Here is a 57,278-nt window from a genome sequence, read left to right as displayed (position 1 = left end):
TGCGCAAGGAGCGCCTCGCCGAGGCCGTCCGCAGAGCCGCCGAACTGCGGACCGGCGTCCCGCCCGTCCCCGCCCCCATACCCGTGCACGAACCCGACCCCGACCACATACCCGTCGAGCTCGGCGGCGTGACCCGCTTCGTCGCCGTCGACGACATCACCCACGTCGAGGCCCAGGGCGACTACGCCCGTCTGCACACCGACCGGGGCAGCCACCTCGTACGCATCCCGCTCTCCACCCTGGAGGAGCGCTGGCGCGCCCGCGGGTTCGTCCGTATCCACCGCCGCCATCTCGTCGCCCTGCGCCACATCGGCGAGCTCCGCCTCGACGCGGGCGCCGTGAGCGTCCTGGTCGGCACCGAGGAACTCCAGGTCAGCCGACGGCACGCCCGCGAGCTGCGGGACCTGCTGATGCGCCGGCCCGCGGGCTGAGAGACGGAGCCCCACCCATGCCCCAGGATCCCTCCGAACGCCGGGTCGTCGTCACCGGGCCGCCCCGACGCGCCCGCCGGACCTCCGGCTACTACCGGCCGCGCACCGAGATCGACGAACAGACCACCCTCGGCCACACCTACGTCCGCTCCCTGATGCGCTCCCAACTCCGGGCCGCCTTCACCGTGTTCGCCGTCCTCGCCCTGCTCATCGCCCCGCTGCCGCTCCTCTTCGCCGCGATGCCCGACGCCCACCACCTGGAGTGGTTGATCCTCGGCTTCGGCCTCTACGCGCCGCTGGTGCTGCTCGCCCGCTGGTACGTGCGGCGAGCCGAACGCAACGAGCGGGACTTCGTCCGGCTGGTCGAGGACCAGGACCGCTGACGTGATGAACGGATACCGGCCCGTATGAACGAGAACTACGCCGTCCCCGCCGTCGCCCTGGTCGTCGTGGCGACGGTCTTCGTCGGCGCGTTCGGTTTGCGCATCTCCCGCACCACCTCCGACTTCTACGTCGCCTCCCGCACCGTCGGCCCCCGTCTCAACGCCACCGCGATCAGCGGGGAGTACCTCTCCGCCGCCTCCTTCCTCGGCATCGCCGGCCTCGTCCTCGTGCAGGGCCCCGACATGCTCTGGTACCCCGTCGGCTACACCGCCGGGTATCTCCTGCTGCTGCTCTTCGTCGCCGCCCCGCTGCGCCGCTCCGGCGCCTACACCCTCCCCGACTTCGCCGAGGCCCGCCTCGCCTCCCAGGCGGTACGACGGCTCGCAGGGGCCTTCGTCGTCGGCGTAGGCTGGCTCTACCTCCTGCCCCAACTCCAGGGCGCCGGACTGACGTTGGCTGTGCTGACCGAGGCGCCCGACTGGGCCGGCGGGGTCATCGTCGCCGTCGTCGTGGTGGCCACCGTCGCCGCCGGCGGCATGCGCAGCATCACCTTCGTCCAGGCCTTCCAGTACTGGCTGAAACTCACCGCGCTGCTCGTCCCCGCCCTCTTCCTCGTCCTCGCCTGGCAGGGCGACGGCGCCCCGCGCCACGCCTTCGACGAACCCGCCACCTTCCGCGAACAGCGCGTCGTCCGCGTCGACGACGGCCTGGACCTGAAGCTGAAGGCCCCGCTCACCGTCACCGTGACCGGCACGGTCGACGGCCGCCCGCACACGGACCAGGTCCTCCACCTCCCCGCCGGCACCCACCACATCGACCGCGGCACCCGCCTCACCTTCGCCAAGGGCGCCGCCGTCCCGCAGGCCGACCGCGGCACCGGCGGCGGCATGTCGACCTCCCTCGCCGCAGGCCGCGAGGAACGCCCGCTGTACGCCACGTACGGCCTGATCCTCGCCACGTTCCTCGGCACCATGGGCCTGCCGCACGTCGTGGTCCGCTTCTACACGAGCCCGCACGGAGTCGCCGCCCGCCGCACCACCGTCGCCGTACTCGGCCTCATCGGCGCCTTCTACCTCCTCCCGCCCGTCTACGGGGCCCTGGGCCGCCTCTACGCCCCCGAACTGGCCCTCACCTCCGACGCCGACGCCGCCGTCCTCCTGCTGCCCGACCGGGTGATCGGCGGCCTCGGCGGCGACCTGCTCGGCGCACTGGTCGCGGGCGGTGCCTTCGCCGCGTTCCTGTCCACCGCGTCGGGGCTCACGATGGCCGTCGCCGGAGTCCTCACCCAGGACGTCCTGCCCTCACGCGGGGTACGGCACTTCCGGCTCGGTACGGTCATCGCCATGGCCGTACCGCTCGCCGCCAGTGCCATCGTCGGCGGACTCCCCGTCGCCGACGCCGTCGGGCTCGCCTTCGCCGTGTCCGCGTCCTCCTTCTGCCCGCTGCTCGTCCTCGGCATCTGGTGGCGCCGGCTGACCCCGCCCGGCGCCGCCGCCGGAATGCTGGTCGGCGGCGGCTCCGCGCTCGTCGCCGTGGCCGCCACCATGGCGGGCTTCCCGGGCACCGGCGCCCTGCACGCCCTGCTGGCCTGGCCCGCCCTCTGGTCCGTGCCCCTGGGCTTCCTCACCATGGTCCTGGTGTCCCTGGCCACCCCGGGCCGCGTCCCGGCCGGCACGGCCGCCATCCTGGCCCGCTTCCACCTCCCGGAGGAGCTGTCCGGGGCGCACGGTGGTCATGGCGGCCACGGCGGTCACGGCCTCGGGGGACCGGCGCGCACGGAGGCGACACGGACATGAGCGGATTCCTCGCCGGGCTCTGTGTGGCCATCCTCCCGCTGCTGGCCGCCGGATTCTGGCTCGGCCGGCGCACCGCCCGCCCCGAACGCCTCGGCGGCCTCGGCACCCCCGTCGAGCACGCCACCTTCGAGACCCTGCACACCGCCTCCCTCGCCGCGCCCCCGCTGCGCGCCGGCCTCACCGAGGAGACCGCCGGCCGCTCGGCCCGCCGACTGCGCACCCTGCTCGGCACGGACGCCCTCTGCCTCACCGACCAGGAGTCGGTCCTCGTCTGGGACGGCGTCGGCGAACACCATCGCGCCGAGATCATGGAACGCCTCACCGGCCCCCTGGAGACCGGCCGGGGCGAAGCCCTCCGCCTTACCTGCGACGCCCCGGACTGCTCCCTGCGCTGGGCCGTCGTGGCCCCTCTCACCGTCGACGACCGTGTCCACGGCGTCCTGGTCGCCTTCGCGCCCCGCGAGTCCGCGGTCCTCGTCCGCGCCGCCGGCGAGGTCGCGAGGTGGGTCTCGGTCCAACTGGAGTTGGCGGACCTCGACCAGTCCCGCACCCGCCTCATCGAGGCCGAGATCAAGGCACTTCGCGCCCAGATATCCCCGCACTTCATCTTCAACTCGCTTGCGGTGATCGCGTCGTTCGTACGCACCGACCCCGAGCGCGCCCGTGAACTGCTCCTGGAATTCGCCGACTTCACCCGCTACTCGTTCCGCAGGCACGGCGACTTCACCACCCTCGCCGACGAACTCCACGCCATCGACCACTACTTGGCCCTCGTCCGGGCCCGCTTCGGGGACCGCCTCACCGTCACCCTGCAGATCGCCCCCGAGGTCCTCCCGGTCGCCCTGCCCTTCCTCTGCCTGCAGCCCCTCGTGGAGAACGCCGTCAAACACGGACTGGAGGGCAAGGGAGCAGCCGCTGGCAAGAGCCACATCAGCATCACCGCGCAGGACGCGGGCGCCGAGGCACTGGTCGTCATCGAGGACGACGGCGCCGGAATGGACCCGGTCCTGCTCCGCCGTATCCTCGCGGGCGAGGCCAGCCCGTCGGGCGGCATCGGGCTGTCGAACGTGGACGACCGGCTCCGCCAGGTCTACGGCGACGCCCACGGCCTCGTCATCGAGACAGCGCCGGGCGCCGGCATGAAGATCACCGCCCGGCTGCCGAAGTACCAGCCCGGCGTCCACTCGGCGGGCCGGCTCTTCGAGGACTGACCCGACCCGCCCGTTAGCCCGTACGGGTGTATAGCCCGTACGGATGTGCGAACGTCAGGTGGGCCGGGCGACCACCATCCCGAGAGTGATCAGACCCAGCACCACCCAGCCGAACCACAGCCAGCCGTTGCTGCCGAGCGTCACCGTGTAGGCCGTCACCACGACGAGCCCGCCGACGGTGAGCACCCCCATGGTCTTCGTGGAACTGTTCGTGGAACCGGGCATCGCAACACCCTCCTCATGGCTCTTCTCCCTCCATGGTGCCCCCGTTCTGCCTGCGAACGGTGCACACGACGAAATGCGTTCCGGAGTCCCAGGCTCCGCGGCCCGTCCAGGACCCGGCCTCGTAGACCGACGGATCGAAGCCGTAGTCGGTCGGTGGCACGGCCTTCGCGCAGGCGGTGTCCGACACGTCGCGCGCCTCCTCGAAGGGGACAGCGGCGTCGAGCCGAGTGAATCCGAGGACCTGCTCGTCGTGCGGCTCGGTGCAGGCGACCAGCCGCGCCTCCCGCCCGGACGGTGACCTCAGACAGTCCCGCTTCTGCATGCCGGCCGTGTCGCGAAACGCCTGCCCGGCCTCGCGGAACGGCCCGAGCGGCCCGTACACCGGCCCGTTCGCACCGAGCAGCAGACAGGCCGTACGCCCCTCGGCGGCCCGGAACCCGCCCTCGGCCGGCACGACGGCATAGCCGCGTACGTCCGCCAGCTTCTCCCTGAGATCCCGGGTCCGCTCCTCGCACTCGCCGGGCCCCCGCACCCGCGCCTCGGCGGCGGACGCGGCGTCCACGACCGCCAGCACCTGCCCGTCCGGCGCCGCGCCCCCGCAGGCCGGGTCCACGGTCAGCCGTGGCGTCCCCTCGAAGCGCGCGCCACCGGGCCAGTCGGCGAACACACAGTCGCCCACCGCCAGGGGTGCGGCGAGACCGACGGGGCCGCCGTACGGCTTCCGCGCGGTCTCCTCGTCGCCGCCCGGTGGGCCGCCCAGGACGAACCAGAGGCCGGCGCCGGCGAGGGCGATCCCGAGCAGGGCGCCCAGGGCTGCCGGGAGGGCCCGGGTGTGCCGCGGCGGTTCCGGCGGGGGCGCGGACCGGGCGGGGGAGACGCCCACGGGCGGCGACGGCGGAGCCTGGTGAGGCCCGTAGAGCTGCTCCGACGCACCCCAGGGCGGCAGCGACCCCGGATCCGTCCTGGTGTGCTCGTACGGGTCGGCCTGGGGCGTGACGATACGGTCCAGGGCCGCTTCCGCGCGGGCCGCCGTGATCCGCCGGTCCGGGTCCTTGTCGAGCATCGCCTCCAGTACGGGCCTCAGCGCGCCCGCCCGCTCCGGTTTCCGGTGCTCCTCCATGACCACGGCGGTGACTTCCGCGAAATGCGTGTCCCGTTCGAACGGCCCGACGCCCTCGACCGCGTGATACAGCGTGCAGCCCAGTGAGAACAGGTCGGCGGCGGCGGTCGGCGGTCCGCCGGTGGCCCGCTCGGGCGCCAGATAGCCGGCCGTGCCGACCAGGGCGGACGTCAGCGTGTACCGAGTCTCTCCCGCGTCCGGCTGCACCGAGATGCCGTAGTCGGTGAGCAGGATCCGGGAGTACGGCGTCCCGGTGCGGTCCGGCGCCAGCAGGATGTTCGCGGGCTTCACGTCCCGGTGCATGATGCCCTGCTCGTGTCCGGCGGTCAGCGCGTCCAGGACGGCGAGGCCGATGCGGGCGCACTCGTCGGGCGCCAGCGGGCCGCGCATACCGATCAGGTCACGCAGGTCGAGGGCGCCCGCCACGTACTCCATGACGATCCACGGGAGGCCCTCGTGCTCCAGTACGTCGTGCACGGTCACCACGTTCGGGTTGGCGCGCAGCCCGGCCGCGTGCCGGGCCTCGGCACGGGCTCTGGCGACTCGGGAGGCGCGCTCGTCGGAGGCCTCGACCGGGTCGCGGAACACGATCTCCTTGAGGGCGACCTCGCAGGCGAGTTCCTGGTCGTGGGCGAGCCAGACATGGCCCATGCCGCCGCTACCGAGTTGGTTGAGCAGGAGGTAACGGCCGGCGATGACCCGGCCCACTCCGGAGGCGGGTGGTCCTGATGGTCCTGATGGCATCCGTGACTCCCAGGTCTACCCGCTGGATGTGCGGTTCGTCGGCTGCGGGCCATGGGGGGGGGGGGTCGCGCAGTCCCCCGCGCCCCTTAGAGGGCGCGGTTACGCGACCGGCGATTCCGGGGGATCCGAAGTCGTGGTGATCGTCGGAGGTGGGCTGCTCGCTTCTGGGGGTGGTGAGTCGGGGGGGTGGGCTGGATGTTTCGCTCGACGGGGATGGTGACTCCGGAGAGGGCGGCTCGCTGGTGGGCCCGGACGGTGTGGGATCGGGCGAGGGCGGCTCGGACGCACTCGGCGTCGGCTTGTCACTGGACGAGGGGGAAAGCGTCGGGGGGGAGCGGTCGACAGAGTCGACGCGTCGGTCCCGTCGGTGACGGGGTGTCGGATCCCGGAGCCGAGGTAGCCCCGGAACCTGGCGGCGACCCCGACCCCGACGACCCGGGCTGCGATCCTGTGCCTGCCCCAGAGGGAGTTGGGCCGCTGCCGTCGTCCGCCGACCCCGACTCGATGCGCACGTTGAGCGTGACGTACGAGCCGAAGGGGAGCGGTGCTCCCGGTCCAGGGTCCGACCCGGTGACGATGGCGTCCGCCGGGGGCAGCCCGGCGCTGTCGTACGCCGTCGCCAGGCCCAGCTCCGTCAGACGGCTGCTCGCCGCGCCGAAGGTCGTCCCGGCGAGGCGCGGCACCTGATGGCGCTCCCGCGTGTCGAACACCTTGTCGACCTCACCCTTGGTACCGGTCCGGCGGTAGATGCCCCGCTCCGGTTCGTCCACGTCGACGAGCGCGAACCGGTCGACCTTGCCGCCGGGTGCGGGTCGGACGAGCACGACCTCGTCGGCGTCGTAGTCGCGCCACTTCTTGTTGCCGTCCTCGAACTCGACGGAAAATACGGTTCGTGGCGCCCTTGAACGGCCTCAGCGGATTTCCGCATGAACACTTCACTGCGGGAACTCCCGCCTCATCGACGAGAACCGCGATTCCCGCCTGGAGCAGCGCGTCGAAGGGGACCGCTTTTTCCTTCTTGTAGTCGTGGTTCTTCACGAGGGTGTCGTGACGCAGGAGAACGGGTGTGAGCCGGTCGAGATAGGCGGAAATCCCGCCCTGTGGAATATCGACCACACGTGCCCATTCGTGGGCCTTCCTGTTGTTCCTGGGGTCGGTGAGAAATTGTTCCAGCCGGTCGACGTCACAGACCGTCGGCTGCTTCGTGCCCCCGTACAGCCCGGGCGTGCTGCCCTGCTGCAGGCTGCTGCCGTGCGCGGGCTGCGAACGGACCTGGGCGTCATGACCCAGGCCGCTGTTCTCGTCGAAGAACGGCGCGAGGGAAGGCACCCCCGAAGCCACCGCCTTCACCATCGTCAGTGGTGCCTCCCTGTCGCAACCACTGGCGAACAGAACGCACAACAGTGCGATGGACAATCGCAGAAGGCGCTGAAGTCCAGGTTTCCTGAAAGCATGCAGTGTCATACCGCTCCCCCCGGCGGATACGTCACGTCCATGCTACTGAATACGAAAGTGTTTCAGGCAACGGGAATGAAAGTTGATTCAGCGCCCACGTGCGTTCAGTGATGCCAAATAGGCGTTGTACGCCTCGAGTTCCTTGTCGCCGTCGCGGTCGGCGGCCCGGTCCTGACGCTTGGCCTGCCGCTGTTCGGAGCCGTGCCACTGGAAGAGCAGGGCCAACAGCACCAGTACGGTCGGGATCTCGCTGAACGCCCAGGCGATCCCGCCGGCCGCGTTCTGGTCGGACAGGGCGTCGATGCCGAGCGAGACGGGCGGGTTCTTGTACGCCTCGACCATCGGCTCCGACGCCATCATCAGCGCGATCCCGAAGAAGGCGTGGAACGGCATGCCCGCGAACAGTTCCAGCATCCGCATCAGATAGCCGGGCCGGTTCGGGCCGGGGTCGACGCCCATGATCGGCCAGAAGAAGATCAGCCCGACGGCGAGGAAGTGACACATCATCGTGATGTGCCCGGCCTTCGAACTCATCAGGAAGTCGAAGAGCGGAGTGAAGTACAGGACGTAGAGACTGGCGATGAACAGCGGGATGGTGAACGCCGCGTGCGTGACGATCCGCATGAACCGGCTGTGCAGCAGCGCCAGCAGCAGTTCACGCGGCCCCTTCCGCCCCCGTCCGGCGACCGGCAGCGCCCGCAGGGCGAGCGTGATCGGGGCGCCGAGCAGAATGAGGATCGGGGAGACCATGCTGATCACCATGTGCTGCACCATGTGCACGCTGAACATGACCATGCCGTAGTCGTTGAGCCTGGTGCACATGACGAGCATGACGGTCAGCACACCGAGCACGAAGGAGACGGTCCGCCCGACGGACCACTTGTCCCCACGCCGGGTGAGCCGCACGACCCCCCACCCGTAGAGGCCGAGCCCCGCCAGACAGGCGACCAGGAAGAACGGGTCGGCGGACCACCCGAGCCCCCGCCCCAGGGTGAAGGGCAGAAGATCCATGGTCGTACCGCTGTGCCCGCTGTGCTCCATCCCCCAAGAGTAGAACCGCCCCGGTCACGACTCGGACCGGGGGAGGGTCTTCAGGGGCGCGGGGAACTGCGCGACAAGCCACAGCGGACCCGCACCCGAAGGACGACGGCCAACTGCCAGCGGCTAAAGCACACACTCCGCCTCGGCGTACCGAGCCTCAGGAACCGTCTTCAACGTCTCGACGGCCTCGGCCAGGGACACCATCACGATGTCCGTACCCCGAAGCGCCGTCATCCGTCCGAACTCACCCCGGTGCACGGCCTCCACCGCATGCCACCCGAACCGGGTCGCCAGCACCCGGTCGTAGGCCGTGGGCGTCCCACCCCGCTGCACATGCCCCAGGATCACCGGCCGCGCCTCCTTCCCGAGCCGCTCCTCCAGCTCCAGGGAGAGCTGCCGGGCGATCCCGGCGAAGCGCTCGTGGCCGTACACGTCCTTGCCGCCCTCGTCGAACTCCATCGAGCCCGCGCGCGGCTTCGCACCCTCCGCGGCGACGACGATCGCGAACCGCTTGCCCGCCGCGAACCGCTCACCCACGCGCGCGGCCAACTCCTCGATGTCGAAGGGGCGTTCCGGTACGACGATGGCGTGGGCGCCCGCGGCCATGCCGGAGTGCAGGGCGATCCAGCCGGTGTGACGGCCCATGACCTCGACGATCAGGACGCGCTGGTGGGACTCGGCGGTGGTCTTCAGCCGGTCCAGCGCCTCCGTGGCGACTCCGACGGCCGTGTCGAAGCCGAAGGTGACGTCCGTGACCGCGATGTCGTTGTCGATGGTCTTCGGGACGCCGACTATCGGCAGGCCGTTGTCGGACAACAGCCGGGCCGCCTTGAGCGTGCCCTCGCCGCCGATCGGGATGATCGCGTCGAGTCCGAGCTCCTCGACATGGCCCCTGGCCCGCTCGACGCCGTCCCGCAGATGCTCGGGGCGGACCCGGGAAGAGCCGAGGATGGTGCCGCCGCGAGCGAGGATGCCGCTCACCGCGTCGAGGTCGAGCTTGAGGTAGTCGCACTCCAGGAGGCCTTTCCAGCCGTCCCGGAAGCCGATGACCTCGTCGCCGTGGTCCACGACGGCGCGGTGCACGACGGACCGGATGACGGCGTTCAGGCCGGGGCAGTCGCCGCCGGACGTCAGGACACCAATGCGCATCGCCCGAAAACCTTCTCCACGTGGGCCGGGACCGGACCACGCTGTCCGGCTCGATCCCCGTCACCATACCGGCGGCGGGGACCGGAGCCGTAGCACCCGTCCGGGTGCTGGACACCCGCGCTCACCTGTGCGGATGCCCCGTCAGACGGGCCGGTGACGCGCACACGGACGGCAGGTGTACCGGCCGGCGCGGGCACGGGAGTGCGCGCAGGTCAGGCGGGCTGCTGCGCCGCCGTGATGCGCTCGTTGCGCAGCGCCTCGTACCAGCGGTCGTCGGTCGGCGGCAGCGCGTTGACGTCGAGGGCCAGCTTCAGCAGCAGGTCCGCGATCAGCGGGTTACGGGCGAGCACGGGCCCGTGCATGTACGTACCGAAGACCGTGTCGTTGTACGCGCCCTCCGTGCCGTCCCCCGTGCCGTTGCCCTTGCCGAGCCGCACCTTCGCGAACGGGCGCGCGGTGGGACCGAGGTGGGTGACGCCCTGGTGGTTCTCGAAGCCGGTCAGCGGGGGCAGGCCGAGGCGCGCGTCGATGTCTCCGAGTACGTCGCCCACGCACCGCTCGCCCTCGCCGCGAACCGAGACCACGTCGAGGAGTCCGAGGCCGGGCTCGCGCTGACCGAGGTCGTTGATGAACTCGTGGCCCAGGATCTGGTACCCGGCGCACACGGAGAACACGATCGCGCCGTTGCCGACGGCCCGGTGCAGACCGCCGTCACGGCGCAAACGTTCCGCCGCGAGCCGCTGCGGCCGGTCCTCGCCGCCGCCGATCAGATAGATGTCGCCGGAGGTGGGGATCGGCTGGTCACTGCGCACGTCGAGGCGGGCCACGTCGAGGCCGCGCTGCCGGGCCCGGCGCTCCAGGACGAGTGCGTTGCCCTGGTCGCCGTAGGTGCTGAGCAGGTCCGGGTAGATCCACACCAGACGCAGCTGGTTGTCGCTCATGAAGTGATCGTCCTCAGTGGTCGGTTGCCGGCAGTGGTCAGTTGCCGACGCGGCGGCGCAGGTCCTGGAAGGCGGTGTAGTTCGCGATGACCTCGATCCGGCCGGGCGGCGCCATCTGCACGGCCTGGTCGGCGCTCTCGCAGACCTGGAAGTGCTGGTTGGCGACCTCCAGCCGCACCGCGAGGTCGAGCTTGCGGTCGCCGATGACGAGGATCGGGTGACCGGTGAGCTGCGTGTAGTCGACGTCCCACAGCCAGGAGGTGTCGGTGCCGTCGGCGCCCCGCGCGTTCACGGAGAGGATGACCGGCGTCGGCGGCGGGTCGATCAGGGAGAACGTCTCCAGCCAGCCGGCCGGGTTCTTGGCGAGCAGCAGCCGCAGATCGCGCTGCATGAACTGCACGACGTCGTACCGTCCGGCCACGGCCTGCACCTGGTACATGCGCTCCAGGCCGACCTGCGGCGGTACGCCGAACACGGCGGCGACAGCGGCGGAGGCGGCCGCGTTGGACTTGTTGGCCCGCCCCGGCAGCTGGAGGTGGATCGGCCAGGCCGACCCGTGCGGGTCGAGCACGTGGTCGCCGGACAGCGCCCAACTCGGCGTCGGACGGCGGAAACCGCACTGACCGCAGAACCAGTCGTCGCCGGGGCGCTGCATCACGCCACCGCAGGACGGGCAGGACCAGGCGTCGTCCTTCCACATCTGCCCGGCGGCGACCCAGATCACGTTGGGGGAGGAGGAGGCGGCCCACACGATCAGCGGGTCGTCGGCGTTGGCGACGATCACGGCCTTCGAACCGGCGAGCCCCTCACGCCAGTTCTCGGCGAGCATGCGCGTCTCGGCGGCGCGGTCGAGCTGGTCGCGCGAGAGGTTGAGGAGCGCGATGCACTTGGGGTCCGTGTCCCGGGCGACGCCGGCGAGGTACTTCTCGTCGACCTCGATGACCCCGAACTTGGCGTCCGAACCGCCCGCGAGCGCCGAGGTGATGCCGGCGGGCATGTTGGCGCCGAGCGCGTTCGACACGACCGGTCCGGCGGCGCGCAGGGCCTCCGCGATGAGCCGCGTGGTCGTGGTCTTGCCGTTGGTGGCCGAGACCAGGATGACGTCCAGGTGCTGGGCGAGCCGGGCGAGGAGGTCGGGGTCGAGTTTGAGGGCTACCTTGCCACCGATCACCGACCCGCTGCCGCGCCCTGCCGCACGCGATGCCGCCGCAACGGCCTTGCCGGCCGTCACTGCCAGCTTGGCCCGCGGAGTGAGCGGGTCCGAGTTGCCTGCCATCAGATCTCGATCCTCCTTGCGTACGCGCCGCGCCTGTGCCTCCGGCCACGTGGTGTGGACCTCAGCCTATCGAGATCCGTTCACGCAATCCGCATCGCGGCACCACCACGGCGCCCGCGCGACATGGGTGACCGTACCCTTGCGGCCATGCGACCAGGCTCCATCCCCGGCACCCGGGGGCGCGTCCGCCCCCTGACACTGCTCGGCGACCCCGTTCTGCACAGCCCCTGCGTCGAAGTCACACACTTCGACGCCGAACTCGCCGCGCTCGTCGAGGACATGTTCGCGACAATGTACGCCGCCCAGGGCGTGGGCCTCGCCGCGAACCAGATCGGCAGGCCCCTGAGGGTCTTCGTATACGACTGCCCCGACGACGATGACGTCCGTCACGTGGGCCATGTGGTCAACCCCCGCCTGGTCGAGGCGACCGGGCTGGTCCTCCGTGGACCCGAGGGCTGCCTGTCCCTCCCCGGCCTGGAGGCGGGCACCGAACGGCACGACGAGACGACGGTCGAGGGCTTCACGGCGACGGGCGACCCGGTACGCGTCGAGGGCACGGGCTTCTTCGCGAGATGCCTCCAACACGAGCTGGACCACTTGGCGGGCGACACGTACGTGGACCGTCTGACGGGCTGGCGCCACAGAAGGCTGATGCGACAGGCAACCCGAGCTTCGTGGCATGGGGTGAGTGGACGTAGTTAGGGGCGCGCGGAACTGCGCGACAGGCCACAACGCACCCGCGGACGACACACAACCCCCTAGAACCCCGGCCCACCGACCCGGTCCCCGGCGGCAGCCAGCCGCCCCCACAGCAAATCAGCCAAACTCCGCACCAACTCGGCCCGGGAACAGGGCCGTTCACCCAGCCACCAGTCCCCGGCCGCGTGCATCATGCCGACTATCCCGTGCCCCCACACCCGAGCCAACTGCTGACTGCCGGGCCCGAGATCCAGCCGATCCTCGATCACCTGGGCCAACTCCTCGCCCATCAGCCGCAGCAACGGCAGCGAGTGCTTCCTCACATCGAACCCGGGGTCGCCGGGTGACACACCGTCCGCGGGGTGCATCAGGAACCGGTACACCTGGGGCCGTGCCTCGATCGCCGCGAGGTAGGTGTCCAGCGTGGCCTCCACCCGCTCCCGCCGCTCCGCCGGAGCGTCCAGCGCGGCCCGCAGGGAGTAGAGCAGGGCGTCGGTGTGCCGTTTGGCCAGAGCGGCGTAGAGTCCGCCTTTGTCACCGAAGTGCCGGTAGAGAATGGGTTTGGTGATGCCCGCCTCGGCGGCGATGGCGTTCATCGAGGCGCCGGGGCCGTCGCGGAGCACCACTCGGTCGGCGGCCTCCAGCAGCTCGCGCCGGCGGCGGTCGGCGGACCGCTGCTGATCGTTCTGCTGCGTGGTGTCCATGGTCTCTCTCCCACCCGTGCTGATATCGGTGACGCTTGCGCAAACTAGCACTGATCGGCCCATGCCCATCGAACGGGCTGCCGACCCTGGTCCGGGAGTTGACTTTTCCTACCGACGGGTAACAGACTCCAGTTACCGTAGGTAACATGCTAGTGCAGCGATGGAGGGGTCATGGCCGAATTCACCATGGAGCTCAACGACGAACAGAAAGAGGTCCGCGACTGGCTCCACGGTTTCGCCGCTGACGTGATCCGCCCCGCCGCCGCCGAGTGGGACGAGCGCGAGGAGACCCCCTGGCCGGTCATCCAGGAGGCGGCGAAGGTCGGCATCTACTCCCTGGACTTCTACGCCCAGCAGTACTTCGACCCCACCGGCCTCGGCATCCCGATGGCCATGGAGGAACTCTTCTGGGGTGACGCGGGCATCGCCCTCTCCATCGTCGGCACCGGCCTCGCCGCGGTGGGCGTCCTCGCCAACGGCACCGAGGAGCAGATCGGTACCTGGATCCCCCAGATGTACGGCGACGCCAACGATGTCAAGGTCGCCGCCTTCTGCTCCTCCGAGCCGGACGCCGGTTCCGACGTCGCCTCCATGCGGACCCGCGCCGTGTACGACGAGGCCAAGAACGAGTGGGTTCTCAACGGCACGAAGACCTGGGCGACCAACGGCGGCATCGCCAACGTCCACGTCGTCGTCGCCGTGGTCGACTCCGAGCTGGGCTCCAAGGGCCACGCCTCTTTCATCGTCCCGCCGAACACGCCCGGTCTGTCCCAGGGCCAGAAGTTCAAGAAGCACGGCATCCGCGCCTCGCACACCGCCGAGGTCGTCCTGGAGAACGTCCGCATCCCCGGCTCCTGCCTCCTCGGCGGCAAGCAGAAGCTCGACGAGCGCCTCGCCCGGGCCCGTGAGCGGGCGAAGTCCGGCGGCGAGCGCGTGAAGAACGCGGCGATGGCCACGTTCGAGGCGAGCCGGCCCGCGGTGGCCGCGATGGCGGTGGGTACCGCCCGCGCCGCGTACGAGGTCGCCCTCGACTACGCGAAGACCCGCGAGCAGTTCGGCCGCCCGATCATCGACAACCAGGGGATCGCCTTCCAGCTCGCCGACATGCGTACGTCCATCGACGCGGCGCGGCTGCTGACGTGGCGGGCGTCGTGGATGGCGATCAACGGGAAGCCGTTCACCGCGGCGGAGGGGTCGATGTCGAAGCTGTTCGCGAGCGAGACGGCGAAGAAGGTCACCGGGCAGGCGATTCAGATACTCGGGGGGAACGGGTACACGCGGGAGTATCCGGTGGAGCGGATGCATCGCGACGCGGCGATCTACACGATCTTCGAGGGTACGAGTGAGATTCAGCGGTTGGTGATCGCGCGGACTTTGTCGGGGATGCCGATCCGGTAGCGCCGTGGGGGGTGCGGCGGTGTGCTGACTGGGGCTGCGTCGTGGCTTGTCGCGCAGTTCCCCGCGCCCCTGAGGGCGGCCGGTCAGCGCGGCCCCTATCTTGAGGTGCCGCTGCTGTGGGCGATGCAGGCCACGTCGATTCGGTCGGCCAGTTTGGCGAGTTCGATGGTGAGGGCGGCCACGGTGTCCTCGTCGAGGTCGTCCTGGCCGGCCTCCACCAGATGCAGCCAGCGACCGCCGACCGTGCGCAGCAGTTTGCTGACGTCGGAGGCGGCAACCTGCAACGTGCCGCGGTCGTCGACGATCAGAGGCAGAGTCACTTCGCGGTTCACAGGGGCGATCGTAGCCGCGGAACGCTCACGCTCCGTGCCATACCGTGGTGATGTTGCAGAACTCGCGGATTCCGTGCCCCGACAGCTCACGCCCGTACCCGGACCGCTTGACCCCGCCGAACGGGAACGCCGGATGGGACGCGGTCATCCCGTTGACGAACACGCCGCCCGCCTCCAGATCCCGTACGAGACGGTCCACCTCGGCCTCGTCGCGGGTCCACACGTTCGAACTGAGTCCGAAAGGCGTGTCGTTGGCGATCGCCAACGCCTCCTCCAGGTCTGCCACGCGGTACAGGGTCGCTACCGGGCCGAACGTCTCCTCCTGGTGAATGCGCATCTCGCTGGTGACATCGGCGAGGACGGTCGGCGCGTAGTACCAGCCGTCGTCCGTCAGATCCTTCGGACGTTCGCCACCGCACAGAACCGTCGCGCCGCTCTCCACGGCCTCGTCGACGAGGGCCTCCAGATCCTCGCGCCCCTGCTCACTCGCGAGCGGCCCGACCTCCGTGTCCTCGGCCAGCGGATCGCCGACCTTCAGCGCCGCCATGGCCGTCGAGAAGCGTTCCGCGAACGCGTCGAAGACATCCGTGTGCACGATGAACCGCTTGGCGGCGATGCACGACTGCCCGTTGTTCTGCACACGCGCGGTCACCGCGACCTCGGCGGCCCGCTCGACATCGGCGGACGACAGGACGATGAACGGGTCACTGCCGCCCAGTTCCAGCACCGTCCTCTTGACCTCGTCCCCGGCGACGGCCGCCACCGCGCGCCCGGCCGGCTCGCTGCCGGTGAGCGTGGCCGCCCGTACCCGGGGGTCGCGCAGGATGTCCTCGACGGCGCCCGACCCGATCAGCAGTGTCTGGAAGCAGCCCTCGGGGTAACCCGCCCGACGGAACAGGTCCTCCAGGTAGAGGGCGGTCTGCGGCACGTTCGACGCGTGCTTGAGCAGGCCCACGTTGCCCGCCATCAGCGCCGGCGCGGCGAAGCGGATCACCTGCCAGAGCGGGAAGTTCCACGGCATCACCGCGAGCACCGGGCCGAGCGGACGGTAACGGACCAGGGCGCGGGAACCGCCGGAGTCCTTGACGTCGGCGTCGGAGGGCTTCTCGTCGGCGAGGAGTTCCTCGGCGTGGTCGGCGTACCAGCGCATCGCCTTCGCGCACTTCGCGGCCTCCGCGCGGGCCTGCTTGACCGGCTTGCCCATCTCGGTCGTCATGGTGCGGGCGATGTCGTCCCGGTCCTCGTCCAGCAGACCGGCGGCCCGGCCCAGCAGCCGGGCGCGCTCGGCGAAGCCGGTCGTGCGGTACGTGCGGAAGGCGGCCTCCGCGGCCGTGAGCCTGCGCTCGATCTCCTCGCCGTCCATGGCGTCGTACGTCCGAAGCGTCTCGCCGTTCGCCGGGTTCACCGTCGCGATGGGCATTGCCGTCCTCCAGGTTGAGGGCTGTTCTTCGACCTTCCCGCGCGCCGGTGGGCCCCGCAACGCGTACGGCACCCACCGGCACTTCTGTCAATGCCCCGAGTGCTCCGTCAGCCGGTCCAGAAACCCCGCCTGTGCCGTCACGATCACCGACCGCGCCGCCTGGAGGCCGAACCACCGCACCCGGTCCAGCTCCGGAAACTCCCGTTCCTGCCCCGACCCTCTCGGCCACTCCATCCGGAACGTGCCCGGCACCACGGCCGCCGGATCGAGGTCCGCCTCGACCGCCCACGCCGTGACGACCTTCCCGCCGGCCTGGCGGACCTCGCCCAGCGCCACGGCCTCGCCCTCGGGCGGCGCCAGCCCCAGCTCCTCCCGGAACTCCCGGCGCGCCGCGTCCCAGGCCGTCTCCCCGTCCCCGTACTCGCCCTTGGGAATCGTCCAGGCCCCGGCGTCGCGCCGGGCGAAGAACGGTCCGCCCATGTGCCCGAGGAGCACCTCCAGACCCTCGGTGTCCTGACCGGGCGCGGCCCGCCGGAACAGCAGCAGACCGGCGCTGCGCCGCACCCTCGCCGGAGCCTTGTCCGTCACCGGGTCGCCTCCGGGTGCGCGGCCAGCAGGGTCTGTACGGTGTCCGCCTCCTCCGGCGTCTTGTCCTCGCGGTAGCGGACGACGCGGGCGAAGCGGAGGGTGACGCCGGCCGGGTAGCGGGTGGACCGCTGGAGACCGTCGTAGGCGATCTCGACGACCAGTTCCGGGCGTACGGTCACCACCCAGCCGTCGTCCGACACGGCCAGCGCCTGGAGTCGCTCGGTCTGCCAGGTCAGCATCGCGTCGGTCATGCCCTTGAAGGTCTTGCCGAGCATGGCGAAGGAGCCGTCGGGGTTGCGGGCCGCGAGGTGCAGGTTGGACAGCTTGCCGGTACGTCGTCCGTGACCCCACTCGGCCGCCAGCACCACCAGGTCGAGCGTATGCACGGGCTTGACCTTCAGCCAGGACGCACCGCGCCGGCCCGCGCTGTAGGGGGCGTCCAGGGCCTTGACCACGACGCCCTCGTGGCCGCGCGCCAGGGTGTCGGCGAGGAACGTCTCGGCGGCGGGGAGGTCGGCGGGGCCGCCGGCCAGCAGGCGCCGCACCCGCATCGGTTCGGGGACCAGGCGGGCGAGTTCCGTGTGCCGCTCGGCGAACGGAAGGTCGAGAAGGTCGCGGCCGTCGACCGAGAGCACGTCGAAGAAGACGGGCGACACGGGGACGTCCCGGGCGGCCGTCTCCACGTCCACGCGTGAGCCGACGCGGCCGGCGGTCTCCTGGAAGGAACGCGGGCGGCCGGAGGTGTCGAAGGCGATCACCTCGCCGTCGAGGATGAACCGCTCGCCTCTCAACGCCCTCGCCGCGGTGGTCAGTTCGGGCAGCCGGTCGGTGATGTCGTCGAGGGTGCGGGTGTAGAGCCGTACGTCGTCGCCGTCGCGGTGTACCTGGACCCGGATGCCGTCCAGTTTCTCCTCGACGGCACACGCGCCGAGCTTCTCGACGGCCTCCGCCACCGAGGAGGCGCTGTGCGCGAGCATCGGCAGGACGGGGCGGCCGACGGTGAGACGGAAGCGGGCGAGGGCCGCCGGCCCGTCGGCCAGCAGGGCCTGTGCGACGGGCTGGATGGCCCCCGCGAGCATCACCGCCCGCCGTACGTCTGCGGGCGGCGCGTCCGTGGCCGTCGCCAGGCCTTCCACGGCCACCGCGTCCAGGGCGCCCTGCCGTACCTCACCCGTGATCAGCGCGAACAGGAACCGCTGCTCGTCCGCGGTGGCCGCCGCGAGCAACTCGCCTACCAGCCGCCTGCGTTCGGCCTGCGAGCCGGCGCCGTTGACCGCGCCGATCGCCGTGAGCCGGGCGTCGACGTCCCGCACAGTGAGCGAGGGTTCGACGGCGCCGGGAACCTGCTGGTCCAGCACCTTCCACCCCATCCCGAGCCGCCCCTGGGGCAGGCGTCCGGCGAGATACGGGATGACGATCGGTACGTCGTCGGCGTCGGCGTCCCGGAACAGCTCGGCGAGCAGGGCGATCTTCCGGGACCGGGCGGAGGTGGCGGCGACCTCCTGGGACACGTGGGCGAGCCGGGTCAGCAGCATGCAGCCATGGTGCAACGGGGGTGGCGGATGCACATCCGGGCGGGGCCGGTTTCCCCACTCCGCCGGATACGGGCGCCGGTATGGCTTCCCGACGCGGGACGTCGATAGGGTCGGACGACCGGAGGACCGTTGGGCGACGCCGGACCCGTGTCCTCACCCGCGGAGTCAGGGTGTCGATGCGTCTGCGTCCAGGCGAGACCGAAGCCGTCGGCCGACGGGCGATGACCGTGCTCGACGCCGTCCGGCATCTGCGCGACGCGTCGCCCGACGTCACCGGACGTCCGAGGGTGATCGGGATCGACGGCCGGGGCGGCGCCGGCAAGACGACCCTGGCCGAGCGGCTGCGCGAGGCGGTGCCCGGCTCCGCCGTCGTGCACACCGACGACGTCGCCTGGCACCACGCCTACTTCGACTGGGGCGCCGTGCTCGTCGAGCACATCCTGCGACCCCTCCACCGGGGTGCGGCGGTGGACTTCCGCCCCGCTGCCTGGACCACCCACGACCGGCCCGGATCGATCACCGTCCCCGCCGGTGCCGACTTCGTCTGGATCGAGGGCACCGGCGTCATCCGCGAAGAGCTCGCGCCGTGGCTGGACGCCTCGGTGTGGATCCAGGGCGACCTCGCCGAGCAGGAGCACGCTTTGGCCGTCCGCGACGGTGTCTCCCCCGAGCAGCAGGAGCATGTGGCGAACTGGCTGCGGGAGGAACTGCCGTTCATGCTGCGAGAACAGCCGTGGGCCCGAGCCACCATGATCGTCGCCGGCCCGCCGCAGACTGGCCACGCCCAGGACACCGAGCTGGTCGTCGCCCCGCCGACCGCCTCTTGACCAACCACGCTGTTCCTGAAAGCAGACGGTGGCAGAGGGTTCGGATCGCACCCCCGCCCTCACTCGCCGGGCGGCGTCTCCGAGAACACCAGGTCCGCCACGATCGCCGTGGCCGCGCGGTAGCCGCCGCTCGCCGCGTGGATCACCTGCTCGCCGAAGCCGATCGCGTTCCCCGCCGCCCAGACCCCTGGCACGGTCGTCAGGCCCGTCGCGTCCACCGTCGGGTACGAACCGAACGGCGTTTCCGTCAGCTCGGCGCCCAGATTTTCGAACAGGGCGTTGCCCGGGACGGGCCGGGGAGCGACGAACACCGTCTCGCGGGCATGCGTCGTGCCGTTTTCAAGGCGTACGCCCGTGACACGCCCGGAGTCCGTCGTCAGGCACTCGACCTCGCCGGGGACGACCGCCACCCCTGCCCCTGCCAGCCTGCGCAGATCCTCGTCGGTGAGCTCGTCCTCGGCGACCGTGTGCAGGAACAGCGTCACGTCCTTCGACCACCGGGCGACCAGCACCGCCTGGTGCACGCTCGCCGGAGTCGAGGCCAGCACGCCGAACGCCCGGTCCCGTACCTCCCAGCCGTGGCAGAACGGACAGTGCAGTACGTCCCGCCCGAAGTGCTCGGCGACGCCCGGCACGGCGGGCAGTTCGTCCCGCAGCCCCGTCGCGACGACGAGCCGCCGGGCACGTACCGAACGGTCCCCGCTCGCCAGTGTCAGCGTGAAGTCCTGGCCCTTGGTGACGTCCACCACCCGGTCCACGACCAGCTCCACCCCGTACCGTGCGATCTCCTCGCGCCCCGCCGCCAGGAACTCGGCCGGCGACATGCCGTCGCGGGACAGATAGCCCTGCATGTGTGCCGCCGGTGCGTTGCGCGGCTCGCCCGCGTCGACGACCAGCGTGCGGCAACGGGCCCGGCCGAGGACCAGCGCGGCCGACAGCCCGGCCGCGCCGCCTCCGACGACGACAACCTCGTACGTGTCGGCCAGGTCGGCCGTGTCGGCCTCGTACTGCTCGGTCATGGTGACCACCTCCACCGCGAGCGTCGCTCCCGGGCTGCCACATTGACAAAGCTCTTTGCCGAAACTGCAATGACGGCATGGATGCCAAGAACGTCGACCTTCCCACCGACCAGGTCCTCGCCGAGGTGGGGCCCCGGCTGCGGCGGATCCGCAAGGAGCGGGGTGCGACGCTCGCGGGCCTGTCGGCCACGACCGGGATCTCCGTCAGTACGCTGTCGCGGCTGGAGGCAGGGCTGCGGCGCCCCAGTCTGGAGCTGTTGCTGCCCATCGCGCGGGCGCATCGCGTCGCACTGGACGAGCTGGTCGGGGCCCCGCCCGTCGGCGATCCCCGGGTGCGGGCCAAGCCGATCGTGCGGCACGGGCGGACGTACATCCCGCTCACCCGGCAGCCGGGCGGCCTCCAGGCGTTCAAGGTGATCCTGCCGGTGATCGACGAGGAGCCCGACCCGCGTACGCACGAGGGGTACGAGTGGGTGTACGTCCTGTCGGGGCGGCTGCGGCTCGTGCTCGGGGAGCACGACGTGGTGCTCGGGCCGGGGGAGGCCGCCGAGTTCGACACCCGTGTGCCGCACTGGTTCGGGGCGGCGGGGGAGGGGCCGGCGGAGTTCCTCAGCCTGTTCGGGCCGCAGGGGGAGCGGATGCACGTACGGGCGCGCCCCACCCGTCCGAAGGGTGCGCCGTCGTGACGAACGCGACTGCCTTGGACCGGCCCCCGACGGTTCCCTGATCTGCAAGCGACCGCTTAGTATGCGGTCGAGCCCGGTCAGTCGAACAAGACGAGCGCAGTCCCGTGGAGGCCCCCCATGCAGGCATGGCAAGTGCACCAGAACGGCGAGCCGAGCGAGGCGATGGTCCTCGGCGAGGTGGAGCGGCCGGTGCCCGCCGAGGGCCAGGTGCTGCTGAAGGTGCGTGCCGCGACCATCAACTTCCCGGACGTCCTGATGTGCCGCGGGGAGTACCAGGTCAGGCCGCCGCTGCCGTTCACCCCCGGGGTGGAGATCTGCGGCGAGACCGAGGACGGCCGCAGGGTGATCGGGAACCCGGTGCTGCCGTACGGCGGTTTCGCCGAGTACGTGGTGGCGGACTCCCGTGGGCTGTTCACGGCCCCCGAGTCGCTGGACGACGCCGAGGCCGCCGCCCTGCTCATCGGCTACCAGACGGGCTGGTTCGGACTGCACCGGCGGGCCGCCCTGGAGGCCGGCGAGACGCTGCTCGTGCACGCCGCCGCGGGCGGGGTCGGCAGCGCCGCCGTACAGCTCGGGAAGGCCGCCGGAGCCACCGTCATCGGCGTCGTCGGCGGGGCCGAGAAGGTTTCCGTGGCGCGGGAGTTGGGCTGCGACGTCGTCATCGACCGGCGCACGGAGAACGTCGTCGGGGCGGTGAAGGAAGCCACCGGAGGGCGCGGTGTCGACGTGGTCTACGACCCCGTCGGCGGGGAGGCCTACACCCAGTCCACGAAGGTCGTCGCCTTCGAGGGGCGGATCGTGGTCGTCGGCTTCGCGAGCGGAACCATTCCCAGCCCCGGGCTCAACCACGCCCTCGTGAAGAACTACTCGATCCTGGGCCTGCACTGGGGTCTGTACAACACCAAGAACCCGAAACTGGTCCAGCACTGCCACGAGCAGCTCACCGAGCTGGCGGCCCGGGGCGCGATCAAACCGCTGGTGAGCGAGCGCGTACCGCTGGTCGGTGCCGCAGCCGCCGTGCAGCGCGTCGCCGACGGTGTCACCACCGGCCGGGTCGCGGTGCTGCCCTCGCTGGAGAACGGAGCCGCCGCATGACCGACGCAGCTGAACTCACCCGACTGACAAGGGAGTTGCTGGCCGCGCATCCGCCGGCCGACACCGACCGGCTCGACTTCCTCAAGGCCCGCTTCGACGCCGGGCTCGCCTGGGTGCACTACCCGGAAGGGCTGGGCGGTCTTGGCGCGCCGCGCTCCCTCCAGGCCGTCGTGGACGCCGAGTTGCAGGCGGCGGGGGCTCCCGACAACGACCCCCGGCGTATCGGCATCGGTCTGGGAATGGCCGCACCGACCATCCTCGGCTTCGGCACGGAGGAGCAGAAGCGGAAGTTCCTCCGGCCGCTGTGGACCGGCGAGGAGGTCTGGTGCCAGCTCTTCAGCGAGCCGGGGGCCGGGTCCGACCTGGCCGCGCTGGGTACTCGCGCCGTCCGGTCGGACGGGGGCGACTGGATCGTCAACGGGCAGAAGGTGTGGACGTCCAGCGCCCATCTCGCCCGGTGGGCCATCCTCATCGCCCGTACCGACCCGGACCTGCCCAAGCACAAGGGCATCACCTACTTCCTCTGCGACATGACCGACCCCGGTGTCGAGGTCCGGCCGTTGCGGCAGGTCACCGGCGAGGCCGAGTTCAACGAGGTGTTCCTGACCGACGTCCGCATCCCTGACGCCCATCGCCTCGGCGAGGTCGGCGACGGCTGGCGGGTCGCGCAGACCACGCTGAACAACGAGCGCGTGGCCATCGGCGGTATGCGCATCCCGCGCGAGGGCGGCATGATCGGGCCCGTCGCCGAGACCTGGCGCGAACGCCCGGACCTGCGCACCCACGATCTGCACCAGCGGCTCCTGAAGCTGTGGGTGGAGGCGGAGGTCGCCCGGCTCACGGGCGAGCGCACACGCCAGCAGCTCGTCGCCGGACAGCCCGGCCCGGAGGGATCCGGCCTGAAGCTCTCCTTCGCCCGCCTCAACCAGGAGATCAGCGGCCTGGAGGTCGAACTCCTCGGCGAGGAAGGCCTGTTGTACGAGGACTGGACCATGCGCCGGCCCGAGCTGGTGGACTTCGTCGGCCGTGACGCCGGCTACCGCTACCTCCGCTCCAAGGGCAACAGCATCGAGGGCGGGACCAGCGAGGTCCTGCTGAACATCGTCGCCGAACGGGTCCTGGGCCTGCCCAGCGAACCGCGCACCGACAAGGACGTCGCCTGGAAGGACCTCGCCCGATGAGCACACAGCCCGACCTGTTGTACTCGGAGGAGGAGAACGCCCTCCGCGAGGCCGTCCGCGACCTGCTCGCCGACCACTGCGACGCGGCCGGCGTGATCGCGCGCGTCGAGACGGACACCCCGCACGACATCCCGCTCTGGAAGGCCCTCACCGAAGGAATGGGCCTCGCCGGCCTGCTCGTCCCCGAGGAGCTGGACGGTCAGGGCGCCACGCACCGGGAAGTCGCCGTCGTCCTGGAGGAGTTGGGGCGCGCGGTCGCACCCGTCCCCTATCTGACCAGTGCCGTCGTCGCCACCGAGGCGCTGCTGGAGTGCGGCGCCGACGACCTGCTGGCCCGGTTGGCGTCCGGGACCACGATCGGCACCCTCGCGGTCTCGCTGAGCGTTCCCGCCGGGAGCGCCTACAACGTCGTACGGTTCGAGGACGGCGGCCTGCACGGGGAGCTGACCGGCATCGCGGACGCGTCCGTCGCCGACGTGCTGCTGGTGCCCGCCGACGACGGCGGCCTGTACGCGGTGGACGCAGCCGCGGTCACCGTCACCCCGCAGGTGTCCCTCGATCTGACCCGGCCGGTGGCGAAAGTTGTCCTGGACGGGGCGCCGGGCCGCCTTCTCGGCGACGCCGAACCCGCCGTACGCCGGGCGCTGCGGGCCGGCGCCGGACTGCTCGCCTCCGAGCAACTCGGCCTCGCCGAATGGACGTTGACCGAGACGGTCCGCTATCTCAAGGAGCGCAAGCAGTTCAACCGGCCCGTCGGTGGCTTCCAGGCGCTCAAGCACCGGCTCGCCCAGCTGTGGCTGGAGGTCGTCAACCTGCGCGCCGCCGCCCGGAACGCGGCAGACGCCCTGGCGAACGGCGACGACGCCGACGTGGCTGTCGCCGTCGCCCAGGCCTACGCGGCCCCCGTCGCCGTCCACGCGGCCGAGGAGGCGCTGCAGCTGCACGGCGGGATCGGCATGACCTGGGAACACCCGGTCCACCTGTACCTGAAGCGGGCGAAGGCCGACTCCATCGCGTACGGCACGGCGGGCGCCCACCGGGCGGCGCTGGCCGAACTGGTGGACCTGCGCGCCCCCTGATCTACACCGGGAAGTAGCGAGAGACCACACGTTCGGCGGGCATGTCAGCCGCACGGACGAACCCTCCGCTACGCCACACTTGCGGCCGAAAGCCGCGAAGTGGGCGTGGCGGAGGAGGTTTGACGATGGCCATTTCCATCTCTGTGGTGGTGCTGCTCCTGATCCTGGCGGTGGTCTTCCTGCGCAACGGCGCGCTGAAGCCCACCCACGCCGTGGTCTGCGTGCTGCTCGGCTTCTATCTGGCGAGCACCAGCGTGGCGCCGACCATCCACAGCGGGCTCACGGCGACGGCGGACATCGTGAGCAGCCTGAAGCCCTGACGGCAGGGCCTCCAGGGTCTCAGGACGTCATGAAGACCCCGATGGCGTTCGGGACGGGCCGCTCGGCGCCGCCGGTCGGATGGTTGCGTACGGTGACCCTGCTCGCTCCCGGCGCTCTGCTGACGAAGGTCGTGGAGCCGCCGCCGTCCAGGTTGAAGGCGTCGACCGAACCCAACTTCCGCATGGCGGCGGCGACTTCGGCGACCGTCAGCCCGCTGCGGTACTGGGGCGCACCGTCCACCGCGAGCAGCAGGAGCCTGCGCCCCCCGTTCGCGATGCCCGCGGCGGTGCGTACGGCGGCGGTGTTGTCGTCGAGGCCGGCCAGCGCCCGGCCGCCCTTCAACACCGGGTAGCCGCCGAGAGCGAAGCGGTACGGGATGCGGCTCGTGGCCGCCACGAGACGGCTCCTGACCGTGACCGACGCGCCGACGGACAGCTTCCGCAGCTGCCGCGCGCCCGCCTCCCGGCCCACCAGGACCGTGGTGTTGGCGGCGATGACTCCGCCGCCGGGCGAGTTCGCCGTCCGTACGACCCTGCCGCGCCGCACCGTCACCTCGTAGGTGTCCGTACCGCACGGCGCTGCCCGGTCCGTGTCCGTGCCGCACACCGCCCGCGCCCGGGAGACACCGCCCCAGGCCGGGGTGAACGCGCCGATGGAACCCACCGGCAGCGCGTACTGGTTGAGCCCGCCGAGCGTGAACCGTCCCACGGGCGTGCCGATACTGCCTGACAGGGCGAGGTTGTCCAGCCGGGCCCTTCTGTCGGTCCCCACGCCGAGGACGGCCCTGGTGGTGACGCCGGGCGGCATCGAGGGGCCGAAGCGCTGACCGTTCGGCACCGCCGACTTCAGCACCACGCCGCTCGCGATCGCCGGGCCCACGGACGCGCCCGTGGCGGCTACCCCGGGATGCTGGACCTCGCTGATGTTGAAGAAGTCGCCGTTGACGCCCGCCACGGCCCCCTTGGCGTCGGCCATCCTGGAGACGGCGGCCCGTGCCGCCACCGCTCCCGCGTACAGCAGGTTGACCCGCACCCGCGCGTTGCCGAGGTCGACGCTCAGCAGATGGGCGTGGGTCACCCCCCTGGCCGCCACGATGTCGAACTGGGCGTAGCGCACGCCCGGCGCGACCTGGGCGGCTCTCGGCGCGCCGCTGGCCGGTGCCGCCCCTGTCAGGGCCGCGCCGGCCAGCATTCCGAGTACCGCGACTACCGAGACTGGTGTTCTGCCCGTTCTGAACCGTCCGCTGCCACGCATTCAGACCCCCTGAAGTCCCGTCAACTGTGGCAGGGCGCAAGGGGAGCGCGACAGGTGACGATGAGCCGCGCGGGGGCGCGCGCGAGGCTATGAATTGACCACTCTGGAGCGGATCAGGAAGCGCACTCCTTCGGGGGCCTCCAAGGAGAAACCGCTGCCCCGGCCGGGTACGACGTCCACGATCAACCGGGTGTGGCTCCACACCTCGTACTGGCTGCGCGACATCCAGAACGTCACCGGTTCGGGGACACCCTCGACCACCAGTTCGGCGAGCAGTACGTCGGAGCCGCCGGTCCGGAACTCGCCCGCCGGGAAGCACATGGGCGCGCTCCCGTCGCAGCAGCCGCCTGACTGGTGGAACATCAGCGGGCCGTGCGTCGCGTGCAGTCGCCGCAGCAGTTCGGCGGCGGCCGGGGTCAGTTCGACGCGCGGGCTCTCCTCGGGCATCTTCACCGCCCCAGTGGACCGTGCGGGACGTTGCGAGAGGGTTGCGGGCGGTCCGGTCGGGCACGGCGAAGGCCGCCTCCGCGTGAGCCTGGATCGGTTCACGCGGAGGCGGCCTTCGGGGACGAACTGCCGGGTCAGCTCTTGTCGGTCACATCCGTGACCCGCCAGCGCTGGTTCGAGCCGGAGTTGGCCATCCAGGTGGTGACGGCGGCACCCTCGTTGGTCGCCTGCCCGCCGACCTCCAGGAGGCGGCCGGTGGCCACGTTGATCAGCGTCCACGTCTGGTCACCGGTGGTCGACATGATCCACTCGGTGGCCGGATCCCGCTTGCCCGTGTCGGGCTCGACCACGGGGACGTTGTCGCGGACGGCCAGGCGCTTGCCCTCGGCCGGGTTGGCGAAGACGTACCGCTGGCGGGCGCCCTTGTCGCCGTGCCGGGCGTCGAGCTGCCAGTTCTGCGCGACGGTGCCGTTGGCGGAGCCGATGACCAGGCTCTTGCCGTTGGCGGCGACGGTCACGGCCTTGCCGCTCTGCACGCCGGTCAGCGTGTAGGAGTGGCCCTTGCTGAACAGACCGGCGTTCTTCGCGACACCCGAGACACCCTTGACGGCGAAGGAGGTCACCGACTGGGCGGGGACGGTGTACGTGGCCTTGCCGTCGACGACCTTGACCGGGGCCTGCTGCTTGAGCTTGCCGTCGGCGCTGGTCACGGTCGGCGTGACGGTCGCGTTGCCCTTGATTGTGCGGAACTTGGAGAGGTCGATGGTGACGTCACGGGCCGCGGTGGTGGAGTTGACGTGGACGAGCGAGGCGCCCTTGCCGTCCTTGGTCACGGCGGCGGCGCTGGAGGTGTCGTCCACCTTGATCAGCCTGTCGCCCGGCTTGATGAAGTGCGTGAAGTTACGGGCGGTGTCGAACTTGGTGTTCGTGTAGATCGGGCAGGACGCCAGGGTGTCCGTCGACTTGCAGCTGAACGAGAGCTGGATGCTGCCCCAGTTGCCGCCCTTGGCGGACTCGCCGCCGGGCTTCATGTTGTCGTAGTCCTCGACCGGCTGCCAGAACACCCAGGCCTGGGGCTCCAGTTCACGCAGGTCGTTGACGATCTGCTGGGCGAGGCCGAGACCCGGACGCATGTCCGTGAAACTCTGCCCGTCGCCCCAGTCGCCCTCGACCTCGCTCATCCACAGCGGCTTGTCGGCGGCCTTGGCGAGGTCACGCACGGTGGTGCGCTGACCGGTGCCGTAGGTGTGGACGTTCATCTGGTCGACGAGGTCCTTGGACCCTTGCGAGTAGGAGTTCCAGTTGTTCGCGAAGATGGACGGGTTGGTCTCGTCCATCGCCGAGATCTCGGACTTGACCTTCGCCTTCTTGAGGGCGGGGGCAAGCGCGGCGAGCACCTTCTCCTGGAGCGCCGGGCCGATGTGGGCGCCCTCCTGACGGCCGCCGACGGGCTGGCCGTCCGCGCCCAGCTTGGTGCCCCAGTAGCCGGTGTTGGGCTCGTTGAACGGGTCGACGGTGTCGACCTTGATGCCCTCGGCCTTCTCCAGCCGCTTCGTCGCCCCCGCCATGTAGGCGGCGAAGTCGTCGACCGAGTCGGCCTTCAGCTGGTCGGTGTTGGCGTTGAAACCGCCGGAGACATAGCCGCTCTCCGTCATGAACCAGGGCGGCGAGTTGCTGAACGTCTCCCAGTGGGTGATGTCCTTCTTGATGCGGTCCACCCACCAGCGCTGGGTCTTGTCCGCCTTCGGGTTCCAGTCGGCCGCGTCGTCGGCGCTCCACCAGTCGGTGTCCGTGCGGGTGGTGCCCGCGGGCGCCTTCCACCAGCCCTCGACGGCCCCGCCGGCCCGCAGGTAGTCCTTCACGTCGGGGGCGTTGCCGCCGCCGATGTTGTAGCGGGCGATGTTCAGCGCCAGCCCGTCGTCACCGAACAGCAGCTTCGCGAGCTTCTCGCGGATCGCCGGAGGATAGTTGCCGGTCGCGTTGGCGAACCAGACCAGACTGGTGCCCCAGCCCTCGAACTTCTCCTGCTTGTACGAGGGATCGGGGGTGACGGTGACGGACGGGGCGGCTGCCTCGGCCGCCGCCTGCGCGTCCGGCGACGGCGCGCTGACCAGAGCGGCCGAAGTGGCCAGGGCGGTGATGCCGACGACTCCCAGAAGGTGTCGCGTGCGGGTACGGCGTGCCAACGTGTGCTCCCAACTCAGATGTGGTCGCTGCGGTGGACCGCCGTGCCCGCACCGTACGCGGGTGCGTACGGACGGGGCACGACGGTGTGCCCCTTGGATCAGGGGAGTTCAGGGTGGTGCCGGGGCGCTGCTCAGGAGGCGGGCTGCCGCAGTACGGCGACTTCCCTCGGGGCGAGGACAAGAACGCCGTCGGCGTCCGTGCCACCGGTCAGCCGCTCTCCGTCGAGGCCCGGCAGCGGGATCTCCTCGTCGCTCCGGTTGACCAGGAACAGGAACCGGCTCCCGCCGCCCCGTCGTACGGTCAATTCGACCCGTCCACGGGCCTGTTCGGGCAGCTCGCTGTCGACACCGGCCGGCGCGAGCAGCCCCGGCAGCAGCGCGGCGAGGCCGTCGGTGCCCAGGCGTGTGGAGACGTACGACGCCGAACCCTCGCCCGTCGTACGGCGGGTGACGGCCGGGCGGCCCGCGTAGGCGCCCGAGCGGTAGTGGGCCAGGACCTCGACGTCGGGCTCGGTCACGTCGATCCGGTCGGTCCACACCGTGCCCGTACCGCCGCCGTCCACCTCGACCGACTCACCGTCGAGCAGCGGGCCGAACTCCTCGACACGGATGCCCAGGACCTCACGCAGGGCGCCCGGGTAGCCGCCGAGCCAGATGTGGTCGTTCTCGTCGACGACACCGGAGAAGTACGTGGTGATCAGATGGCCGCCGGTCTCCGCGTACCGCGTCAGCTCCTTGGCGAGCGTCGCCGGGACCATGTGCAGGACCGGGGTGATCAGCACGTCGTAGCGGCTGAACTCGGTGCGCGTGGTGACGACGTCGGCGCGGATGCCGAGGGAGAGGAGCGCCGAGTACCAGTTCAGCCCCTCCTGGCGGTAGTCGAGGAGGGCGGTGGGGTGCGAGTCCTGCTCGCTCGCCCACCAGGAGTCCCAGTCGAACACGATCCCGACGCGGGCCGGTTCGCGCTCGGAGCCCGCGATCGGCGCCAGGTCCTTCAGGGTCTGACCGAGGGCGGCCACCGCACGGAAGACCTCGCTGTCGGCACCGGCGTGCGGCACCATCGCGGAGTGGTACTTCTCGGCGCCGGCCGCCGACTGACGCCACTGGAAGAAACAGACGGCGTCGGCGCCGTGCGCGACGTGCAGCAGCGAGTCACGGGCCAGCTCACCGGGGCGCTTGGCCACGTTGACGTGCTGCCAGTTGACCGCGCTGGTGGAGTGCTCCATCAGGAACCACGGACGGCCGCTCGCGATACCGCTGGTCAGGTTGGCGGAGAACGACAGCTCGTCGCGGTCCTGCGGGCCCGGGTGGACGTAGTGGTCGTTGGAGACGAAGTCGATCTCGCCCGCCCAGTCGGGGTAGTTCATGCCCTTCGTGCCGCCCATCACCATGAAGTTGGTGGTGATGGGGACCTCGGGCGTGTACTCGCGCAGGATGTCGCGCTCCGCGACCAGGTAGTCCTTCAGCGCGTCCGAGGAGAACCGCTTGAAGTCCAGCTGCTGGGTCGGGTTCGGGTGCGAGCCGGCCAGCCGGGGCGGCAGGATCTGCGCCCAGTCGCTGTAGCGCTGCGACCAGAACGCCGTGCCCCAGGCGTGGTTGAGGGCGTCGAGGGTGGTGTAGCGGGCGCGCAGCCACTCGCGGAAGGCGTGGGCCGCGTCGTCCGAGAAGTCGTAGATGTTGTGGCAGCCCAGCTCGTTCGAGATGTGCCAGGCCACGAGGGCCGGGTGATCGGCGTAACGTTCCGCCATCTTCCGGACCAGACCGAGCGCGTGGCTGCGGAACACGGGGGAGGTGGGGCGCCAGTGCTGGCGCGCGCCGGGCCAGACCGTCTCGCCGGTGGAGGTCACCGGGAGGATCTCCGGGTGCGCTGTGGTCAGCCACGGCGGCGGGGACGCGGTCGCGGTGGCCAGGTCGACACCGATCCCGCCCTCGTGCAGCAGGTCCATGACCTCGTCGAGCCAGCCGAAGTCCCAGGAGTCCGCGTCGGGCTGGATACGGGCCCAGGAGAAGATCCCCACCGAGACGATGTTGACGCCGGCCTCGCGCATCAGCCGTACGTCCTCCTCCCACACCTCCCGAGGCCACTGCTCGGGGTTGTAGTCGGCGCCGTAGGCGAGACGGGGCGCGGAGTCACCGTCCGGCCCGTACGGCAGACGGGACGGGGAGGCGGAGGTCATGGTGATCCTTCCGGGGCGCTGCGAAGCGGCTCGACGCGGGGGAGGGGGAGGGGGAAAGCCGGGGGGTACGAGGAGCGGCCGGCGGTGATGCTTTTCCGGCCGCTCCTCGGCTGTTGACGCTCGGCGGACGATTCGCCGCCGATACTGCTCAACCAGTGCTGCTCTACTGCTAGTTCTCGACGGTGAAGCCCTGCTCCTTGCCGTACTTCACGGAGGCGTCCTGCCAGGCCTTCAGACCGGCGGAGAGCTTCTCGCTGGAGACGTAGGCCTTGCCGACGGTGTCGTTGAAGATCGAGTTGGCGTACTGCTGGAAGGGCAGGTACGACCAGTCGCTCGCGACGTTGGCGGCCGAGTCGGCGAAGATCTTGTTGGCCTCCTGGCCGTCGAAGTAGTCGAACTTCTTGCTCAGGAACGCCGGGTCCTGGAGCTGAGCGGTGGTCGCCGGGAAGGCGCCCTCGTCGACACGGGTCTGCACACCGTCACCGGCGTTCGCGTACTCGACGAACGCGTAGGCGAGCTCCTTGTTCTTGCCCAGCTCGGGCAGGGCGAGGGAGCTGCCGCCGTTCTCCGCGCTGGCCTTGTCGCCCTTGGTCCAGGCCGGCATCGGGGCCGCGCGCCAGTCACCGGCGGCCTTCGGGACACCGCTGACGAAGTTGGCGGGCATCCACGCGCCGGTGGTCAGGGTGGCGATGGTGCCGTCGCCCAGGCCCTTGTACCAGTCGTCGGTCCAGCCGTTGATCGGCGAGACGAGCTTCTGGTCGATCAGCTTCTGCCAGGTGGCGGTGTACTTCTTGGCGCCCGCGTCGTCGAAGTTGACCGACACCTTGGTGCCGTCGACCTTGTAGGGGCGCGAACCGGCCTGCCACAGCATGCTGGTGGTGAAGCCCGCGTCGCCGGCGTCGTTGGCGATGTAGACCTTGGGGTCGGCCTTGTGCAGCTTGGCGGCCGCGTCGACGTACTCGTCCCACGTGGTCGGGACGGCGATCTTGTACTTGTCGAAGACCTTCTTGTTGTAGAACATCGCCATCGGGCCCGAGTCCATCGGCAGGCCGTAGACCTTGGCGTCGTCGCTCACGGCGTTCCACGGGCCGGGCGTGTACTTGGCCTTGAGCTTGTCGGCACCGTAGGGAGCCAGGTCGGTCAGGCCCTTGGTGAGCGAGTACTGGCTCAGCGCGAAGTACTCGACCTGCGCGACGTCCGGGACGCCCTTCTTGGCCGAGATGGCGTTCGACAGAGCGGTGTAGTGCTTGTCGCCCGAGCGCTCGCCGACCAGGTTGATCTTGACCTTGGGGTACTTCTTCTCGAAGTTGGCCACGACCGACTTCAGCGTGGGCTCCCAGGCCCAGACCGTGACCGAGCCGCCCTTCTTGAGGGCCGCCTGGATGTCCGCGGCGGAGACGGCCTTCTGGTCCGAGCTGTCGTCGTCGGAGCCGCCGCAGGCGGTCGCGCCGAGGGCGAGGACGGAGAGCAGGGTTATGCCGCGCATCAGGCGGCCGGTGGTTCTACGCATCGAGATGCTTCCACTTCTTAGTGGGTGGGACAGGGTGAGGGTGAATGCCGTGTGAGGGTGAAATGCGGTGAAGCCGAGGGGGGTGTGGGGCCTGAGGGAGGATCACTCCTTGACACTTCCGGCGGCGAGGCCGGACTGCCAGTACTTCTGGAGCAGCAGGAACGCGGCGATCAGCGGGATGATGGTGAGCAGGGAACCGGTGATCACCAGGTTGAAGATGACGTCCCCGCCGATCGTCTGGGCCTGGTTGTTCCAGGAGTCCAGACCCAGGGTCAGCGGGTACCAGTTCGGATCCTTGATCATGATCAGCGGCAGGAAGTAGTTGTTCCAGGTCGCCACCGTGGTGAACAGCAGAACGGTCACGGTGCCGGGGGCGAGCAGGGGCATGGCTACCTGGAAGAAGGTGCGCACCTCGCCCGCTCCGTCGATGCGGGCCGCCTCCATCAGTTCGGTGGGGATGGCCTCGGTCGCGAAGACCCACATCAGATACAGACCGAAGGGCGACACGAGGGACGGGATGATCACCGCCCACGGCGTGTCGGTCAGGCCCATCTTGCTGAACATCAGGAAGGTGGGCACCGCCAGGGCCGTACCCGGGACCGCGACCGCGCCGATGACCACGGCGAACACGGCGCGCTTGCCCGGGAAGGTGAACTTCGCCAGCGCGTAGCCGCCGAGGATCGCCAGCAGGGTGGCGCCGCCGGCGCCGAGGACGACGTAGAGCAGGGTGTTCAGCAGCCAGCGGACGAAGATGCCGTCGTGGTAGGTGAACGTGTCGTGGATGTTGCTCCAGAGAGCGAAGTTGTCGCTGAACCAGAGTCCCGACGAACTGGCCAGCCCGTCCTGGGTCTTGGTGGCGCTGATGACCAGCCAGATCAGGGGCACGACCGTGTAGACCAGGATCAGGCCGGTGAGCACGGTCAGCAGGATGCTGCGCTTGGGGCGGCTCGGCGAGTGCTTCTGCCGGCGGGTGCGCAGCCGGGGCGCGGTGGTGGTGGAACCGTCGCCGGACGGTGCGGATGCGGACGGGGAGCTGGTGGTGACGGAGCTGCTCATGTTCACGCTCCCTTGCGCATGCCGCGGAGCTGCACGACATAGGCGATGACCATGGTGATCAGCCCCATGATGATGGCGACCGCCGCGGAGTAGTTGTGCTGCTGGCCGTTGAAGGACAGCGAGTACGTGTAGAAGTTCGGGGTGAAGTCGGTCGTGATGGCGTTGCGCGCGACCGGCCGCAGGATGGCCGGCTCGTTGAAGAGCTGGAAGCTGCCGATGATCGAGAAGATCGTCGCGATGACGAGGGCACCGCGGATGGCGGGGAGCTTGATGGCCGTGATGACGCGGAACTGGCCGGCACCGTCGATCTCCGCGGCCTCGTAGAGCGAGAGCGGGATGACCCGTAGCGCGGAGTAGAAGATCAGCATGTTGTAGCCGATGAACTCCCACGTGACGATGTTGCCGATCGACGCCAGCACCAGGTCGGTGGAGAGCGGGTCCGGCAGGGTGACGTCGAACGCGCTGTTGATGTCACCCACCAGCCCGTACTTGGTGCCGTACATGAAGCCCCACATCAGGGTGGCGACCACGGCGGGCACCGCGTACGGCAGGAAGATCGCGATACGGAAGAAGTCCTTGCCGTAGAGGCGTCCGCTGTCCAGGGCCAGAGCGATCAGCAGGGCGATGCCGAGCATGATCGGCACCTGGACGACCAGGAAGAGCGAGACCCGTATCAGGGAGTTCCAGAACTGGTCGTCCTGCAGGGCCTGCTGGTAGTTGTCCAGGCCTACGAAACTCGTGCCGCCGATCAGCTGATCCCTGAAGAGGCTGAGGTAGATCGAGTACCCGATGGGTGCCAGGAAGACGAGGGCGAACACCATCACGAACGGGCCTATGAACCCCCATCCCGTCCATGAGCGGCGGTCCCTCTTCGCCGCGGGCCGGGCCGGGGCGCGTTTCACGGCCACCGGCGGTTCTAGGGTTGTCATTGTGTCGTGCCTCGCTCGTCCGTCTCGGAACCGGCGCTGGTCCGCCGCCGCCCCGATGTTTGCGTAAACATCCCGCTGCGTGGAGCCCCACGAGAGGTCCACCGGCTGTTATGTTTACGTAAACATCTGATGGCGGCATGTCTACACCGCTCCCCCGACGCTGGTCAAGGGTCGTAGGACGCAACTGTGGACCGGAGGGCGAGGGTTGACGGGTGGACACAGCTGACGGCACCTCGGCGGAGCCGGCGCGGGCACGCGCACGCACCAGGAAACGGGCGGCCCGCCGTACACAGAGCGCCTCCATGGCGGACGTCGCCCGGGTCGCCGGAGTCTCCTCGCAGACCGTCTCCCGGGTGTCGAACGGCTTCCCGGGTGTGAACGAGGAGACACGGCGGCAGGTCCTGGAGGCCATGAAGGAGCTGGGCTACCGGCCCAACAGCGCCGCCCGTGCCCTGAAGCGCGGCGAGTTCCGCACGATCGGCGTCATAACGTTCGGCCTGTCCACCACGGGCAACGTCCGAACGCTGGAGGCGATCGCCACCTCGGCGGCGCAGGAGGGGTACTCGGTGACCCTGCTGCCGGTCGCCGTGCCGACGCAGGACGAGGTGCGCGGAGCCTTCTCGCGGCTCGGTGAGCTCGCCGTCGACGCCGTCATCGTCATCCTCGAAGTGCACCTTCTCGACGCGTCGACCCTCTCCATGCCGCCGCACGTCCAGGTGGTCGTGGCCGACTCCGACGCGGGCGACCGCTACACGGTGGTCGACACCGACCAGGCCGGCGGCACCCGCACCGCCGTACGGCATCTCCTGGACCTAGGGCACCGCACCGTCTGGCATCTGGCGGGCCCCGAGGGCTCGTACGCGGCGCAGCGCCGCACCGACGCCTGGCGCGCCGAACTCCTCGCGGCCGACCGGATCGCACCACCCCTCGTGCGCGGCGACTGGTCGGCGGAGTCCGGCTACCACGCCGGTCTGCGGATCGCCGGTCTGCCCGACTGCACGGCGGTGTTCGTGGCCAACGACCAGATGGCGCTGGGGCTGCTGCGGGCGTTGCACGAGAGGGGGCGCAGGGTGCCCGAGGACGTCAGTGTGATCGGCTTCGACGACATCCCGGAGGCGGGCTCCTTCCTGCCACCGCTGACCACCGTCCACCAGGACTTCGCCGAGGTGGGGCGGTTGTGCGTGGAGGGCGTGCTGCGGCAGATGCGGCAGGACGCCACGGAGCACGGGACGACACTGGTGCCGACGCGCCTGGTCGTACGGCAGAGCACGGCGCCGCCGCGTCCGCGCTGAGAAGGAGCGCGTCGCCGGCTTCGGCTCCGAGCGGGCGGTGGCCGAGCTGGACGTCCGGGGGCGCCTACGGGGGAGGCCCGTCCGGACGGGCGGAGGTGGCTGGGGCGCTGTGCGGGTCTTCGCCGCCGGCGCCTCGGGTGCGAGCCGTTGGTGCCTTCATGTGACCACCGTTGGAGCTGGGGCGCCCGTGCGCGGGTTCGGCATACGGTGGCCGCGGCCGGCGGGTGCCTTGACCGGCGCTGTAGCCGAGTCCCGTGAGTCACCGCGGCAGCGGCGGTGAGGTGAGCCGTGCGGGGTTCGGAGGCGGGTCGGCGGTGGCCGAGCTTGAGGTGCGGGGCGTCGGCGGGGCGAGGCTGGTCCGGACGGGCGGAGGTGGCTGGGGCGCTGTGGGGGTCTTCGCCGCCGGCGCCTCGGGTGCGAGCCGTTGGTGCCTTCATGTGACCACCGTTGGAGCTGGGGCGCCCGTGCGCGGGTTCGGCATACGGTGGCCGCGGCCGGCGGGTGCCTTGACCGGCGCTGTAGCCGAGTCCCGTGAGTCACCGCGGCAGCGGCGGTGAGGTGAGCCGTGCGGGGTTCGGAGGCGGGTCGGCGCTCGCCGCGGCCCGATACAGTGCACAGCGTGTGGGCCGACAACCAGCGGCGGGAGCCGCGTACCGACCAGCCTGACGGCCCCCGCCGCCGGGCGACGATCAACGATGTCGCCCAACTGGCCGGAGTGTCACGCCAGACGGTCTCCCGGGCTGTCAACGACAAGGGCGAGATCGACCCCGCCACGAAGGAACGAGTCCTGGAGGCGGCCCGCCTGCTGGACTACCGGCCGAGCCGGTTCGCGCGGGGCCTCGTCCGCAAGGGCGCGGGGGCGGTGACGGCGGGGCTGGTGATCCCGGATCTGATGAACCCGTTCTTCCCCGAGGTCGCCGCCGGGGTGCTGGAGGCCGCCGAGGAGCGCGGCTGGCAAGTGGTCGTGTGGGACTCCCGCACCGACGACGGCAGGGAGCGCGAGGCGCTCGACGTGCTCTCCCATCAGGCGGACGCGGTCGTCGGCTACTTCAAGAACGAGGACGACGTGCTCGCCCGGCACCTCGGCGGCGTACCGCTCGTCCTGCTGGAACGCGGCCCGCAGCAGACCCGGTTCGCGGCCGTGGGCATCGACGCCGCCGCGGGCCTCGAACAGGGCATCGCCCACCTCGTACGGGCGGGACACCGCAGGATCGGCATGCTGGACGGGGACCGGCTCGGCGTCCCCGGCCCCCGCCGCGAGGCCTTTCTCGCCGAAGTCCGACGCCACCGACTGCCCGTCGACGACAGCTGGATCGTGCTCAGCCCCGAGCACAGCGTCGCGGGCGGGGAGGCCGGCATGGCGCGGCTCCTCGACGCGCGGCCCGGGATCACGGCCGTCTTCGGCTTCAACGACCTGATCGCTGTCGGCGCGATGCGTTGCGCCCGGCAGCGTGGACTGACGGTGCCCGACGACGTGGCGGTCATGGGCTTCGACGGTCTCTCGCTGGGCGAGCTGGTGGAGCCGGCGTTGACCACTCTGCACCTCGACAAGCGGCAGTTGGGGCGGCTGGCCGTCGAGCAGGTGGCCCGGTTGCGCGCCGGCGAGGAACCGTTGAGCGGCGCGGACGCCTGGGTGGCGCCTCAGCTGGTGGTGCGCGCCTCGGCGTAGGCGCTTCGCCGAATCGATCGCCGCGGTGGACAGACGTAGATCGCCGAGGTGGACAGGCGGTTCGTTCGCTGCGGTCCGGATGGGGGCCGGTCGCGCCCGGAGCCGGAGTCATGGATCGATACGGTCCCGCGCCCCCCGACAGGGGTGCCCCTTCGACGTCGGGGTTCCGGACATCGACTCGGTACGTCCCTTGACACTGGTTTTCGGCCGCCCCGATACTCGACGGCAACGTTCACGTGAACGTTCACGGCCCTCCACCTCCTCTCTTTGACATCGTTGTCTTCGCCTCTTCCCTCCACCCGTCGAACGGGCCCGAGCGGCGTCACGCCCCGGTCGAGCCGTGCCCGGAAAGTGAGTGCGCGCCGATGGAACACCGAACGCCGTCCCCCCACCGGACGATGACCCGCAGACGCCTGCTCGGCACCTCCCTCGGCAGCGTGGGCGCAGCCCTGCTGGGCCTGTCGGGATGCGGAGCGGCCGCCGGGTCGGCGTCCGCGGGCACCGATCACCTCAGCCTCTGGTACTGGAAGGGCTCGCTGAGCGACAAACTGCTCGCCACTGCCGGGCGAGGCGTCCCGGGTGCGCCGGGGGTGAAGGTCAAGGGCTCCCAGATCCCCGACGGCGACATCGACTCCAAGGTGCGCACCAGCCTCGCCGCCCGCGCCTATGTGCCGGACCTGACGGCCGTGAACTCCGACAACCTCGCCACGTTCTTCCCCGACGAGGACGAGTTCCTGGACCTGCGGGACGTGGGCGCGGAAACCGTCCGCGACCAGTACCTCGACTGGAAGTGGAAGAGCTGCTTCACCCCGTCGGGCCGGATGATCGGCTTCCCGCTCGACGCCGGCCCCACCGCGCTCTACTACCGCAGGGACATCTTCCGCGCGGCCGGACTCGCCTACGAACCGGCGGACGTCGCCGAGACGATCCCCACCTGGGAGAAGTTCATCGCCGCGGGCCGGACCCTCCGTACGAAGGGACCCGGCAAGCCCTACCTGGTGAGCAACATCGGCAACGTCTTCCAACAGGCCCTCCTCCAGAGCCCCAAGCAGTTCGTGGACGCCGACAACCACTTCATCGGCGGCCAGGCGCACATCAGACACGCCTGGGACCTGTCCGTGGAGATACTCCGGCAGGGGCTCAGCGCCCGGATCACGGACGGTACGCCGGACTACAACGCGGCCATGAGCGGCGGCAGGGTCACCACGATGACCACCGCGGTGTGGGCGATCAACGGACTGAAGGACACCGCGCCCGAAACGGCCGGTGCATGGCGGCTGACCGCCATGCCGGACGGCCCCGCCAACTACGGCGGCTCCTACCTCACCATGACCCGCTACTGCCGCGACCCCGAGGGCGCCTTCGCCTTCCTGAAGTGGCTGCTCAGCCCGGAGAACCAGCTCAGGAGCTACCAGGAGATGTCCCTCTTCCCCACCACTCCGGCCGCCTACGCCGACCCCGCGATGCACAGGGCGGACCCCTTCTTCGGCGGCCAGCAACCCATCGACGTGTTCGGCCCGGCAGCGCGGAAGGCCCCGGTCATCTACTTCAGCCCGTACGAGGAGACCGCGAGCACCCCCTTCTTCCAGGAGCTGACCAACGTGGAACTGCTCGGCAAGAAACCCGACAAGGCCTGGCGGGACGCGGTCGACACCGCCGAGACCACGCTGTCCCGGCTGGGGGTGAGCTGACGATGGCCACGGTTCTCGACCCGCCGACCGACAGCAAGCAGGCATCGGTCCGCCGAACACGATCCACCGCCCCCGGCGGACGCAGACGCCACCTTCCGCCGCTGCTCGCCGTCTCCCCGTTCTACGTCCTGTTCGCCGTCTTCGGCGCCTTCCCGGTGGTCTTCTCCCTGTATCTGTCCTTCCAGGACTGGGACGGCATCGGGGACATGCGTTTCGTCGGCCTCAAGCAGTACGGCTGGCTGCTTGAGGACACCGTGTTCTGGCACTCGGTGCTCAACACCTTCGAGATCTGGTTCCTGTCCACGTTCCCGATGCTGTTCCTGGCCCTGGTGCTCGCGTTCCTGCTGCACTCGCAGGTCCGGTTCACCGGTGCGCTGCGGGTGGCGTACTTCATCCCCAACGTCACCTCGATGGTCGCCATGACCATCGTCTTCGGCTCGGTCTTCGCACAGGCCGGCCTCGCCAACTCGGTTCTCCGGGCGGTCGGTCTGGACGGTGTCGGCTGGCTGTCCTCCGAGTGGGGGATCAAGTCGGCGGTCTCCGCGATGATCATCTGGCGGTGGATCGGCTACACCGCGCTGATCTTCCTGGCGGGCCTCCAGGCCATCCCCACCGAGCACTTCGAGGCCGCTCGCGTCGACGGCGCCAACAGCTGGCAGACCCTCTTCCGGGTCGTGGTGCCGCAACTGCGGCCCGTCATCCTCTTCGCCGCCGTCACGTCCACCATCAACGGTCTGCAGATCTTCACCGAGTCCCAGGTGCTGTTCCAGTCGACCGACGTCGGCACCATCGGCGGACCGGGCCAGGAGGGTATGACCGTCGTGCTCTATCTGTGGCAGAAGGCGTTCAAGGACCACCAGTTCGGCTACGGGGCCGCGATGGGCTGGCTCCTCTTCGCGATCATCGCCGTCTTCACCGTCATCAACTGGCGGCTGGTCTCCGGCTCCGACAGCGAGGACCGCGCCGGCATCGTCCGCCGACTGCGCCGCAAGGGAGCCCGCAATGGCCGCTGACCAGAAATCGACCGGTAACGCGGGCCTCGCCATCGGCTCCGGCAGCAGAGTCACCCGGGGCGGAGTCCGGGCGGTACTGCTGCTCGGTGTGCTGGTCTCGCTGTTCCCCTTCTACTGGCTGGTGGTGATGGCCTCCGGCACCACCCAGGACATCTTCCAGTACCCGCCCAAGCTGATCCCGGGCCCGCATCTCCTGGACAACATGGGGCGGGTCCTCGACACGGTCGACTTCTTCGGCTCGCTGTTCAACACCGTCGTCGTCTCCGTGCTCGGGACCGCGCTGGTGCTGTTCTTCGACTCGCTGGCCGCGTTCGCCTTCGCCAAGTACGAGTTCCCGGCGAAGAAGCTGTTGTTCGGCTCGCTGCTGCTCACCTACATGATTCCGGCGCAGCTCTCTCTGGTGCCGCAGTTCGTCACCATGGCCGAGTTCGGCTGGGCGGGCTCGCTGAAGGCGCTGATCATTCCGGGCGCGGCCAACGCCTTCGGCATCTTCTGGATGCGCCAGTACGCCCAGAACTCGCTCCCCGACGAGCTGCTGGACGCGGGGCGGATCGACGGCGCGGGCTTCTTCCGCCTGTACTGGCAGATCGCCCTGCCGCTGTTCCGGCCGGCGCTCGCGTTCCTCGGCATCTTCACGTTCATCGGCCTCTGGAACGACTACATCTGGCCCCTGGTCGTCATGATCGACCCCGACAAGGTCACCCTCCAGGTCGCGCTGGCCAACCTGAACGCCCTGTACAACACCGACTATTCGCTGGTGATGGCCGGCGCGCTGATGAGCGTCGTCCCGCTGATCATCGTCTTCCTGTTCGGGGCGAGGCACTTCCTGCGGGACCTCGCGGCGGGGGCTACGAAGATGTGAGGCGGTGGGGCGGGGAGGGGTGAGACGGGGTGGAGTGGGGCGGCCGGCGCGTCGCGACTGCCCCGTCCCGGCCCATCCCGGCCCACGGCGGCCCCGGGCGGGGGACCGGTGCCGCTAAGGCCACGCGAGGTCACGAACGTACGGCAGCGTGTGCCCGCCGGGCCCCCCTCACCCTCTGTCCCCCTACCGACCGCTGTCCGGCGCCTGCCTGGTTCCCGGCGCCGGCGGGGGATCGAAGCCGCCCGCGACATGCGGAGTGCTGGACCTCGTGCGGCGCGCAGGCTCTGAGGTTCTGCCCTGGATGCCCGGCGGCCGGTGCTGTCCCTGTCCTGGCGTGGTCGGCGGGGTCGGGCCCGGTTGGAACGCGTGGCGGACAGGGCTGTGGGCAGCGCGCAGGCTCAGGCACTGCCCCGAAGGCTCGATGTCGGCCGGTGGCGGGCGCCGTCCGGGTGTGCTGGGCGGTCTGGTCGGTTGAGGGATCAGGGCCGACCGGTAGATGTGACGCACGGGCCCGTGTACGGCGTAGGGCACTCCAGGTCTCGCCCCGCATGCTCAGCTCCTCTCGGCGACCGGCGACCGGCGACCGGCGACCGGCGACCGGCGACCGGCGACCGGCGACCGGCGACCTCCCGGGTGCCCGGAGGGCCCCGTACGCCTTGCCCGTGCTGAGTGCCGGGCGCACGCTGGTCCCATGGCTGCGCAAGACGGCCCCACGCTCATCACCTCCGTCCAGCGGGCCTTCCGTCTCCTGGAGGCGGTGGGCGCCCATGAGAACGGGGCGCCGGCGAAGCAGCTGGCACGCGAGACAGGGCTGCCCCTGGCCACCGCCTACCACCTGCTGCGGACGCTGGTGCACGACGGCTACCTGCGGAAACTGACCGACGGCGGGTTCATCCTCGGGGACAAGGTGCGGTCCCTGCAGGTCACGGGAGGCGGGCAGGCGCTGCTCAGCCGGGTCCGTCCCACGCTCGCCGCGCTGCGGGACGAGCTGGCGACCGCCGCCTACCTCACCTTCTACGAGGAGGGCGAGATCCGGGTCGCCGAGATCGTCGACGGCCCCCGGACACCCCGTGTCGACCTGTGGGTGGGGTTCGAGGACGCGGGACACGCCACCGCGCTGGGCAAGTCCGTGCTGCGGGAACTGGACGAGGGCGCCCGTAAGGACTACCTCTCCCGCCACCACCTCAACGACCTCACCCCGAGGACGATCACCAGCCGCCTGGAACTCCTCCGGCGTATCGATTCCTCGCCCGTGGCCCCGGCCGTCACGGACCTCGAGGAGTACGCCCTCGGCACGGTCTGTGTCGCCGTCCCCGTCTACCGGGGCGACACGCTCGGCTCACTCGGCGTCTCCATGCCTGCGGACCGGCTCGCCCGGCTTCCGGAGATCCGGGCGCGGCTGATCCCGGTCGCCGACCGCGTGACCAGGAGTCTCTCGCTCACTATCTGAAAATCCGCTTCTTGTTGCCGCCCCGGTTGGTCGCGTTTCCTTGATGTCAGGACGAAACCGGCATTTCGGGGACTCATCCCCGTACACAGGTGAGGACTGCGGACGGAACATGAGTCAGGCCCGACACCAAGCCCGACACCAGGGTGGCAGCCACCGGCGGATACGTGCGTTCCGCAACCGTGTGGCCCTGCTGCCCACCCTGCCCGTGCTGGTCGTCGCCGCAGTGGTTCTCGGCGACCTCGTCGGCGGAGCCGGCACGAGCTGGCTGCCGCTGCTCGCCGCCGGTCCCGCCCTGGCCGCCACCACCAACGGACCGCGCGGTGTCCTCTGCGTCGGCCTCCTCGGCGGCGCGCTCGCCGCGACGCTCGGCAACCTGAGCGGCGTACCGGCCCGGGAACTGGCCGCCGTACTGTCCGCCCTGGCCGCCGTCACCCTGGCGAGCGGCCTGGCCAGCGCGCTGCGCGAACGCCGGGAGCGGGTCCTCGACGCCGTCCGGTCGGTCGCGGAGACCGCCCAGCACGCGCTGCTCAGCCCTGTACCGGCGACGGTCGGCCCCTTCCAGGTGGCCGTCCGCTACAGCGCGGCGGCGGCCGAGGCCCGGATCGGCGGTGACCTGTACGCGCTGATACCCACGCCGTACGGGGTGAGACTGATCGTCGGCGACGTGCGCGGCAAGGGACTGCCGGCCGTGGGGACCGCCGCTCTGGTGCTCGGTGTCTTCCGGGAGGCCGCCTACGACGAGCCCGACCTCCTCGCCGTCGTCGACCGGATCGAACGGAGCCTCGCGCGCAACCTCGGCGCCGACGACTTCGTCACCGCCGTCGTCGCCGGATATCCGAGGACCGGACACCTGGAGGTGGTGAACTGCGGACACGCGCCCCCGCTGCTGGTCACCGCGTCGGGCGACCTCGTAACCGTGGAGCCCACGCACCCGGCCCCGCCCCTCGGACTGCGCGCCCTCACCGGACACACCCCCGACCTCCAGGTACTGCCCTTCACCGACGGTGACCAGCTTCTGCTGTACACCGACGGCGTCACCGAGGCCCGTGACCGGGGACGCGCCTTCTACCCGCTCCACGAAGGGCTGGCCCGCCACGCCGGCGACGAACCGGCCCGCACCCTCGACGCACTCCACGACGAACTGCTGGCCCACGTGGGCGGCCGGTTGCACGACGACGCGGCGCTGCTCCTCATCCGCAAACCGACGGTCCGGGAAGTGGTGGTTCCCGAACCGTCGGTGGGCGGAACAGCGGACAACTCCGGAACTACGGCGTCCGCAGCGGCCGTTACTCGCCCGAAGGCGCGGTCAGTGTGACGCCGAGCGCCACCGGCGTACCGAAGTTCGGTGTGCCGTCGGCGTTCCAGGTGAACTTCTGTGCCCTGGTCGTGCGGTTCATGTCGCAGCCGCCGGAGGCGGAGTTGTTGGCGTGGTAGACGATCCAGTCCTCGGTTCCGTCGGGCGACTTGAAGAACCCGTTGTGGCCGGGACCGTACACACCGTTCGCGTTGGACCGCTGGAAGACCGGGTTGGCCGACTTGACCCAGGAGGCGGAGTTGAGCGGGTCGCCGGTTCCGTTGTACGTCAGCATCCCCAGCTTGTAGTCGGGCGTGGAGCAGTGGCTCGCCGAGTAGACGATGAACGTCTTCCCGCCCCGCTGGAGCACCTCGGCGCCCTCGTTGACCGCGCCGCCGACCGTCTCCCAGCTGAGAGTCGGGGTGGACAGCACCCGGCGGGTGCCGCTCGCGGTCCACGGGTTGGACAGCGGCCGGATGAACATGGGCTGCGAGCCGTTGTAGAAGGTGCCGAGCAGATACAGCTGGCCGTTCAACTGGAGGATGCCCGGGTCGAGTTCCCAGGTGTTGTCCTGGGTCGGGTCGAGCAGGTCGGCCTTGAAGGTGTAGGGCCCCATCGGGTCCAGGCCGGCGCTCTCCAGCACATGGATGCGCTGGGTGCCCAGGTCGTACGGCTCTCGTCCGGCCGTGTAGTAGAAGTACCACCGCTTCCCGTTGGGGCCGTCGAGCAGATGGAACTCCGGGGCCCACATGGTGCCGGCTCCGTTGGGCCGGGTCAGGTTGAAGATCACCTGGTCGGTGGCCGTGGCGAGCCCGGCGAGAGTGCTCGCCTTGCGCATCGTGACCGTCGAGTTCCAGGTGGTCGTGGCGAGGTAGTAGTAGCCGTCGTAGTACGTCAGCCACGGGTCGGGCCCGTGCTGGGACAGCGGGTTGGTGAACGTGTGCGTGCCGGTGCCGCCCCCGCTGGTGAACCCGGGCAGCCGCCACACCCTGCCGTTCGCGGTGGCGCACGGGAGTTGGACGAGGTTGGTGTTCGAGGCTGACGAACCACCGCTGGGCGTCACGCACTTGCCCGAGCTGACGGACACCAGGTTGAACGTCCTGTCGGTTCCGGAGACCGTCACCGGAACGAGCCGCCACTGCTGGTTCGTTCCGCTGTGGCAGGGCCACTGGATGATCGTGGCGTTGTCCGCCGTCGACGCCCCGAACACGTCGACGCACTGACCTGACTGTGTGGTGATCGTGTACGTGTCCGACGTCCCGGCGACCGGGGTGTAGCCGAAGTTCTGGTTGGCCCCGGAGCCGCAGGTGAACGCCCGCAGCTGGGTCGCGTTGGTCGTCGAACCGCCGGGCAGGTCAAGGCAGTTGCCGCCGGTCTGGTTCACCCCGGTGGAGCTGAAGGTGACGGCGGCGGACGCCGGCGGCGCCACCAGGAGGGCGACCACCATGGCGAGCACGGCGAGCAGTACGGCCGTACATCTGGAACGGGTCACTTGAGCACATCCCTTCAGGGTCCGTACGCCTTGACTTCGAGAAGACCGACGGAGCTGCTCCCCGTGCTGGTGAGCAGCACCCGTAGCCGGGTGGTGTTGACGGCGGTGAAGGAGACCGAGTTGTACTGGCTCTTCGACAGCGCGTAGGCCCCGGCGCCCGGCACGTCCACGTAGGCGCTGCCGTTCCAGTACTGGAGCTTCCACGCGGAGGGCATGTCGATGCCCTGGTCGTCGTCGAAGAAGTACACGTCGGCCTTGTTGAGGGTCTTCGTGGCCGGCCAGGTCAGCTCGGCCCACTGCTGGCCCGTCTCCGGCCAGGTCCCCCAGCGCGGGTTGACCGTGTCGTTCGACGAGGGCGGGTCGACGCCGTCGTTCACCGCGGCGACGCTCTCCCAGGAGGAGGTGTACGACGCGGACGCGGTCGCGGAGGACGCCTGGTTGGCCGGTGGCTGCGGTGGCTGGACGCCGCCCCGGTTGAACACCTTGACCTCGGTCAGGCCCGTCTTGGCGCCGGAGGCGTTGGTGGCCAGGACGCGGACGCGCTGGGCGGTGATCGCCGGGAACTGCACCAGGTTGTAGTTGGCGCGCGGCGCGGTCGGGGTCTTGGTCTGGCTCGGCGCGTTCACCCATGAACTGCCGTCGTAGTACTGGATGGTGTACGCGGACGGCGCCCGGTAGGTCGTACTGGCCGGGCGGCTGTCCTTGAAGTACAGGCGCACCTCGTTCAGTGTGCGCGCGGCACCGAAGTTCAGCTCGTACCAGTCCTGGGCGTTGGGGGAGCCGCCGGCGCCCCAGAACGGCTCGTTCGTCGGGTAGCCGTCGACAGCGCCCGAGACCGAGCTGCCCGACCCGGTGTACGAGGCCGAAGTCGTCGCGCCGGTGGCGAGGTTGGTCAGGTCGGCGGTGAGGTCGACGCCGGCCTTGGCGAGCATGTCGACCATCCGGGGGCTGCTCTGGACCACCTGGTTGGGGGCCTGGAGTCCGGCGACCGCCGTGTGGAAGCCGACCGTGCCGCTCGTGGTGACGTCACCGGTGGCCGGGTCCCAGGTGAAGGGCACCAGGGAGTTGACGGTGGCGGCCCGGCTGCCGTTGACGTAGATCGAGTAGCCCTCCGGGATACCCGGGTAGCGCACCACTCCGTCGGCCGGGTCGTCCCAGACGATCGACAGGTCGGCGTTGCGGTAGCGGAGGTTGTTGACGGTGAAGTGGCTCCAGCCGATGTCGATAGGCGAGAGCTCCACCTTGGCGTCGTTGCGCGGCCGGAGCCCGGCGACGTCCTCGATCACCGTCCAGTTGCTGCTGCCCAGGATGTTGTGGTGGATCCAGGAGCGGTAGTTGATCGAGCTGCCGTTCCAGTCGGCCCAGAACTCGTTGGCGTCGGGCCACTGCGTGTTGCCGCCGACGTACTGCGCCCAGGTGTTCCAGTACAGGAGCTTCTTGTAGTCGGTGGCGTTCATCCACGAGTTGGGGTAGTTGCGCAGCACCGAGGAGTACAGCCGGAACTGCACAGTGGAGTTGATCGTGGAGAAGTTGTTGGAACCCGGCTCGCCCGCGTCGGCCGCCGCCTTCTTGTCGACCTGGTTGGCCGTGTAGAAGGGGAAGATCGGGTACTGCGCCGGGTCGTCGAACAGCCGCAGGGCCTGCTTGTACGTCGCCGTGTTGGGGACGGCGCCGACGGAGAACGGGTAGTAGTTGTTGATCTCCTTCCAGGGCACCCACTCGTTCGTCGACTTGAGCCGGTGCTCGAACAGCTGCCGGTTCGGATTCCACAGCACGTTGACGATGGCGTCCTTGATCTGCGTCGCCAGCGTCCGCATCTCGTTCGCCTTGGCCGTGTTCCCGATCGCGTCGTAGGCCTGCGCTGCGGCCAGCGCACCGCTGTACTGGTAGGCGGACTCGGCGCGGTCCATGTTGCCGGGCTTCCAGTGGAACGAGACCGCGTCGGCGTCGTTGCCGGTCAGCGCGCCCCAGTCGTACTCGATCAGTTTGTTGTTGTCGTGGTCGTAGTTGGCGAGCTGTCCCTTGACGTCGCCCTCCGCGTAGCGCGCAAGGTTCGCGGCGATGGCCGGCTGGCCGCCGTGGAGCTGGTAGCTCTTCCAGGCCGCCTCGGCGATGTACTGCGTGTAGCTGTTGGACCAGTTCTCCGGGTCACCGGGATTGTCGAGGAAGCGCCCGCCCTTGGAGGTCTGGCCGACGCTCAGCCAGTCTCCGTACGCGTAGGCCGGGTTGCGCAGGTACTTCAGGTCGTCGATGTGCATCGGCTGGGTCAGCGCGATCGCGTTGTTGTAGCCGAGGACGCCCTCGGTCGACGTCGGGAACTGGAAGGTCTGTCCGGGGATGTCGGCGTCCAGGTTGTTGAAGCGCATCAGCCACCAGCGGTAGTAGATGCTCTTCTTGATCGCCGGTTCGGGTACGTCGATGTAGGGCACGTTCTGCGCCCACCACAGGTTGTAGGCCCTGACGTGTGTCGCGAAGGCGGTCGCGTTCGAGTAGCCCGCGTAGGCGTTGTACTCGGTGAGCGACTGGGGGATCTCGTCGGTGACGAAGCCCATCACGACCTTGGCGGTCACCGTGGCCCCGGCGGCGATCGTCACCGAGCGGTTGAGGCCACCGCTGGTGACCGTGAAACCGTCGCCGGTGATGCGGGGGCGGAGGGTGGTCAGGTTGTTGTAGGCGCTCGCCTGGCCGGTGAGCTCGCTGCCGGTGCCCGTGGTGGCGTACGGCGAGGTCGCCCGCAGTTGCAGGGTGGTCGAGCCGCTGCCGTTGTTCTTGATCGACAGGTTGGTCACGGCCACGTTGTTCTCGGTGATGAACTTGGTCTGGTTCACCGTGACCGACCCGCTGGTGTGCACGCTGTTCCAGTGGCTGGGCATCTGCCGGCGCTGGGAGACCTGCTCGGTGAAGGTGCCCGGGCTGATGGCGATGCTGTAGGCGTTCTGGTCGTTGACGCTCTCCCAGTAGGCGACGTGGCCGCCGAAACCGAGTATCGCCGGGTCATGGGTCTTCATGAACAGCGCGCGGCCCCGGCTCATCAGCCAGGGGCCGGCCGGGTCGTCGCCGGTGCGGGCCAGCAGCCGGTCCATCCAGAAGTCGGTGCCGGAACTCTCCGCGTCGTAGATGGCCTTCATCATGTCGCCGGTGGTCTGGGCGACGGGCGGGGCCGGGACCGCGGGGCCGCTGAACGTGGGGAACCCGATGGTCTGCGCGGCGGCGGCCGGGGGCGCGGTGAGGACGGAGGCGAGGGTGAGCAGCAGGGCGACGAGGAGGTATCTCGTGCGCCGACGGCGTGACAGTAGGGCGTGCGGTCTTCTCATCGGAGGCTCCCTGTCCCGTTGCCTGACAGACGTGTGGTCGCGATGGCGCCGACGTTCATGAACCCGAAGAGCACAGAAAACAGAAAACGGACCTGAAAGGTTTTCGCAACGTAGGAGCGAGCTGATGAAGTGTCAAGAGGGCTCGGTGAGACTGAAGTTCGCCGAGCCGGCGGTTCACCCGGTTCAGGACACGGGCCCGCGGCTCAAGGCGCTGACACGGACCCGTTTCAGGACAGGGGCGCCGTCGAGCCCCGGATGACGACCCGGCAGGGCAGGGCTTCCGTCCCCGAGCGCCGTACCCCGCCGATCGCGCTGAAGAGGGCGTGCGCGGCGGCTCGCCCGACCTCTTCGAGGCCCAGGTCGACGCTGGTCAGCGGCGGCCGGGCGCCGGAGGTCAGGACGTGCCAGTCGTCGAAGCCCATGACCGACACGTCCTCCGGCACCCGTCGGCCACGCTCGCGCAGGACCTCCATGACCCCACGCGCTATCTGGTCGTTGCCGCACAGCACCGCGTCGACCTCCGGGTGCCGGTCGAGGAGCAGCGCGGTGGCCGCCCGCCCCCAGCCCTCCGACCAGGCGCCGAACCGCGGCTCCTCGACGGGGGCGAGACCGGCGTCGGCGAGCGCGGCCAGGGCGCCCTCGGCCCGCTCGCGCGCCGCGAGATAGCCGGGGTCGCCCGTGATGTGCGCGATCCGGGTACGGCCGCACGCCAGCAGGTGGGCCACGGCGATCCGGCCGGCGTCGACGCTGTCGGGGACGATGGACAGATCGGCCGGATCGTCCGACGGGGCGTACGCGTAGACCACCGGGACCGGCAGTTCGAGGCCCAGGGACGGACGCGGATCGGTCCGGCTGCCCACCACGATCAGACCGTCCACCCGGCGCCCCAGCAACGCCCTGACATGGTGCTGTTCGCGGATCGCGTCCCCGCGGGCGTCACAGAGGAACACGGCTACCTCGCCCGCGCCGAAGGCGTCCTCGGCGCCCATCAGGATCGGGATGCTGAACCGGCCCTCCAGGTCGCTGGTGAGCAACCCGACCGTGCCGGTCCGCCCGGCGAGCAGGCCGCGGGCCAGCTGGTTGGGTCGGAACGACAGCCGCTCGGCCGCGTCGACCACCCGCTGCCGGGTCTCGGCGCGCACCTGGCTCCGGCCGTTGAGGGCCTTGGACGCGGTGGCGATGGACACGCCCGCAAGCCGGGCCACGTCGCTGAGTGTGGTGGGCTGCGCACGAGAGGGGCCGGTGGCCTGTGCCATGGGGTGAACTCCTTCTCTCGTCCTGCGTGCGTAAACCGTACGCGAGTTGTTTCGGTCCAGGAGCGTTCCGCGTACTTTCACAGCTTTCGGCGGACGTCACTGTCGAACCTCCGACTTCCCTTCTGTGCAAGGGGATTGACGGGCAGTGAGCCGAGTCCCTACTTTCAGAAAGCCTTTTCGGCATCTTTTCGGCGCAGCACCCAGCAGAACCCACACGAGGGGGATCGTTATGGGGAGCACGACCGGGCCACGTGGACACGGACGTGGACGCCTTCGCAGACTCGCCACCGGTGCCGTAGCGGTTCTCGCCGCCGCGAGCCTGGTCACGGCCTGCGGCTCCGGGGACGACGGCTCGGAAGGCGGGGGAGGAGGCGGCGGGGGAGCGGCCGGTGCCACGGGCACCGACGACGGCGCCACGCTGACGATGTGGACCCGGGCGGCGACCCGGCCCCAGAGCGAGGCCCTGGTCAAGGCCTACAACGCGGGCCACAAGAACCGGATCGAGCTGACCGTCATCCCCACCGACGACTACCAGGCCAAGGTGGGCGCGGCGGCCGGGGCCAAGGACCTGCCCGACCTCTTCGCCTCCGACGTGGTGTTCGTCCCGAACTACACCTCCAGCGGCCTCTTCGCCGACCTCACCGACCGTATCGACGCGCTGCCCTTCGCCGACAGCCTCGCCCAGTCGCACATCAAGGCCGGCACGTACGAGGACCGGAAGTACGTCGTCCCGCACACCCTCGACCTGTCGGTGCTCTTCTACAACAAGGACCTCTACCGCCAGGCGAAGCTCGACCCGGAGAAGCCGCCCACCACCCTCGCCGAGTGGGACCAGCAGGCACGCGCCGTGGACGCGCTCGGCGGCGGGGTCAACGGCACCTTCTTCGGCGGCAACTGCGGCGGCTGCGGCGTCTTCACCTGGTGGCCGTCCATCTGGGCAGCGGGCCAGGACGTGCTGAACAAGGACGGCACCGAGGCGACCCTGGCCTCCGCCACGGCCAAGAAGGTCTACGACACCTACCGCGGCTGGGTCAAGGACGACATCGTCGCCCCCGGCGCCCGCGACGAGACCGGCGCCACCTGGACCGGCGTCTTCCCGAAGGGACAGGTCGGCGTCATGCCGATGCCCTCGACCACCCTCGGGCTGATGCCCAAGGACCTGGATCTCGGCGTCGCGCCCATCCCCGGCCCCGACGGCGGCAAGTCCACCTTCGTCGGCGGCGACGCCATCGGCATCTCCGCCACCAGCAAGTCGGCCGACCAGGCCTGGAACTTCCTCGCCTGGTCCCTCGGAGACCAGGCACAGGTCGACGTGGTCGCCGCCCACAAGGACGTGGTGGCACGCACCGACCTCGCCTCCAACAAGTACTCCAAGACTGACCCGAGGCTGGTCACCATCAACCAGCTGGTGGCGGACGGCCGGACCCCGTACGCCCTGAAGTTCGGCCAGACCTTCAACGACCCCAACGGCCCCTGGCTGACCCTGATGCGAGACGCCGCCTTCGGCGACGGATCGAACGTGGACAAGGACAACGAGGCGGTGAGTGCTTCGCTGGCGGACTGAGTGTGAGCCGCAGTGCGTGGGGGCTGGTCGCGCAGTTCCCCGCGCCCGTGAAAGACGGGGCTGCGCCCCTGCCTTTCAGCGGCACAGCCCGCCCACATCCACGTCCACGTCGCACGGCAGAGGAGCGCCATGCAGGTGAAGGCGGCCGACCCGACGGCGGCCGAACCCCGGACCCGGCCGGAACACCGGGTCCCCCCGCCTCGTACCGCCGCACCCCGATGGAGGTCCCGCAAAGCACAGGGCCTCGCCTACGCCACCCCCACCGCAGTGTTCGTCACCCTCTTCTTCCTGCTCCCCCTGCTCCTCGTCGGCCAGATGTCCCTCAGCGACTGGCCGCTCCTGGCCGGCGACCGAGGCGTCAACGCCCCCGAGAACTACACCGACGCCGCCGACACCACCCTGTTCTGGCCGGCGGTCCGCTTCACACTCCTCTACACCGTGATCGTCACGGTCGTCCTCCTCGGCCTCGCCCTTCTCCTCGCCCTGCTGGTGCAGGAGTCCCGTCCGGGAGCCGGCTTCTTCCGCACGGTCTACTTCCTGCCCGGCGCCCTCGGCCTCGCCTCCGCGTCCCTGCTCTTCTGGGGCCTCTACAGCCCCACCACCGGACCCCTCAGCCGCATCCTGGAAAACCTGGGCCTCGTCGACGACCCGGTGTCCTTCCTCGGCACCCCGACCTCCGCCCTCCTCTCGACGGTGTTCCTCATCGTCTGGAAGTTCGCCGGGTTCTACATGCTGATCCTTCTCGTGGGTCTCCAGCGCATCCCCCACGAGGTGTTCGAGGCGGCCCGGATGGACGGCGCGAGCCGGGGCCAGATCTTCCGCTCCATCACACTGCCGCTGCTGCGCCCGTCCCTCGCGCTGACGCTGCTCCTCTGCGTGACCGGATCACTGCTCGCCTTCGACCAGTTCTTCGTCCTCACCAAGGGAGGACCCGACAACAGCACGGTCACCGTCGTCCAGTTGATCTACCGCGAGGCCTTCCAGCGGATGAACCTCGGCACGGCGGCGGCCCTTTCGGTGATCGTGCTCGGCGTGCTGCTCCTGCTCAACGCCCTCCAGTTCCGCGGCCTGGGCCGCGCCGACGAGTCATGAGCCGACGGGACACCAACCGCGCGGCATCAGAAGGGAGCCCAAGGTGCTGACCCGCGCCCTCGGCCGTACGCCCTACTACGTCGTCGCCGGAGGACTGGCCGTCATCTTCCTCTTCCCCCTGGTGTGGAACGCCTGGGCCTCGGTGAGCGGCCAGCCCGGTACCGCACAGGAGTCCGGCTACGGACTCGGCAACTACCGCACCCTGCTCCACTACGACGCGGGCCTGTGGCAGTACTTCCTCAACAGCACCGTCGTCTCCGCGCTCACCGTCGCCCTCACCCTCGGGGTGTCCCTGCTGGGCGGCTACGCCTTCGCCCGCTTCGAGTTCCCCGGAAAGAACCTGCTGTTCCTGCTCACCCTGGCCATCCTCATGGTCCCGTACGCCACCCTCCTCATCCCCCTCTACGTCCTGCTCGGCCGGCTCCACCTCCAGAACTCGCTGGTCGGACTGAGCCTCGTCCTGGCCATGTTCCAACTGCCGTTCGCCACCTTCATGATGCGGATCTCCTTCGAGGCGGTGCCCCGCGAACTGGAGGAGTCGGCGCTCGTCGACGGCTGCGGCACGGCGGGCGCACTGCGCCGGATTCTGCTCCCGGCGGTACGTCCAGGGCTGATCACCGTGGGACTCTTCGCGTTCCTCGCCGCCTGGAACGACTTCATCGCCCCGCTGATCCTCATCTCCGACAGCGAGAAGGCACCCCTGCCACTGGCCGTCGCGAACCTGCGCCAACAGAGCATGGGCGCGGTCGACTACGGCGCCACCGAAGCCGGAGTGGTGGTCCTCGCCGTGCCCTGTCTCCTCCTCTTCCTGCTGCTGCAACGGCACTACGTACGAGGCTTCATGTCGGGCGCGCTGAAGGGCTGACCAACCGGAAGAAAGGCATCAATTGGTGAGCGATAACCGAGAGTTGTCGACCGTGCTGCCCGTGGCACCGACCCGGGGGCGACTGCGTCCGCTGGGCCTGGACGAGGTCAGGATCACCGGCGGCTTCTGGGACCGGCGCCGGGAGACCAACGCCACCGCCACCCTCGACCACTGCCGCGACTGGATGGAACGCGTCGGCTGGACCGGCAACTTCCGGGCCGTCGCCGACGGCCGCATCCGACAGGACCGACGGGGAAGGGAGTTCGCGGACTCCGAGACCTACAAACTCCTCGAAGCGATGGCCTGGCAGACGGGCACGAGCACGGGCTCCGGCGCCGCGTTCGACGCGGACATCGCCGCGCTCACCGAGGCCGTCGCCGCCGCCCAGGAACCGGACGGCTACCTGAACACCGCATTCGGCCACCCCGGACAGCAACCCCGCTACAGCGACCTCGAATGGGGTCACGAACTGTACTGCTACGGGCACCTGATCCAGGCGGGCGTAGCCCAGGCCCGCACCCAGGGCGAGGGCGAGCTGACGAAGGTCGCCCGACGCGCCGCCGACCACATCTGCGCCACCTTCGGCCGAGGCGGCATCGAGCGCGTCTGCGGCCACGCGGAGATCGAGACGGCCCTCGTGGAACTGGCCCGGCTGACAGGCGAGGAGCGCTATCTCGACCAGGCCGCCCTGTTCATCGACCGCCGAGGCCGAGGCACCCTCGCCGAAGGCGAGTTCGGCCGCGTCTACCACCAGGACGACCTGCCGGTCCGGGACGCCACCGTGCTGCGCGGCCACGCCGTCCGCGCCCTCTATCTCGCGTCCGGCGCGGTCGACGTGGCCGTGGAGACCGGGGACGAGGAACTGCTCGCGGCGGTCGGACGCCAGTGGGAGGCGGCGGTCGCCCGGCGCACCTATCTGACCGGCGGCATGGGCTCGCACCACCGGGACGAGGCCTTCGGCGACGACTTCGTCCTGCCGCCCGACCGCGCCTACTCGGAGACCTGCGCCGGCGTCGCCTCCGTACAGCTCAGCTGGCGGCTGCTCCTGGCCACCGGCGACCCCCGCTACGCCGACCTCGCCGAGCGGACCCTGTTCAACGTGGTCGCCACCTCCCCGGCCGAGGACGGCCGGTCCTTCTTCTACGCCAACACCCTGCACCGGCGCCATCGGGGCCCGGCACCCGCCGCCGACGCGGTCAGTCCGCGCGCCGAATCGAGCCTGCGTGCCCCCTGGTTCGCGGTGTCCTGCTGCCCGACCAACGTGGCCCGTACCCTGGCCCAGCTCCCCGCCCACCTGGCGACGGCCGACGACCAGGGCATCCAGCTCCACCAGTACGCCGACGCGGAGATCGCCACATCCCTCACCGGCGGCCACACCGTCGCCCTGCGCGTCCGCACCGACTACCCGTCCGGCGGAAACGTGACGGTACGGATCGACCGCTCACCCCCGGGCCACCCCTGGACCCTGTCGCTGCGCGTCCCCGCCTGGACGGAGGGCGCCACCGCCTACCTGGTCGACCCGGACGGGAACTGCCGTACGGTCGACCCGGGCACGGCCGAGGTCACCCGGGCCTTCCGCCCCGGAGAAGAGATCCGGCTCGAACTGCCCGTGGCACCCCGGTGGATCGAGCCGGACCCGCGCATCGACGCCGTACGCGGCACGGTCGCCGTCCAGCGCGGTCCGCTGGTGTACTGCGCCGAGTCGGTGGATCTGCCGGGCGGTCGTGAGGTGGACGTCGTACGGGTGGATCCGTCCACCGAGCCGGAGGACGGGCCGGCCGGCACGGTGGTCGCGCCGGGCGAACTCGTCGCACAGGACGGCCCGGTCGACGCCGTATGGCCGTACCGGCCACTGGACCGGGCCACCGTTTCCGTCGCCGAGCACACGGGAATCGTCCTGGTCCCCTACAACTCCTGGGCGAACCGCGGCCCTTCGACGATGCGCGTGTGGCTGCCGACCACGGAGACGTAACCCGGACAGACAGTGCGGCACGGACCAGGCCCCCCGAACCCCCACGATCGGAGCCCGACGAGATGACTCAACCTCCTACCCGACGAGGCCTGTTGAGGCTCGCTGCGGGAAGCGCCGCCGCAGCACCCCTCGCGTACGCGGTCCCGGCGGCACACGCGGCCCCGGCGCTTTCCGCGTCGCCCGCATCCGGCACGGCCCTCCCCACCGCCGCCCCGTCCACCTGGGCCGTACAGCCCTTCCCGCTGGACCAAGTCGCCCTCGGTGACGGGGTGTTCCGGCGCAAGCGCGACCTGATGCTCGAGTTCGCGCGCTCCTACCCGGCCGACCGTATCCTCGCCGTGTTCCGCGCCAACGCGGGGCTCGACACCCGTGGCGCGCAGCCGCCCGGCGGCTGGGAGACCGCCGACGGCAACCTGCGAGGCCACTTCGGCGGTCACTTCCTCACCCTCGTCGCGCAGGCGTACGCCGACACGCGCGAGGCCGCGCTGAAGACCAAGCTCGACTATCTGGTCACCGCGCTCGGCGAGTGCCAACAGGCCCTGGCGGACCACGGATCGCCCAGGCCCAGCCACCCCGGGTTTCTGGCCGCGTACCCGGAGACGCAGTTCATCCTGCTGGAGAGCTACACGACCTACCCCACCATCTGGGCGCCCTACTACACCTGCCACAAGATCATGCGCGGCTTCCTCGACGCCCACACGCTGACCGGCAACCAGCAGGCCCTGACGATCGCCTCGAAGATGGGCGACTGGGTGCACAGCAGGCTCAGCCGACTGCCCCAGGCGCAGTTGGACCGCATGTGGTCGATCTACATCGCCGGTGAGTACGGCGGTATGAACGAGGTGCTGGCCGACCTGTACGCCCTCACAGGCCGGGCGGAACACCTCGCCGCCGCCCGCTGCTTCGACAACACCGCGCTGCTGGACGCCTGCGCCGACAACCGCGACATCCTCGACGGCAGGCACGCCAACCAGCACATCCCCCAGTTCACCGGCTACATCAGGCTGTTCGACCACACCGGGGAGGCCGAGTACGCCACCGCCGCCCGTAACTTCTGGGGCATGGTCGCGGGCCCACGGACGTACAGCCTGGGCGGCACGGGCCAGGGGGAGATGTTCCGGGCGCGGAACGCGATAGCGGCGACGCTGGGCGACAACAACGCCGAGACGTGTGCGACGTACAACATGCTGAAGCTGAGCCGGCAGCTCTTCTTCCACACCCCCGACCCCGCCTACATGGACTACTACGAAAAAGGCCTGACCAACCACATCCTCGCCTCCCGCCGGGACGCCCGCAGCACGGTCAGCCCGGAGGTCACGTACTTCGTCGGCATGGGGCCCGGAGTCGTGCGGGAGTACGACAACACCGGTACCTGCTGCGGCGGTACGGGCATGGAGAACCACACCAAGTACCAGGACTCGGTGTACTTCCGCTCCGCCGACGGCAACGCGCTGTACGTCAACCTGTATCTCGCCTCCACCCTGCGCTGGCCGGAGCGCGGCCTCGTCATCGACCAGACGAGCGACTTCCCGGGTGAGGGCGTGCGCACCCTGACGTTCCGCGAGGGCGGCGGCAGTCTCGACCTGAAGCTCCGGGTGCCGTCCTGGGCCACGGGAGGGTTCACCGTCACGGTGAACGGGGTCCCGCAGCAAACCGCGGCCGTCCCCGGCAGCTATCTCACCCTGAGCAGGAACTGGCAGCGCGGCGACCGGATCACCGTCTCAGCCCCGTACCGTCTGCGTATTGAGCGGGCCCTGGACGACCCCACCGTCCAGTCGCTGTTCTACGGCCCGGTCCTCCTGGTCGCCCGCAGCCAGAGCACGACCTTCCGCACCTTCTCCTTCTACAAGGACTTCACCCTGCAGGGCGACCTCGCCGCCTCCGTCAGACCCGAAGGACGGCCACTGCACTTCACCACGCACGGCCTGACCCTGGCCCCGTTCCACATCGCGGACACCGCCCGCTACCACGCCTACTTCAGGCGCTCCGAGCCCGTAGTCGTGTTCGGCACGGCCACCTCCGGCGTACCGAACCGCGCCCGCACGGACGGGCTGACCTTCCTCGACGTGCTCTGGGCGCGGGCTCCCTTCGCCACCCAGGGGGCCTTCCTGGACGCGGTCCGGGTCCTTGCGGACAGCTGGCTGTCCCAGGGCCTGTTCAGCCGGACCGAACGGGACGCGGTCGTCGCCGCGTCCGTCCGGGCCAACCTGAGGCGCTGAACCCCGAAAGCATGGGG

The 57,278-nt window shown here is 70.2% G+C and carries 48 protein-coding genes (1 of these 48 running past the window's edge); 24 read left to right on the top strand and 24 right to left on the bottom strand.

Annotated elements, in window-relative coordinates; translation table 11 throughout:
• The 4 genes in view from STRTUCAR8_RS03130 to STRTUCAR8_RS03115 are tightly spaced (at most 24 nt apart) and all read left to right on the top strand, a layout consistent with a single transcriptional unit that may run on beyond the window.
• A protein-coding gene (locus STRTUCAR8_RS03130; protein ID WP_044471540.1) for a LytR/AlgR family response regulator transcription factor crosses the window boundary here: on the top strand, positions 1 to 431 show its 3' portion. The gene continues 337 nt to the left of window position 1, outside the view; the window shows 431 of its 768 coding nt (coding positions 338–768); its start codon lies off the left edge, out of view; it ends in the stop codon at positions 429 to 431.
• A gap of 17 nt (positions 432 to 448) precedes the next feature.
• Positions 449 to 814 carry a hypothetical protein gene (locus STRTUCAR8_RS03125; protein WP_006373910.1) on the top strand — a complete coding sequence of 122 codons (366 nt, stop codon included), beginning with the start codon at positions 449 to 451 and terminating at the stop codon, positions 812 to 814.
• 24 nt (positions 815 to 838) lie between these two features.
• Complete coding sequence (locus STRTUCAR8_RS03120; RefSeq protein ID WP_006373909.1) at positions 839 to 2,611, top strand: sodium/solute symporter; 1,773 nt, start codon at positions 839 to 841, stop codon at positions 2,609 to 2,611.
• Positions 2,608 to 3,822: a sensor histidine kinase gene (locus STRTUCAR8_RS03115; RefSeq protein ID WP_006373918.1), complete on the top strand. Its 1,215-nt coding sequence runs from the start codon at positions 2,608 to 2,610 to the stop codon at positions 3,820 to 3,822. Before STRTUCAR8_RS03120 ends, STRTUCAR8_RS03115 begins: the two co-directional genes overlap by 4 nt.
• Positions 3,823 to 3,876: 54 nt before the next feature.
• Here STRTUCAR8_RS03115 and STRTUCAR8_RS52140 read toward each other — a convergent pair whose 3' ends face one another.
• The 8 genes from STRTUCAR8_RS52140 to STRTUCAR8_RS03080 form a co-directional block, all read right to left on the bottom strand.
• A complete protein-coding gene (locus STRTUCAR8_RS52140) occupies positions 3,877 to 4,047 on the bottom strand; it encodes a hypothetical protein (protein ID WP_006373919.1) in 171 nt (56 codons plus the stop codon).
• A 13-nt stretch (positions 4,048 to 4,060) separates the two neighbouring features.
• Positions 4,061 to 5,911, bottom strand: a complete 1,851-nt coding sequence (locus tag STRTUCAR8_RS03105) for a serine/threonine-protein kinase (RefSeq protein WP_006373904.1) — start codon at positions 5,909 to 5,911, stop codon at positions 4,061 to 4,063.
• 302 nt (positions 5,912 to 6,213) lie between these two features.
• Entirely contained in the window at positions 6,214 to 6,594 is a 381-nt protein-coding gene (locus STRTUCAR8_RS53825) for a PASTA domain-containing protein (RefSeq protein ID WP_241784672.1), read from the bottom strand.
• A 37-nt stretch (positions 6,595 to 6,631) separates the two neighbouring features.
• A complete protein-coding gene (locus STRTUCAR8_RS53820; RefSeq protein WP_179200645.1) occupies positions 6,632 to 7,327 on the bottom strand; it encodes a DUF6777 domain-containing protein in 696 nt (231 codons plus the stop codon).
• 126 nt (positions 7,328 to 7,453) lie between these two features.
• The gene (locus tag STRTUCAR8_RS03095; RefSeq protein ID WP_006373915.1) at positions 7,454 to 8,407 is read right to left on the bottom strand and encodes a cytochrome c oxidase assembly protein; all 954 of its coding nucleotides are present in this window, start codon (positions 8,405 to 8,407) and stop codon (positions 7,454 to 7,456) included.
• Between the two features lie 123 nt (positions 8,408 to 8,530).
• Positions 8,531 to 9,556, bottom strand: coding sequence for a 6-phosphofructokinase (locus tag STRTUCAR8_RS03090; RefSeq protein ID WP_006373951.1), 1,026 nt, complete (start codon positions 9,554 to 9,556; stop codon positions 8,531 to 8,533).
• Positions 9,557 to 9,768: 212 nt separating this feature from the next.
• Complete coding sequence (locus STRTUCAR8_RS03085; protein WP_006373925.1) at positions 9,769 to 10,497, bottom strand: type 1 glutamine amidotransferase; 729 nt, start codon at positions 10,495 to 10,497, stop codon at positions 9,769 to 9,771.
• Positions 10,498 to 10,534: 37 nt separating this feature from the next.
• Positions 10,535 to 11,773 (bottom strand): MurT ligase domain-containing protein, encoded by a 1,239-nt coding sequence (locus tag STRTUCAR8_RS03080; RefSeq protein ID WP_006373927.1) that lies wholly within the window; start codon positions 11,771 to 11,773, stop codon positions 10,535 to 10,537.
• 147 nt (positions 11,774 to 11,920) lie between these two features.
• Here STRTUCAR8_RS03080 and def point away from each other — a divergent pair, with 147 nt between their 5' ends.
• A complete protein-coding gene (gene def / locus STRTUCAR8_RS03075) occupies positions 11,921 to 12,475 on the top strand; it encodes a peptide deformylase (protein WP_044471539.1) in 555 nt (184 codons plus the stop codon).
• A 56-nt stretch (positions 12,476 to 12,531) separates the two neighbouring features.
• On the opposite strand, the gene STRTUCAR8_RS03070 is transcribed toward def, so the two are convergent.
• The gene (locus tag STRTUCAR8_RS03070; RefSeq protein ID WP_006373906.1) at positions 12,532 to 13,176 is read right to left on the bottom strand and encodes a TetR/AcrR family transcriptional regulator; all 645 of its coding nucleotides are present in this window, start codon (positions 13,174 to 13,176) and stop codon (positions 12,532 to 12,534) included.
• Positions 13,177 to 13,347: 171 nt separating this feature from the next.
• On the opposite strand from STRTUCAR8_RS03070, the gene STRTUCAR8_RS03065 reads away from it, so the two are divergent.
• Positions 13,348 to 14,574: an acyl-CoA dehydrogenase family protein gene (locus tag STRTUCAR8_RS03065; RefSeq protein WP_006373926.1), complete on the top strand. Its 1,227-nt coding sequence runs from the start codon at positions 13,348 to 13,350 to the stop codon at positions 14,572 to 14,574.
• A gap of 95 nt (positions 14,575 to 14,669) precedes the next feature.
• On the opposite strand, the gene STRTUCAR8_RS03060 is transcribed toward STRTUCAR8_RS03065, so the two are convergent.
• From STRTUCAR8_RS03060 to STRTUCAR8_RS03045, 4 genes are all read right to left on the bottom strand, one after another.
• Positions 14,670 to 14,906, bottom strand: a complete 237-nt coding sequence (locus STRTUCAR8_RS03060; RefSeq protein ID WP_006373911.1) for a DUF6213 family protein — start codon at positions 14,904 to 14,906, stop codon at positions 14,670 to 14,672.
• A gap of 25 nt (positions 14,907 to 14,931) precedes the next feature.
• Entirely contained in the window at positions 14,932 to 16,326 is a 1,395-nt protein-coding gene (locus tag STRTUCAR8_RS03055; protein WP_006373916.1) for an NADP-dependent succinic semialdehyde dehydrogenase, read from the bottom strand.
• Positions 16,327 to 16,413: 87 nt separating this feature from the next.
• Positions 16,414 to 16,914, bottom strand: a complete 501-nt coding sequence (locus STRTUCAR8_RS03050; RefSeq protein ID WP_006373935.1) for an NUDIX hydrolase — start codon at positions 16,912 to 16,914, stop codon at positions 16,414 to 16,416.
• Positions 16,911 to 18,449 carry an ATP-dependent DNA ligase gene (locus STRTUCAR8_RS03045; protein ID WP_006373949.1) on the bottom strand — a complete coding sequence of 513 codons (1,539 nt, stop codon included), beginning with the start codon at positions 18,447 to 18,449 and terminating at the stop codon, positions 16,911 to 16,913. Before STRTUCAR8_RS03045 ends, STRTUCAR8_RS03050 begins: the two co-directional genes overlap by 4 nt.
• Before the next feature lie 176 nt (positions 18,450 to 18,625).
• Here STRTUCAR8_RS03045 and STRTUCAR8_RS03040 point away from each other — a divergent pair, with 176 nt between their 5' ends.
• Positions 18,626 to 19,276 carry a uridine kinase family protein gene (locus tag STRTUCAR8_RS03040; RefSeq protein ID WP_048818701.1) on the top strand — a complete coding sequence of 217 codons (651 nt, stop codon included), beginning with the start codon at positions 18,626 to 18,628 and terminating at the stop codon, positions 19,274 to 19,276.
• A gap of 59 nt (positions 19,277 to 19,335) precedes the next feature.
• Here STRTUCAR8_RS03040 and STRTUCAR8_RS03035 read toward each other — a convergent pair whose 3' ends face one another.
• A complete protein-coding gene (locus tag STRTUCAR8_RS03035; protein WP_006373917.1) occupies positions 19,336 to 20,310 on the bottom strand; it encodes an NAD(P)/FAD-dependent oxidoreductase in 975 nt (324 codons plus the stop codon).
• Between the two features lie 62 nt (positions 20,311 to 20,372).
• On the opposite strand from STRTUCAR8_RS03035, the gene STRTUCAR8_RS03030 reads away from it, so the two are divergent.
• The 5 genes from STRTUCAR8_RS03030 (at position 20,373) to STRTUCAR8_RS03010 (ending at position 24,656) form a co-directional block, all read left to right on the top strand.
• Positions 20,373 to 20,981 (top strand): helix-turn-helix domain-containing protein, encoded by a 609-nt coding sequence (locus tag STRTUCAR8_RS03030; RefSeq protein WP_006373905.1) that lies wholly within the window; start codon positions 20,373 to 20,375, stop codon positions 20,979 to 20,981.
• 117 nt (positions 20,982 to 21,098) lie between these two features.
• The gene (locus STRTUCAR8_RS03025; RefSeq protein WP_006373921.1) at positions 21,099 to 22,076 is read left to right on the top strand and encodes an NADPH:quinone oxidoreductase family protein; all 978 of its coding nucleotides are present in this window, start codon (positions 21,099 to 21,101) and stop codon (positions 22,074 to 22,076) included.
• Positions 22,073 to 23,257: an acyl-CoA dehydrogenase family protein gene (locus STRTUCAR8_RS03020; protein WP_006373938.1), complete on the top strand. Its 1,185-nt coding sequence runs from the start codon at positions 22,073 to 22,075 to the stop codon at positions 23,255 to 23,257. The genes STRTUCAR8_RS03025 and STRTUCAR8_RS03020 overlap by 4 nt, the downstream gene beginning before the upstream one ends.
• Positions 23,254 to 24,336, top strand: coding sequence for an acyl-CoA dehydrogenase family protein (locus tag STRTUCAR8_RS03015; protein ID WP_006373943.1), 1,083 nt, complete (start codon positions 23,254 to 23,256; stop codon positions 24,334 to 24,336). The genes STRTUCAR8_RS03020 and STRTUCAR8_RS03015 overlap by 4 nt, the downstream gene beginning before the upstream one ends.
• 125 nt (positions 24,337 to 24,461) lie before the next feature.
• Entirely contained in the window at positions 24,462 to 24,656 is a 195-nt protein-coding gene (locus STRTUCAR8_RS03010) for a hypothetical protein (RefSeq protein WP_006373947.1), read from the top strand.
• Between the two features lie 19 nt (positions 24,657 to 24,675).
• On the opposite strand, the gene STRTUCAR8_RS03005 is transcribed toward STRTUCAR8_RS03010, so the two are convergent.
• From STRTUCAR8_RS03005 to STRTUCAR8_RS02975, 7 genes are all read right to left on the bottom strand, one after another.
• Positions 24,676 to 25,848: a phosphodiester glycosidase family protein gene (locus STRTUCAR8_RS03005; protein ID WP_044471538.1), complete on the bottom strand. Its 1,173-nt coding sequence runs from the start codon at positions 25,846 to 25,848 to the stop codon at positions 24,676 to 24,678.
• A gap of 150 nt (positions 25,849 to 25,998) precedes the next feature.
• Entirely contained in the window at positions 25,999 to 26,358 is a 360-nt protein-coding gene (locus tag STRTUCAR8_RS03000; protein WP_044471544.1) for a DUF779 domain-containing protein, read from the bottom strand.
• 134 nt (positions 26,359 to 26,492) lie between these two features.
• A complete protein-coding gene (locus tag STRTUCAR8_RS02995; protein ID WP_006373955.1) occupies positions 26,493 to 28,544 on the bottom strand; it encodes an RICIN domain-containing protein in 2,052 nt (683 codons plus the stop codon).
• Between the two features lie 131 nt (positions 28,545 to 28,675).
• Positions 28,676 to 30,721 carry a beta-galactosidase gene (locus STRTUCAR8_RS02990; RefSeq protein WP_006373933.1) on the bottom strand — a complete coding sequence of 682 codons (2,046 nt, stop codon included), beginning with the start codon at positions 30,719 to 30,721 and terminating at the stop codon, positions 28,676 to 28,678.
• A 169-nt stretch (positions 30,722 to 30,890) separates the two neighbouring features.
• Positions 30,891 to 32,231 (bottom strand): ABC transporter substrate-binding protein, encoded by a 1,341-nt coding sequence (locus STRTUCAR8_RS02985; RefSeq protein ID WP_006373914.1) that lies wholly within the window; start codon positions 32,229 to 32,231, stop codon positions 30,891 to 30,893.
• Between the two features lie 102 nt (positions 32,232 to 32,333).
• Positions 32,334 to 33,287: a carbohydrate ABC transporter permease gene (locus tag STRTUCAR8_RS02980; RefSeq protein WP_006373908.1), complete on the bottom strand. Its 954-nt coding sequence runs from the start codon at positions 33,285 to 33,287 to the stop codon at positions 32,334 to 32,336.
• Positions 33,288 to 33,289: 2 nt separating this feature from the next.
• On the bottom strand, positions 33,290 to 34,216 hold the full coding sequence (locus tag STRTUCAR8_RS02975) for a carbohydrate ABC transporter permease (protein WP_044471537.1): 927 nt from the start codon (positions 34,214 to 34,216) through the stop codon (positions 33,290 to 33,292).
• 212 nt (positions 34,217 to 34,428) lie between these two features.
• Between STRTUCAR8_RS02975 and STRTUCAR8_RS02970 the strand changes: the two genes are divergently transcribed.
• The 7 genes from STRTUCAR8_RS02970 to STRTUCAR8_RS02940 all read left to right on the top strand — a co-directional run bounded on the left by STRTUCAR8_RS02970 (position 34,429) and on the right by STRTUCAR8_RS02940 (position 43,508).
• Positions 34,429 to 35,508 carry a LacI family DNA-binding transcriptional regulator gene (locus tag STRTUCAR8_RS02970; RefSeq protein ID WP_044471536.1) on the top strand — a complete coding sequence of 360 codons (1,080 nt, stop codon included), beginning with the start codon at positions 34,429 to 34,431 and terminating at the stop codon, positions 35,506 to 35,508.
• 619 nt (positions 35,509 to 36,127) lie between these two features.
• Complete coding sequence (locus STRTUCAR8_RS02965) at positions 36,128 to 37,177, top strand: LacI family DNA-binding transcriptional regulator (protein WP_044471543.1); 1,050 nt, start codon at positions 36,128 to 36,130, stop codon at positions 37,175 to 37,177.
• 398 nt (positions 37,178 to 37,575) lie between these two features.
• A complete protein-coding gene (locus STRTUCAR8_RS02960; protein WP_044471535.1) occupies positions 37,576 to 38,868 on the top strand; it encodes an ABC transporter substrate-binding protein in 1,293 nt (430 codons plus the stop codon).
• Positions 38,869 to 38,870: 2 nt separating this feature from the next.
• A complete protein-coding gene (locus STRTUCAR8_RS02955) occupies positions 38,871 to 39,881 on the top strand; it encodes a carbohydrate ABC transporter permease (protein WP_006373945.1) in 1,011 nt (336 codons plus the stop codon).
• A complete protein-coding gene (locus tag STRTUCAR8_RS02950) occupies positions 39,871 to 40,743 on the top strand; it encodes a carbohydrate ABC transporter permease (RefSeq protein ID WP_006373942.1) in 873 nt (290 codons plus the stop codon). Before STRTUCAR8_RS02955 ends, STRTUCAR8_RS02950 begins: the two co-directional genes overlap by 11 nt.
• Positions 40,744 to 41,434: 691 nt before the next feature.
• Complete coding sequence (locus STRTUCAR8_RS02945) at positions 41,435 to 42,193, top strand: IclR family transcriptional regulator (protein WP_006373929.1); 759 nt, start codon at positions 41,435 to 41,437, stop codon at positions 42,191 to 42,193.
• Positions 42,194 to 42,302: 109 nt separating this feature from the next.
• The gene (locus STRTUCAR8_RS02940) at positions 42,303 to 43,508 is read left to right on the top strand and encodes a PP2C family protein-serine/threonine phosphatase (protein WP_179200486.1); all 1,206 of its coding nucleotides are present in this window, start codon (positions 42,303 to 42,305) and stop codon (positions 43,506 to 43,508) included.
• On the opposite strand, the gene STRTUCAR8_RS02935 is transcribed toward STRTUCAR8_RS02940, so the two are convergent.
• The 3 genes from STRTUCAR8_RS02935 to STRTUCAR8_RS02925 form a co-directional block, all read right to left on the bottom strand.
• Complete coding sequence (locus STRTUCAR8_RS02935) at positions 43,480 to 44,979, bottom strand: family 43 glycosylhydrolase (RefSeq protein WP_006373913.1); 1,500 nt, start codon at positions 44,977 to 44,979, stop codon at positions 43,480 to 43,482. The two genes, STRTUCAR8_RS02940 and STRTUCAR8_RS02935, sit on opposite strands and share 29 nt — an antisense overlap.
• Positions 44,980 to 44,993: 14 nt before the next feature.
• Positions 44,994 to 48,293 (bottom strand): discoidin domain-containing protein, encoded by a 3,300-nt coding sequence (locus STRTUCAR8_RS02930; protein ID WP_006373931.1) that lies wholly within the window; start codon positions 48,291 to 48,293, stop codon positions 44,994 to 44,996.
• 227 nt (positions 48,294 to 48,520) lie between these two features.
• Entirely contained in the window at positions 48,521 to 49,549 is a 1,029-nt protein-coding gene (locus STRTUCAR8_RS02925; protein WP_006373957.1) for a LacI family DNA-binding transcriptional regulator, read from the bottom strand.
• A gap of 229 nt (positions 49,550 to 49,778) precedes the next feature.
• Between STRTUCAR8_RS02925 and STRTUCAR8_RS02920 the strand changes: the two genes are divergently transcribed.
• The 5 genes from STRTUCAR8_RS02920 to STRTUCAR8_RS02900 all read left to right on the top strand — a co-directional run bounded on the left by STRTUCAR8_RS02920 (position 49,779) and on the right by STRTUCAR8_RS02900 (position 57,261).
• Complete coding sequence (locus tag STRTUCAR8_RS02920; protein WP_006373928.1) at positions 49,779 to 51,113, top strand: ABC transporter substrate-binding protein; 1,335 nt, start codon at positions 49,779 to 49,781, stop codon at positions 51,111 to 51,113.
• Positions 51,114 to 51,242: 129 nt separating this feature from the next.
• The gene (locus STRTUCAR8_RS02915) at positions 51,243 to 52,205 is read left to right on the top strand and encodes a carbohydrate ABC transporter permease (RefSeq protein WP_006373939.1); all 963 of its coding nucleotides are present in this window, start codon (positions 51,243 to 51,245) and stop codon (positions 52,203 to 52,205) included.
• Between the two features lie 43 nt (positions 52,206 to 52,248).
• Complete coding sequence (locus STRTUCAR8_RS02910; RefSeq protein ID WP_006373920.1) at positions 52,249 to 53,070, top strand: carbohydrate ABC transporter permease; 822 nt, start codon at positions 52,249 to 52,251, stop codon at positions 53,068 to 53,070.
• 25 nt (positions 53,071 to 53,095) lie between these two features.
• Positions 53,096 to 55,042, top strand: a complete 1,947-nt coding sequence (locus tag STRTUCAR8_RS02905) for a glycoside hydrolase family 127 protein (RefSeq protein WP_006373912.1) — start codon at positions 53,096 to 53,098, stop codon at positions 55,040 to 55,042.
• A gap of 62 nt (positions 55,043 to 55,104) precedes the next feature.
• Entirely contained in the window at positions 55,105 to 57,261 is a 2,157-nt protein-coding gene (locus STRTUCAR8_RS02900; RefSeq protein ID WP_044471534.1) for a beta-L-arabinofuranosidase domain-containing protein, read from the top strand.
• The last annotated feature ends 17 nt before the right edge of the window (positions 57,262 to 57,278 follow it).

Source organism: Streptomyces turgidiscabies Car8 (assembly GCF_000331005.1).
GTDB classification, from domain to species: domain Bacteria; phylum Actinomycetota; class Actinomycetes; order Streptomycetales; family Streptomycetaceae; genus Streptomyces; species Streptomyces turgidiscabies.
The sequence above is the reverse complement of the archived record's forward strand: the minus strand, read 5'-3'. Positions and strand labels throughout refer to the sequence as shown.

Coding starts and splice junctions, on each gene's coding strand:
- STRTUCAR8_RS02975 (WP_044471537.1), bottom strand. CDS start 34,216: ATGACAACCCTAGAACCGCCGGTGGCCGTGAAACGCGCCCCGGCCCGG.
- STRTUCAR8_RS03010 (WP_006373947.1), top strand. CDS start 24,462: ATGGCCATTTCCATCTCTGTGGTGGTGCTGCTCCTGATCCTGGCGGTG.
- STRTUCAR8_RS52140 (WP_006373919.1), bottom strand. CDS start 4,047: ATGCCCGGTTCCACGAACAGTTCCACGAAGACCATGGGGGTGCTCACC.
- STRTUCAR8_RS03005 (WP_044471538.1), bottom strand. CDS start 25,848: ATGCTGGCCGGCGCGGCCCTGACAGGGGCGGCACCGGCCAGCGGCGCG.
- STRTUCAR8_RS03045 (WP_006373949.1), bottom strand. CDS start 18,449: ATGCTGCTGACCCGGCTCGCCCACGTGTCCCAGGAGGTCGCCGCCACC.
- STRTUCAR8_RS02985 (WP_006373914.1), bottom strand. CDS start 32,231: ATGCGTAGAACCACCGGCCGCCTGATGCGCGGCATAACCCTGCTCTCC.
- STRTUCAR8_RS03040 (WP_048818701.1), top strand. CDS start 18,626: ATGCGTCTGCGTCCAGGCGAGACCGAAGCCGTCGGCCGACGGGCGATG.
- STRTUCAR8_RS02950 (WP_006373942.1), top strand. CDS start 39,871: ATGGCCGCTGACCAGAAATCGACCGGTAACGCGGGCCTCGCCATCGGC.
- STRTUCAR8_RS03000 (WP_044471544.1), bottom strand. CDS start 26,358: ATGCCCGAGGAGAGCCCGCGCGTCGAACTGACCCCGGCCGCCGCCGAA.
- STRTUCAR8_RS03120 (WP_006373909.1), top strand. CDS start 839: ATGAACGAGAACTACGCCGTCCCCGCCGTCGCCCTGGTCGTCGTGGCG.
- STRTUCAR8_RS02930 (WP_006373931.1), bottom strand. CDS start 48,293: ATGAGAAGACCGCACGCCCTACTGTCACGCCGTCGGCGCACGAGATAC.
- STRTUCAR8_RS03125 (WP_006373910.1), top strand. CDS start 449: ATGCCCCAGGATCCCTCCGAACGCCGGGTCGTCGTCACCGGGCCGCCC.
- STRTUCAR8_RS02925 (WP_006373957.1), bottom strand. CDS start 49,549: ATGGCACAGGCCACCGGCCCCTCTCGTGCGCAGCCCACCACACTCAGC.
- STRTUCAR8_RS02945 (WP_006373929.1), top strand. CDS start 41,435: ATGGCTGCGCAAGACGGCCCCACGCTCATCACCTCCGTCCAGCGGGCC.
- STRTUCAR8_RS03105 (WP_006373904.1), bottom strand. CDS start 5,911: ATGCCATCAGGACCATCAGGACCACCCGCCTCCGGAGTGGGCCGGGTC.
- STRTUCAR8_RS03030 (WP_006373905.1), top strand. CDS start 20,373: ATGGATGCCAAGAACGTCGACCTTCCCACCGACCAGGTCCTCGCCGAG.
- STRTUCAR8_RS03055 (WP_006373916.1), bottom strand. CDS start 16,326: ATGCCCATCGCGACGGTGAACCCGGCGAACGGCGAGACGCTTCGGACG.
- STRTUCAR8_RS03085 (WP_006373925.1), bottom strand. CDS start 10,497: ATGAGCGACAACCAGCTGCGTCTGGTGTGGATCTACCCGGACCTGCTC.
- STRTUCAR8_RS03015 (WP_006373943.1), top strand. CDS start 23,254: ATGAGCACACAGCCCGACCTGTTGTACTCGGAGGAGGAGAACGCCCTC.
- STRTUCAR8_RS02955 (WP_006373945.1), top strand. CDS start 38,871: ATGGCCACGGTTCTCGACCCGCCGACCGACAGCAAGCAGGCATCGGTC.
- STRTUCAR8_RS03090 (WP_006373951.1), bottom strand. CDS start 9,556: ATGCGCATTGGTGTCCTGACGTCCGGCGGCGACTGCCCCGGCCTGAAC.
- STRTUCAR8_RS02915 (WP_006373939.1), top strand. CDS start 51,243: ATGCAGGTGAAGGCGGCCGACCCGACGGCGGCCGAACCCCGGACCCGG.
- STRTUCAR8_RS02990 (WP_006373933.1), bottom strand. CDS start 30,721: ATGACCTCCGCCTCCCCGTCCCGTCTGCCGTACGGGCCGGACGGTGAC.
- STRTUCAR8_RS03115 (WP_006373918.1), top strand. CDS start 2,608: ATGAGCGGATTCCTCGCCGGGCTCTGTGTGGCCATCCTCCCGCTGCTG.
- STRTUCAR8_RS03095 (WP_006373915.1), bottom strand. CDS start 8,407: ATGGAGCACAGCGGGCACAGCGGTACGACCATGGATCTTCTGCCCTTC.
- STRTUCAR8_RS02960 (WP_044471535.1), top strand. CDS start 37,576: ATGACCCGCAGACGCCTGCTCGGCACCTCCCTCGGCAGCGTGGGCGCA.
- STRTUCAR8_RS02980 (WP_006373908.1), bottom strand. CDS start 33,287: ATGAGCAGCTCCGTCACCACCAGCTCCCCGTCCGCATCCGCACCGTCC.
- def (WP_044471539.1), top strand. CDS start 11,921: ATGCGACCAGGCTCCATCCCCGGCACCCGGGGGCGCGTCCGCCCCCTG.
- STRTUCAR8_RS03025 (WP_006373921.1), top strand. CDS start 21,099: ATGCAGGCATGGCAAGTGCACCAGAACGGCGAGCCGAGCGAGGCGATG.
- STRTUCAR8_RS02920 (WP_006373928.1), top strand. CDS start 49,779: ATGGGGAGCACGACCGGGCCACGTGGACACGGACGTGGACGCCTTCGC.
- STRTUCAR8_RS02900 (WP_044471534.1), top strand. CDS start 55,105: ATGACTCAACCTCCTACCCGACGAGGCCTGTTGAGGCTCGCTGCGGGA.
- STRTUCAR8_RS03020 (WP_006373938.1), top strand. CDS start 22,073: ATGACCGACGCAGCTGAACTCACCCGACTGACAAGGGAGTTGCTGGCC.
- STRTUCAR8_RS03080 (WP_006373927.1), bottom strand. CDS start 11,773: ATGGCAGGCAACTCGGACCCGCTCACTCCGCGGGCCAAGCTGGCAGTG.
- STRTUCAR8_RS03065 (WP_006373926.1), top strand. CDS start 13,348: ATGGCCGAATTCACCATGGAGCTCAACGACGAACAGAAAGAGGTCCGC.
- STRTUCAR8_RS03070 (WP_006373906.1), bottom strand. CDS start 13,176: ATGGACACCACGCAGCAGAACGATCAGCAGCGGTCCGCCGACCGCCGC.
- STRTUCAR8_RS02940 (WP_179200486.1), top strand. CDS start 42,303: ATGAGTCAGGCCCGACACCAAGCCCGACACCAGGGTGGCAGCCACCGG.